Genomic DNA, 57,671 nt, shown 5'->3' on the forward strand with positions numbered 1-57,671 from the left:
AAAGGCCTCTTCGTCCAGGACCTTCAGACCCAGCTCGCTGGCCTTGGCCAGTTTCGATCCGGCGCCCGGCCCTGCCACCACGCAGTGGGTTTTCGCCGACACGGACCCGGCGACCTTGGCGCCCAGGCTTTCGAGCTTGTCCTTGGCCACGTCACGACTCATCAGCTCCAGGGAGCCGGTGAGCACCCAGGTGTGCCCGGCTTCAGGCAAGCCTTCGACGACCTTTTTCTCGCTCTGCCAGTGCATGCCGAAGTCCTTGAGCTGCTGCTCAATGGCCAGGGCGCGGTTGGCGTTGTCTTCGTTGTCGAAGAACTCGCGCACCGCCTTGGCCTGCTTCTCGGGCAGCGCCTGGCGCATGTCGAGCCAGTCGGCCTTGATCACGCCTTCGAGGCTGCCGAACTTGTCCGCGAGTTTCTGCGCGGCGCCCGGGCCCACACTCGGCACATGCAGCTTGTCGAGCAGACCACCCAGCGTGGTGCTCGCGGCGAACTCGGCGCTCAGCTCGCCCTGGTCCTGCAGTTGCAGGCCGCACTCACCCGGCGACAGCAGCGCGCCGATCACGTCCTGGTTGTGGCTGTCCTCGAAGAAGCTGTGGATCTCGTGCGCCACTTCCAGGCCGACGTCCGGCAAGTACGTCAGCACTTCCGGCAAGGCCTTCTGCACCCGCTCAAGGGACGCCAGCGAGCGTGCCAGCACCTTGGCGGTCTCCTCGCCCACGTCGGGAATGCCCAGCGCGTAGATAAAGCGCGCCAGGGTCGGCGACTTGCTGTTTTCGATAGCAGTGATCAGCTTCTTGCTGGAGATATCGGCAAAGCCTTCCAGGTCGATGATCTGCTCGTATTTGAGCTTGTAGAGGTCGGCCGGCGAACCGATGAGTTTTTCATCCACCAATTGCTCGATGGTCTTGTCACCCAGACCGTCGATGTCCATGGCGCGGCGCGAGACAAAATGGATAATCGCCTGCTTGAGCTGCGCCCCACAGGCCAGGCGCCCGACGCAGCGGTACACCGCGCCTTCGCTGACGGTTTCCTTGCCCTTGCTGCGCTTGACCAACTGCGTGCGCTCCACATGCGAGCCACACACCGGACAGCTTTCGGGGATCTGCACCGCGCGGGCGTTTTCCGGGCGACGCTCGGGCACCACCGAGACCACCTGCGGAATCACGTCTCCGGCGCGGCGGATGATCACTGTGTCACCGATCATCAGGCCCAGGCGCGCAACCTCGTCCATGTTGTGCAGGGTGGCGTTGGACACAGTGACGCCCGCAACCTTGACCGGCTTCAAGCGCGCCACCGGCGTCACGGCGCCGGTGCGGCCGACCTGGAATTCCACATCGAGCAACTCGGTAAGCTCTTCCATGGCCGGGAATTTATGCGCGATCGCCCAACGCGGCTCACGCGCGCGGAAGCCCAGTTCACGCTGGGCAGCAATACTGTTGACCTTGAACACCACACCGTCGATTTCATACGCCAGGCTGTTACGCCGCTCACCAATGTCGTGGTAGTACGCCAGGCATTCCTGGATACCCTTGGCCAGTTTCAACTCATGGCTGATGGGCATGCCCCATTTCTGCAACTGCTTGAGGTTGCCGATATGGGTGTCGCTGATATCCGCCGTCACCTGGCCAATGCCATAGCAGCAGAATTCCAGCGGGCGGCTGGCGGTAATCTTCGAGTCCAGCTGGCGCAGGCTGCCGGCCGCGGCGTTGCGCGGGTTGGCGAAGGTCTTGCCGCCGACTTCCAGCTGCGAGGCATTGAGCCGTTCGAAACCGGCCTTGGACATGAACACTTCACCGCGCACTTCGAGCGTCGCCGGCCAGCCGCTGCCGTGCAGTTTCAGCGGGATATTGCGCACGGTGCGCACGTTGACGCTGATGTCCTCGCCGGTCGTACCGTCGCCGCGCGTGGCGCCGCGCACCAACTCGCCATCCTGGTACAGCAGGCTGACCGCCAGCCCGTCCAGCTTCGGCTCGCAGCTGTACTCCACCGCCGCGCCGCCCCCAAACAGATCGCCCACCGGCAGGTCGAGCCCTTCGGTGACCCGCCGATCGAATTCGAGCATGGTGGTTTCATCGAAGGCGTTGCCCAGGCTGAGCATCGGAATTTCGTGGCGCACCTGGGTAAAGGCCGAGAGTGCCGCGCTGCCGACCCGCTGCGTCGGTGAATCACGCGTGACCAGCTCCGGGTGCTCGGCCTCCAGGGCCTTGAGCTCGTGGAACAGCCGGTCGTATTCGGCGTCCGGAATGCTCGGCTCGTCGAGGACGTGGTAGCGGTAGTTGTGCTGATCCAGTTCAGCGCGCAGTTCGAGGATGCGGGTAGGGGCGGCGGTCATGGGTGTTCTCTCAGAAAGCAAAAGAGCAGCCGAAGCTGCTCAATATGTTAGTGCGCTTATTCTACTGACAACGCTGAGGACCAATCCTCAGCGTTTCTGAGTCAGTGCACGACGCTCGAACTCGACGATGCGCTGACGGTAGTGTTCGATGGTCTGGGCGGTCAGGACGCTGCGCTGGTCGTCCTTGAGCTCGCCGTTGAGTTCCTGGGACAGCTTGCGGGCGGCGGCCACCATCACATCGAACGCCTGTTTGGGGTGACGCGGACCCGGCAGGCCGAGGAAGAAGCTCACGGCCGGCGTGCTGAACAGGTCGATATCATCCAGGTCGAAAGTGCCCGGCTTGACCGCATTGGCCATGGAGAACAGCACTTCGCCGTTACCGGCCATGCTTTCGTGACGGTGGAAGATGTCCATCTCGCCGAAACGCAGGCCGCTTTCGAGGATGTTCTGCAGCAGCGCCGGACCCTTGAAGCCAGCGGCGTCGCGGCAGATCACGCTGATCACCAGCACTTCTTCGGCGGCCGGCTGATCGTTGACCGATTGGCGCGGGGCATTCTTGCCGACGTTTTCGTCGGGGAAGTCGTCGTCGCGGCTGCTGAAGCTCGGGCCTTCGTCCACATCCAGGTTGAGGTCGCCCTGATGTGGCTCGGCCACGGCAGGGTTGGCGCGCTTGCCACGCTTGGAGGACGGCTCGCGGGCTTCACGCACCGGCGCGCTCATCGACGGCAAGTCATGCTCGTCCAGTTGCGGTTCTTTATGGGTATCCAGCACACGGGGCGGCCCCAGCAGCTCGGCGCCGCCGTCGTCGTCGGGCAAGTTGGACAGGTTGCGGTCCAGACGGAATTTGAGCTTGCCCTTGCCACCGCGCATGCGGCGCCAGCCATCAAAAAGAATACCGGCAATGACAATAATGCCGATGACGATCAGCCACTCGCGCAGACCGATTTCCATGTAATCCCGTGCCTCTAATAAAAAATGCTGAAAAATAAGGGGTTTAGCACCGTGCAAACCGCTTTAAAACGTGGCGCCAACTCTATGTTCTGACTGACGTTTTGCCCACGCATACGAAAAATTGACATTAAACTAGCACGACCAAAGATAACTTTACACAGTTGGCGCGAAATGTGTCGATTTGCCATCTTTCGACACGCTGATCGACCTCTTACACCCGCCGCCAACTGTGAGCTACAAGCTGTACGCCATAAGCCTCAAGCCTCAAGCCCCAAGTACTTGTCGCCAGCCGCTGACAACTAGCAACTCGCCGCTAGGCGTCCACCATCGCCATCGCCTCTTCCACATCCACCGCGACCAATCGCGAACAACCGGGTTCGTGCATCGTCACGCCCATCAACTGATCGGCCATTTCCATGGCGATCTTGTTGTGGGTGATATAGATGAACTGCACCGTCTGGGACATTTCCTTGACCAGTCGTGCGTAACGTCCAACGTTAGCGTCATCCAGCGGGGCGTCAACTTCATCGAGCATGCAGAACGGCGCCGGATTCAACTTGAAGATGGCAAATACCAGGGCCAATGCGGTCAGGGCTTTCTCGCCGCCGGACAACAAATGGATGGTGCTGTTCTTCTTGCCCGGTGGCCGCGCCATGATCGTTACCCCTGTATCGAGTAGATCTTCGCCCGTCAGTTCCAAGTAAGCGCTGCCACCACCGAAAACTTTCGGGAATAACGCCTGTAAACCGCCATTAATCTGATCAAAGGTATCTTTGAAGCGATTACGGGTTTCCTTGTCGATCTTGCGGATCACGTTTTCCAGAGTGTCCAGGGCTTCGACCAAGTCGGCGTCCTGGGCATCCAGATAACGCTTGCGCTCGGACTGTTGCTGGTACTCGTCGATGGCCGCGAGGTTGATCGCGCCGAGTCGCTGGATACGCGCGGCAATGCGTTCAAGTTCCTCTTCGGCTTCTTTTTCGTTGGCCTGGGCGGTCAGGGTGTTGAGCACGCCGTGCAGGTCGTAGCCGTCTTCGAGCAATTGGTCTTGCAGGGTCTTGCGGCGCACGGTCAGGGCTTGCCATTCCATGCGCTGTTGTTCGAGCTGGCCGCGAATCAGCTGGGATTGCTGCTCGGCCTGGGTCCGGCGCTTTTCGGCGTCGCGCAGTTCGCGGTCGGCGTCTTCGAGGGCGATCTGCGCGGTCTTGAGCTCTTCGTCGACGGTCATGCGCTTGTCGAGCAACTCTTCCAGCTTGAGCCGCAACTCTTCCAGTGGCGCTTCGCCCTCTTCGAGGTTGAGGCTCAGTTGCTCGCGCTTTTCGGTGAGGCGTTCGGACTGCATCTCCAGGCGCTCAAGGGCCTGGGCCGTCGACGCGTGCTGGGCGCGCAGCGAGCCGAGGCGCACCGCCAATTGATGCGCGTGATCCTTGTGCTGCCGGGCTTCCTGGCGTACGCGGTCGAGGCGCTCGCGCAGGCTGTCGCGCTGGGCCAGCAGCAGTTCGCGCTGCTCGGTGTCCAGCGCCATGCTGTCGAGGGCTTCCTGCAGTTGCAGGCGCGCTTCACCGATCTGTTCGTGTTCGAGGGCGCGCTGCTCGCCCATCTCGGCGACTTCTTCGTCAAGACGGGTGCGGCGCAGGGTCAGTTGTTCGACCTTGGCCTTGCTCGCCGACAGCTGGGCTTTCAATTCGCCCTGCTGGCGCGCTTCGTCCTGCAACAGCCGGCGCAGGTGTTCGCGGCCGGTCTCTTGCTGGCGCTGGGTGGCGCGCAGGGTTTGCAGTTCGGTCTCGAGGCTTTCCAGGGTGGCTTCGCGCTCTTCACGCTCGGCGATCAGGTTGACGATTTCCTGGCCACGGGCCAATACGCCGCTTTCCGCTTCACTGGCGCGGCGCACACGCAAAAAATGCCGGCCAACCCAATAGCCGTCGCGGCTGATCAGGCTTTCGCCGGCCGCCAGTTGACCGCGCTGCGCCAAGGCCTGCTCAAGGGATTCAACCGGCTTGACCTGCCCCAGCCACGGCGACAGATCGATAGCGGCCTCGACCTTATCCAGCAAACTGCCTGGCACCCGTGTGCCATCGGCGGCGGGGCTGAGCAGGCGCAGGTCACCCTGGGCAAACCCGGCCAGGTCGAAACCGCCAAAATCATCCACCAGCACCGCCTGCAGGTCGGCACCGAGCACGGTTTCCACCGCCAGCTCCCAACCGGCTTCGACCTTCAAGCCCTCGGCCAGGCGCGGGCGCTCGGCCAGATGCTGGTCGCGCAGCCACTCGGCGGTGCCGGTGCCTGGGTCCAGTGCGGCCTGCTGCAAGGCTTCAAGCGAGGCGAGCCGGCCGTTGAGCCGCTGCAAATCGCCCTGGGCCTGCTGCTGGGCCTGGGTCGCCTGTTGCAGTTGCTGACGCAATTGCTCCAGGCGCTCCACTTGTTGTTCTTCGCTGGCTTCCAGCTCTTCGAGGGTCATCTCGCTTTCGGCAAGTTGCTCGCTGAGTTCCATGATCGCCGCGTCTTCCGGATCGGCGGCGAGCAGCACGCGCTCTTCCTGCAGGCGACGCTGGCGCTCGGCCAGGCGCTCCATGCTGGTTTCCAGCTGCTGGATGCGCGACTGCTGCACCTCTGCCTGGCGGCGCGGCTCGGCGGATTGCAGGTTGAACGTGTCCCACTGCTCCTGCCAGCCGTGCATGGTGGTTTCGGAGTCTTCCAGCGCGGCGGCAGCTTCTTCGGCGGCGGCGTTGGTGATTTCCTGCTCGGGGGTAAGCATGTCCAGCTCTTCGCCGAGGGTCAGCAGCAACGTGCGGTCATGACCCAGGTGCGATTCGGTTTCCAGGCGCGCGCGTTCGGCTTCCTTCAGATCGTCCTGCAATTGGCGCAGACGCTGCTGGCCGTGCTGGATGCTCTGCTCGACGCGTGCAATGTCGCCCCCCACCGAGTAGAAGCGCCCCTGCACCAGATTGAAGCGTTCGGACAGGTCATGGTGACCATCGCGCAGGCGCTCGATGCTCGCATCGGCATTGCGCTGCTCGGCCACCAGCGCTTCGAAGCTGATTTCCTGGGTGCCGATGATCGCTTCGCGCTGGCCGACCTGATCATTCAGCGCCTGCCAGCGCAGGGCCGAGAGTTGCGCCTTGAGCTGACGCTCCTCGCCCTTGTATTCCTGATACTTCTCGGCCGCCTGGGCCTGGCGGTGCAGGCGCTCCAACTGGCGCTCCAGCTCTTCGCGCAGGTCGGTCAGGCGGGCGAGGTTTTCGTGGGTGCGGCGAATACGGTTTTCGGTCTCGCGGCGGCGCTCCTTGTACTTGGAGATGCCGGCCGCCTCTTCAATAAAGTTGCGCAGGTCTTCGGGCTTGGCTTCGATCAGCTTGGAGATCATGCCCTGCTCGATGATCGAGTAGCTGCGCGGGCCCAGGCCGGTGCCGAGGAAGATGTCGGTAATGTCGCGGCGACGGCACTTGGTGCCGTTGAGGAAGTAGCTGTTCTGGCTGTCGCGCGTCACTTTGCGGCGGATCGAGATTTCCGCGTAGGCCGCGTACTCGCCGATCAGGGTGCCATCGGAGTTATCGAACACCAGTTCGATGCTGGCCTGGCTCACTGGCTTGCGGCTGGTGGAGCCGTTGAAGATGACGTCGGTCATCGACTCGCCACGCAGGTTCTTGGCCGAGCTCTCGCCCATCACCCAGCGTACGGCGTCGATGATGTTCGACTTGCCGCAGCCATTGGGCCCGACCACCGCCGCCATGTTACTGGGGAAGTTCACCGTGGTCGGGTCGACGAAGGATTTGAACCCCGCCAGTTTGATGCACTTGAGCCGCACGCTTAGGCGTCCGCCAACGCAGCGATGACCAACGAGCAACTGCGCTGGCCGTAGGCCGACAGCACCAGGCGAATCTGCGCCAGGTCACGGGCGAGCACGGCGGCGAGCAGTTGCTCGAACAGCACGAGGTATTCACTCATGGAGGCCTTGCGTTGATCCAGCGCCAGGTAATAGGCGCGGTTCATCGCCGGTTGCAGGTTCTCGACGGTTTCCTGCAGATACGGGTTGTTGGCAAAGGGGTACGCGGCGCGCATCACGTTGAAGCTTTCTTCGACGAAGGCGCGGATGTCCTGGCGCTCGAAGCTGGAGATCAGGCGTTGCTGGATCTGCAGGAACGGCGCCATGTCGGCCTGCACCTGCCAGCCCTGGGCCACTGCATTGCCGAGCAGGATGTACAGCTCGCCCATCAGCGTGCACAGGCTCTGGACCTTGTGTGCAGTGAGTTCAGTGACGTGGGCGCCCCGGCGCGGCAGGATCGCGATCAGGTGGCGACGCTCGAGGATCAGCAGGGCTTCACGCACGGAACCACGGCTGACATTGAGTGCCAGCGTGACTTTCTGTTCCTGGATCCGTTCCCCAGGCTTGAGATCGCCGCGAATGATACGTTCGGCGAGGTGGTGAGCGATTTGCTCGGCGAGACTGTCCGGCGCCTTGAACGTCATGTTTTCCCTTCAAAATCTTCTATCGGTACAAGCGCGGCAGTGTAGCGCAAATGCTGGCTGATGGCGCTGGGCCCACAAGCGCGAATTTGGCACGAAATAAGCAGCGCTGAAAAGGCAAAAGCCCCATAAAACGCCGGTTTCAGAAGACTGGACCATAATTGAAAGTGTTGTCATCGCAATTTCTTGACCTTCTGGTCAGAAAATCGTTGACCGAAAAGTCAGACATGACTAGATTCGGCGCAAAGCGGTTAACAACAATAATGAGTCTGCGAGGCCTTCCGTGATCCAGTTTTTACTTAACCAGGAACTCCGTAGCGAGCACGCCCTGGACCCCAACCTTACCGTGCTCAACTACCTGCGTGAGCACCTGGGCAAATCCGGCACCAAGGAAGGCTGCGCCAGCGGCGACTGCGGTGCGTGCACGGTGGTGGTCGGCGAGTTGCACCGCGATGCCCAGGGTGCCGAGCAGATCCGCTATCGCAGCCTCAACTCGTGCCTGACCTTTGTCTCGTCCCTGCACGGCAAACAACTGATCAGCGTCGAAGACCTCAAGCATCAAGGCCAACTGCACAGCGTGCAAAAAGCCATGGTGGAGTGCCACGGTTCGCAATGCGGCTTTTGCACCCCGGGCTTTGTGATGTCGCTGTTCGCGCTGCAAAAAAACAGCGACGCGCCCGACAGCCAGAAAGCCCATGAAGCGCTGGCCGGCAATCTATGCCGCTGCACCGGCTATCGGCCGATTCTGGCCGCCGCCGAACAGGCCTGCTGCAACAAGCCGGTGGACCAGTTCGACAGCCGCCAGGCCGAGACCATCGCCCGCCTCAAAGCCATCGCGCCGACGCAGACCGGCGAACTCAACAGTGGCGACAAACGCTGCCTGGTGCCCCTGACCGTCGCCGACCTGGCCGACCTCTACGACGCCTACCCGCAAGCCCGCCTGCTGGCCGGTGGCACCGACCTGGCGCTGGAAGTCACGCAGTTCCACCGCACGCTGCCGGTGATGATCTACGTTGGCAACATCGAAGAGATGAAGCGTATCGAAGACTTCGACGATCGCCTGGAAATCGGCGCCGCCACCGCCCTCTCCGATTGCTACACCGCGCTGCACCACGAATACCCGGATTTCGGCGACCTGCTGCACCGCTTCGCCTCGTTGCAGATCCGCAACCAGGGCACCCTCGGCGGCAATATCGGCAACGCCTCGCCGATTGGTGATTCGCCGCCGCTGCTGATCGCGCTGGGCGCGCAGATCGTGTTGTGCAAAGGCGATGTGCGCCGCACGCTGGCGCTGGAAGATTATTTCATCGACTACCGCGTCACCGCCCGCCAGGACAGTGAGTTCATCGAGAAAATCATCGTGCCCAAGGGCCACGCCCTGTTTCGCGCGTACAAGGTGTCCAAGCGCCTGGACGATGATATTTCCGCCGTCTGCGCCGCCTTCAATCTGAAGATCGACAACGGCGTGATCAGCGAGGCACGTGCCGCCTTCGGGGGCATGGCCGCCACGCCCAAACGCGCGAAAAGCTGCGAAGCCGCGTTGGTCGGCGCGACCTGGAATGCCGCCACGGTGGAGAAAGCCTGCGCCGCCCTGGCCGAGGATTTCACCCCGCTGTCGGACTTTCGCGCCAGCAAGGAATACCGCCTGCTCAGCGCCCAGAACCTGCTGCGCAAATACTTCATCGAACTGCAAACGCCGCATATCGAGACTCGGGTGACCGCTTATGTCTAACCATCACGTCGTGGTCAAAACCCAGGCCGAACTCGCCGAGCTGTTTGCCCAGGACCTCACCTCCGGGGTCGGCCGCAGCGTCAAGCATGACAGCGCCGCCAAGCACGTCAGCGGTGAAGCGCAGTACATCGATGACCGCCTGGAATTCCCCAACCAGTTGCATCTGTATGCGCGCATGTCCGACCGCGCCCACGCCCGCATCGTCAGCATCGATACGGCGCCCTGCTACGCCTTCGACGGCGTGCGCATAGTCATCACCCATGAAGACGTGCCCGGCCTGAAGGACATCGGCCCGCTGATGCCCGGCGACCCGTTGCTGGCCATCGACACCGTGCAGTTCGTCGGCCAGGTGGTACTCGCCGTGGCCGCGCGTGACCTGGAGACCGCCCGCCAGGCGGCGATGGCGGCGGTGATCGAATACGAGGACCTCGAGCCGGTGCTGGACGTGGTCGAAGCCTTTCGCAAAAAACATTTCGTGCTCGACAGCCACACCCACCAGCGCGGTGATTCGACGGGCGCCCTGGCGACCGCCAAGAACCGCATCCAGGGCACCCTGCATATCGGCGGCCAGGAACACTTCTACCTGGAAACCCAGATCTCCTCGGTGATGCCCACCGAAGACGGCGGCATGATCGTCTACTGCTCCACGCAGAACCCCACCGAAGTACAGAAACTGGTGGCCGAAGTACTCGACGTGTCGATGAACAAAATCGTCGTCGACATGCGCCGCATGGGTGGCGGTTTCGGCGGCAAGGAAACCCAGGCCGCCAGCCCGGCATGCCTGTGTGCCGTAGTCGCGCGCCTCACCGGCCAGCCGACCAAGATGCGCCTGCCGCGCGTCGAAGACATGCTGATGACCGGCAAGCGCCACCCGTTCTATATCGAATACGACGTGGGCTTCGACGACAGCGGGCACCTGCACGGGATCAACCTGGAACTGGCAGGTAACTGCGGTTGCTCGCCGGATCTGTCGAACTCGATCGTCGACCGCGCGATGTTCCACGCCGACAACTCGTATTACCTGGGCGATGCCACGGTCAACGGCCATCGCTGCAAGACCAACACCGCGTCCAACACCGCCTATCGCGGTTTCGGCGGCCCGCAAGGGATGGTCGCCATCGAGGAAGTGATGGACGCCATCGCCCGTCACCTGGCGCTGGACCCGCTGGCCGTGCGCAAGGCCAACTACTACGGCAAGACCGAGCGCAACGTCACGCATTACTACCAGACCGTCGAGCACAACATGCTCGAAGAGATGACCGCCGAGCTTGAAGCCAGCAGCCAATACGCCGAGCGCCGCGAAGCGATTCGCCTGTACAACGCCCACAGCCCGATCCTGAAAAAAGGCCTGGCGCTGACCCCGGTCAAGTTCGGTATTTCGTTTACTGCAAGCTTCCTCAACCAGGCCGGCGCGTTGATCCATATCTACACCGACGGCAGCATCCACCTCAACCACGGCGGCACCGAGATGGGCCAGGGCTTGAACACCAAGGTCGCGCAAGTGGTGGCCGAAGTGTTCCAGGTCGAAATCGACCGTGTGCAGATCACCGCCACCAACACCGACAAAGTGCCCAACACCTCGCCGACCGCCGCCTCCAGCGGTGCCGACCTGAACGGCAAGGCCGCGCAGAACGCCGCCGAAACCATCAAGCAGCGCCTGGTGGAATTCGCCGCGCGCAAGTACGACGTGAGCGAAGCGGACGTGGAATTCCACAACGGCCATGTGCGCGTGCGTGACCAGATCCTGACCTTTGAGGCGCTGATCCAACAGGCGTATTTCGCTCAGGTGTCGCTGTCGAGCACCGGCTTCTACAAGACCCCGAAAATCTTCTACGACCGCAGCCAGGCGCGCGGTCGGCCGTTCTACTACTTCGCGTTCGGCGCGGCGTGCTGCGAAGTGATCGTCGACACCCTGACCGGCGAGTACAAGATGCTGCGCACCGACATCCTCCACGACGTGGGCGCCTCGCTGAACCCGGCCATCGACATCGGCCAGGTCGAAGGCGGCTTTATCCAGGGCATGGGCTGGCTGACCATGGAGGAGCTGGTCTGGAACAACAAGGGCAAGCTGATGACCAACGGCCCGGCCAGCTACAAGATCCCGGCCGTCGCCGACATGCCGCTGGACCTGCGCGTGAAACTGGTGGAAAACCGCAAAAACCCGGAAGACACGGTGTTCCATTCCAAGGCCGTGGGCGAGCCGCCGTTCATGCTCGGGATTGCTTCGTGGTGTGCGATCAAGGACGCCGTGGCGAGCCTGGGTGACTATCGCCATCAGCCGCAGATCGATGCGCCGGCGACGCCGGAGCGCGTGTTGTGGGGGTGTGAGCAGATGCGCCAACTGACTGCCGCAAAAGCTGTGGAAACGGAAACCGAGCTGGCTTCGCTTTAGACCCAGGCGCTGCCATCGCGGGCAAGCCCGGCTCCCACACGTTGATGTGTGAACCCAATCAAATGTGGGAGCTGGCTTGCCCGCGATAGCGGTCGGACTGACAACAGAGATGTTGAGGTAATCATGAACTACTGGATCAGCGCCCTCGCCGACCTGCAGAACCGCGGTGAACCCTGCGTACTGGTGACCATCATCGAAGAGCTCGGCTCCACGCCGCGCAATGCCGGCTCGAAGATGGTCATCAGCGCCGCACAGACCTTCGACACCATCGGCGGCGGCCACCTGGAATACAAGGCGATGCAGATCGCCCGCGATATGCTCGTACGGGGCCAGCAGAACACCCATCTGGAACGCTTCAGTCTGGGTGCAAGCCTCGGCCAGTGCTGCGGTGGCGTGACCGTGCTGCTGTTCGAACCCATGGGCCAGGTGCAGGCGCAGATCGCCGTGTTCGGCGCCGGCCATGTCGGCCGCGCGCTGGTGCCCCTGCTGGCGAGCCTGCCGTGCCGGGTGCGCTGGATCGACTCCCGTGACCAGGAGTTTCCGGAACATATCCCCGAAGGCGTGCGTAAAATCGTCAGCGAAGAGCCGGTCGACGAAATTGCCGACCTGCCGGTGGGCAGTTACTGCATCGTCATGACCCACAATCACGCGCTGGACCTGGAACTGACCGCCGCCCTGCTCAAGCGCAATGACTTCACCTACTTCGGCCTGATCGGTTCGAAGACCAAACGCGTCAAGTTCGAACACCGCCTGCGTGATCGCGGTTTTGATACCGCGCAACTGCAGCGTATGCATTGCCCGATGGGCCTCACCGAGGTGAAGGGCAAATTGCCAGTGGAGATCGCGATCTCCATCGCCGGCGAAATCATCGCCACCTATAACGCCAATTTCGGCCAGCACACTGCGAGCGCCGAACCGATTGCCAAACTGCTGCCGGCCTCGCGCCGCAGCCAAGCTTTGACTTCTTTTGCCAAGAATTGAGATGACCATGCCTTTGACTCGCAAAGCCTACCGTGCCGCCATTCTGCACAGCCTCGCCGACCCCGCTATCGTTGGGATCGAAGCCTCCTACGAGTATTTCGAGGATGGCCTGCTAGTGATTGAAAACGGCCGGATCAGTGCAGTTGGCCATGCCAGCGACGTGCTGCCGACATTGCCCGCCGATATCGAAATCACCCATTACCAGGACGCGCTGATCACCCCGGGCCTGATCGACACCCATATCCACCTGCCGCAGACCGGCATGGTCGGCGCCTATGGCGAGCAATTGCTCGACTGGCTCAACACCTACACGTTCCCGTGCGAAAGCCAGTTCGCCGACAAGGCCCACGCCGAAGAAGTCGCGGATATCTTTATCAAGGAATTGCTGCGCAACGGCACCACCACCGCGCTGGTGTTCGGCAGTGTGCACCCGCAGTCAGTGAATGCGTTTTTCGAAGCCGCCGAGAAACTCGACCTGCGCATGATCGCCGGCAAGGTGATGATGGACCGCAACGCCCCGGACTACCTGACCGACACCGCCGAGTCCGGCTACCAGGAAAGCAAGGCACTGATCGAGCGCTGGCATGGCAAGGGCCGTTTGCACTACGCCGTGACGCCGCGTTTCGCACCGACCAGTACACCGCAACAGCTGACCCTCGCAGGGCAGTTGCTGAGCGAATACCCGGACCTCTACATGCAGACTCACATCAGTGAGAACAAGCAGGAAATCGAGTGGGTGAAGGCGCTGTTCCCAGAGCGCAACGGCTACCTGGATGTGTACGACCATTACAAATTGCTCGGCGAGCGCTCGGTGTTTGCCCACGGCGTGCACTTGTGTGACGACGAATGCGCGCGGCTGGCGGAAACGGGCTCGGCGGTCGCGTTCTGCCCGACCTCGAACCTCTTCCTCGGCAGTGGCCTGTTCAACCTGCCGATGGCGGAGAAGCACAACCTGAATGTGGGCCTGGGCACGGACGTGGGCGGCGGCACCAGCTTCTCGCTGCTGCAGACCTTGAACGAAGCGTACAAGGTCATGCAGTTGCAAGGCGCACGCTTGAGCCCGTTCAAGTCGCTGTACCTGGCCACATTGGGTGGCGCGAAGGCACTGCGCCTGGAAGACAAGATCGGCACGTTGCAGCCCGGCACCGATGCGGATTTCCTGGTGCTGGATTACAACGCCACACCGCTGCTGAGCTATCGCCTGAAGCAGGCCCAGAACATTGCCGAGACGTTGTTTGTGCTGATGACGCTGGGGGATGATCGGACGGTGTTGCAGACGTATGCGGCTGGCCAGCTCGTGCATCAACGCTGATCCTGACCACACCGCAAAACAAATGTGGGAGCGGGCTTGTGTGGGAGCCGGGCTTGCCCGCGATGCAGGCAACCCGGTCTTTGCGTTAGATCGAGGTGATGCTATCGCAGGCAAGCCAGCTCCCACACACGCCGGCGCCCGCCTTTACATCAGAGCTTGACCGAAGAGCGCCCTGGCTTCTTGGTCTGCAACAAATGCGAAAACACCGCATGCAAATCATCCGACGCGCTTTCCTCATCGAGGTTGAGCTTGCTGTCGATGTGGTCCATGTGGTGCATCATCAAGTTCACTGCCAACCCTGCATCGCGCGCTTCGATCGCGTCGATCAACTGCGTGTGCTCATCGTAGGAACAGTGCGAGCGGTTGCCGCTTTCGTACTGGGCGATGATCAACGAGGTCTGGGACACCAGGCTGCGCTGGAAGCTGATCAGTGGCGCATTCTTCGCCGCTTCGGCCAGCTTGAGGTGGAATTCGCCGGAGAGGCGGATGCCGGCACCGCGATCGCCACGAGAGAAGCTGTCGCGCTCGTCGTTGACCATCTGACGCAGCTCGGCCAATTGTTCGGCCGTGGCGTGCTGCACTGCCAGCTCGGTAATGGCTCGCTCCACCAGGCGCCGGGCCAGGAACACCTGGCGCGCTTCTTCGACACTGGGGCTGGCCACCACCGCACCCCGATTGGGCCGCAGCAACACCACGCCTTCATGGGCCAGGCGCGAGAGTGCACGGCGAATGATGGTGCGGCTGACGCCGAAGATTTCGCCCAGTGCCTCTTCACTCAACTTGGTTCCGGGCGCCAGGCGTTGTTCGAGGATCGCTTCGAAGATATGCGCGTAGACGATATCGTCCTGGGTTCCGCTGCGACCGGCCTTGCCGGCTCGCGGTTGTTTCTTGAGAGGTTGCAACTGTTCGTTCATGGGCACTCGGGTTTGGAGAACGGCGGCGAATTAAGGGTAATACGGCAACAGCGGGTCGCTGGCAAGTATCACCTAAAAACAGGGCACATTGTACACAACCCACAGCGCCAACACACTGTACGGCTGTTTGCGGTCGCGGCTGTATTGCAATGAAACGTTACGTTTGAGTTTAGGCTTGAAACCGTGCCGTTACCGGCAAAACCCAGGTAAAAGGATCACCTTTCCATGAACGACGCCACCCAAGCGCCTTTGCGCCCGCTGGCCGACACTTCTGCGTCGGCCGTCGTCGCCGGCTTCATCGCCATGATGACCGGCTACACCAGCTCCCTGGTCCTGATGTTCCAGGCCGGCCAGGCCGCCGGCTTGACCACGGCGCAGATTTCTTCGTGGATATGGGCGATTTCCATTGGCATGGCGGTGTGCAGCATCGGCTTGTCGCTGCGCTATCGCACACCGATCACCATCGCCTGGTCCACCCCCGGCGCCGCGCTGCTGATCACCAGCCTGGGCGGCGTGAGTTATGGCGAAGCCATCGGTGCCTACATCACCTGCGCGGTGCTGGTGACGCTCTGCGGGCTGACGGGCAGCTTCGAAAAGCTCGTCAAGCGCATCCCGGCGTCACTCGCAGCGGCCCTGCTCGCCGGCATCCTGTTCAAGATCGGCAGCGAGATCTTCGTCGCCGCGCAGCACCGCACCGGCCTGGTATTGGGGATGTTTTTCACGTACCTGGTCATCAAGCGCCTGTCGCCACGCTATGCGGTGCTGGCCGCGCTGGTGATCGGCAGCGTGCTTTCCGGGTTGATGGGACTCCTGGATTTCAGCGGCTTTCATCTCGAAGTGGCAACGCCGGTATGGACCACGCCGCACTTCTCGTTGGCGGCGACGATCAGTATCGGCATCCCGCTGTTCGTGGTGGCGATGACCTCGCAGAACATGCCCGGCGTCGCCGTGCTGCGCGCCGACGGCTACAACGTGCCGGCCTCGCCGCTGATCACCGCAACCGGCCTGGCCTCGCTGGTGCTGGCACCGTTCGGTTCCCACGGCATCAACCTGGCGGCGATCAGCGCGGCGATCTGCACCGGGCCGCATGCACACGAAGACCGTAACAAGCGCTATACGGCGGCGGTTTGGTGTGGTGTGTTCTACGGGATTGCCGGGGTATTCGGCGCGACGCTGGCGGCATTGTTTGCAGCCTTGCCCAAGGAGCTGGTGCTGTCGATTGCGGCCCTGGCGCTGTTTGGCTCGATCATCAACGGCTTGAGCATCGCCATGAATGAGCCGAAGGAACGCGAAGCGGCGCTGATCACCTTTATGGTCACCGCGTCGGGGCTGACGTTGTTTTCGATCGGTTCGGCGTTCTGGGGGATTGTCGCGGGGGTGTTGACGCTGCTGATCCTGAATTGGCGCAAGGCCTGATTGCTTAAACGCCAGGAACAAAAAAGCGACCCCGCAGGGTCGCTTTTTTCATGACATCAGACCGCCGGGTTGATCGGCGTTTCTGGATGCCAGGCGTCCAACAGCGCGCTTACTTCAACGCGAGTCAGCTCTGGGCGGGCCTTGAGCCACGCTTCAACGATTGCACGTTGCTCTTCGGTGACCGAACCACGAGTGGCTTTGCACACCAGACCGAAGTCTTCGCCGCCGACGTAGTCCAGGCCATTGCCGTCCATCGCTTCGGTCAGGAATGCGTCGAGGAACGCGTCAACCGCTTCATCATCCAAACCTTCTTTGAAATCCAGGTTCAGTTCGAAACCCAGCTCTTGAAATTCATCAACGCACAGTTTTTTGCGCAGACGCCGGGAACGGTTAGTCGCCATTGGAACAATCCTCATAAGTAATAACGGGCGGCACTTTAGCAGTTTAAGGTGACGATTGCCCGACTCTCTGGGACAGGCGGCAAATTGCCGGTGAAAAAAACGCCGATTACCAGCTATCGTTCAGCTACAACTGGATCCACCTTGGGGCATAATGCCGACACTTTCATGACCATTGAGGGATTTTTCTTATTTACCCCTCGCCTTTTTCACCCTCCTCAGCAGTAGGGTTTTATTTCTTATGATCAAATCGTTGCGTTCAGTAGTGCTTGCCGGTTTTCTTCTGCCACTGGCCTTTTCCACCTCCGCTGCCCCGACCACCAACACCCTGCCCCCGAATGTCCAGCAGGCGCTCGCCAAGGCCAAGCTGCAAAACACCGCGCTGTCCCTGGTGATGATCCCCCTGAACGGCCCGGGCACCCCCACGGTCTTCAACGCCGATGTCTCGGTGAACCCGGCCTCCACCATGAAGCTGGTCACCACCTACGCGGCCCTGGAAATGCTCGGTCCCAACCATCAATGGAAGACCGAGTTCTACACCGACGGCACCCTCAGCGGTGGCGTGCTGCACGGCAACCTGTACCTCAAGGGCGGCGGCGACCCCAAGCTGAACATGGAAAAACTCTGGCTGCTGATGCGCGACCTGCGCGCCAATGGCGTGCAGCAAGTCACCGGCGACCTGGTGCTGGACCGCAGCTTCTTCAACCAGCCGCAATTGCCCGAATTCAATGATGATGGCAACGACGAGAACAAGCCGTTCCTGGTCAAGCCCGACGCCCTGCTGGTCAACCTCAAGGCCCTGCGCTTCGTGACCCGCAACGATTCCGGCCGGGTACTGGTGTCGGTCGAGCCGCCGATTGCCAGCATCCGCATCGACAACCAGGTCAAGGTGTCCAACGCCAAGCAGTGCACCGGTGACGTGCGCTACAACCCGGTTACCGCCGCAGATGGCAGCGTGACGGTCACCGTCAGCGGCCAACTGGCCGACGGCTGCAGCTCGCAGACCTACCTGTCGCTGCTGGACCACGCGACCTACACCGCCGGCGCGGTGCGGGCGATCTGGCAGGAACTGGGCGGCACCATCCAGGGCCGTGATATCCAGGCACCGGTGCCCAAGGATGCCAAGGTCCTCGCCCGTGCGTTTTCGCCGGACCTGGCGGAGATCATCCGCGACATCAACAAATACAGTAACAACACCATGGCCCAGCAGTTGTTCCTGAGCCTGGGCGCGCAGTTTCGCAACGACGCCGACGGCGACGATGCCAAGGCCGCGCAACGCGTCGTGCGCCAATGGCTGGCGAAGAAAGGCATCACTGCGCCGCACCTGGTGATGGAGAACGGTTCCGGCCTGTCGCGGGCCGAACGCGTCAGCGCCCGCGAGATGGCCGCCATGCTGCAAGCCGCGTGGAAAAGTCCCTACGCCGCGGAGTACATCAGCTCGCTGCCGATTGCCGGCACCGACGGCACCATGCGTAAACGCTTGAAGACCACCGCCATGCGCGGCGAAGCCCACGTCAAGACCGGCACCCTGAACACCGTGCGGGCCATCGCCGGCTTCAGCCGCGACAACAACGGCAACACCTGGGCAGTGGTAGCGATCCTCAACGATCCGAAGCCATGGGGCGCTTCGTCGGTGCTGGATCAAGTGCTGCTGGACCTGTATCGCCAGCCGAAACTGGCGGCGCCCGCCCCGGTGCTCTAGACCGCGCAACAAGCGCGTTTGCCCGCGCTCGGACCTATCAGTCGCTGTACCCGGTGGCTGATAGACCGCTGTCGCGGGCGAGCCCGCTGCCACACGTCTCGACTCGATCCCTGCCGGCCTGCTTGGCCACATACACCGCCGAGTCGGCACGCAACAGCAGCCCATCAATACCTTCATCGACCCGCCAACTGGCCACGCCAAAACTGGCGGTGACGATGCCCACCGGCGCCATCGGCGCATTGCGCAGCGATTGCCACAACTCCAGCGCCAGGCTGTAAGCCTGCTCGCCCTGGGTGTTGGGGCACAGCACCATGAACTCCTCGCCCCCCAGGCGGCAGAACACATCGCTGCGGCGCAGGCGCTGGCTGATGCGTTTGCACAATTCCTGCAGCACCCCGTCGCCCACCGCATGCCCATGCTGATCGTTGATGCGCTTGAAGTGGTCGACATCGAGCATGATCACCGACAACGCCCCTGAAGCGCGGTTGAGCCTGACCATCTCGGCCTTGAGGCGATCCTGGAAGTAGCGACGGTTGTGAATCCCGGTAAGGGAATCGGTGATGGACAGCGCGCGCAGTTCCTCTTCTACCCGCTTGAGATCGGAAATATCCGACACGTAGCCATGCCACAGCGTACCGCCGCTGGGTAATTCTTCTGGCGTGGCTTCGCCGCGAATCCAGCGCAGGCCGCGTTGTGGCAACAGCACCCGGTACTCTTCGCGCCAATGGCTCAACTGCAACGCCGACAGGCGAATCGAGGTACGCACGCGCTCCGCATCCAGCGGATGGATCCGCTCGAAGACCTTCGTCGCATCCTGCTGCAACACGCCAGGCTCGATCTCATAGATGTCGCGCATGCCGTCGCTGGCGTAGATGAATTTCCAATTGTCCTGCGGCTCCAGGGTGAACTGGAAGATGCCGCCGGGCACATGCGCGCTGAGCTTCTTGAGCAGCCGGTCGCGCGCAGCGAGTGCCTCATAGGCGCGCTTCTGCTCGGTCACGTCGAGGTAAATGGCCAGGTGGCCGATCCACAGGCCATGGTCATCCAGCAGCACGGTGGCCAACATATTCACGGTCAACGGGCTGCCGTCCTCGCGCAGCAATGTCCACTCGCGGGCTTCGTGCAGGTTGTCGGGGCTTTCCACCAGCATCGCCTGGCTCGCCGGGATGCGCTTGCCCAACGTCACACTCAAACTGCTGGCGCGCGCTTCCAGCTCCGAGGCCAGGTGCAGGCTTTCGAGGGTGTGCGTGCCCATGACCTGGTCGGCCTTGAACCCCAGCATCTGCTCGGCCCCGGCGTTAAAGGTGTTGATCACACCGCGCAGGTCGGTGGCGATGATCGCAACCTGGGTGGCGGCATTCAGCACGCTGCGCAATTGACCGTGGGCCCCGCGCAATTCCTGCTCGCGCTGGCGCAACTGCACGGTACGTTGCTCCACCAGTTTCAACGCGCGCTGGCGCTGGCTCACCAGTACATAGAGCAGGCTGCTGAGCAGCAGGCTGAGCAAGCCGCCCATGCTCAGGATCGTGGTCAGTGAAGAATGGTTGGCCTGGTCGAACACCTGGCTCGGGCGCAGGCTCAAGGCGTACACATGATCGCCCAGGGTCAGGCGGCGCGCGCCGATGAGGTCGCTGTCGCCCACGGCATTCTCGGACTCGAAAAGCACGCGCTTTTGCACATCTGAGGTATCGACAATCTGCATCACCAGATTGTCGCGGTCCGGCTTGGGCAACCCATCGGCGACCAACTGGCGCATGCTGATCACGGCCATTACATAGCCGTAGGGCTCATTCGGCGACTGCCCGGAAGTCGACGGGGTGCTGACCGGCGCCACCAGCAATACCCCGGTTGAGTAGCCCGGTTCTACACCGACCAACTGCATCGGTTGCGACACCGCCAGCTTGCCACTCGATTGCGCACGCTCAAGCGCCGAACGTCGCAACGGTTGGGCCAGCAGGTCAAAACCCAACGGTGCGCCCAACAGGCTTTGAGTCTGGCTGTAGAGCACCGGCACGTATTCGTCGCGCTCGGGCGCCGGGGCCAACTCGCCGGCCGAATTCAACTCACGGATAACAAACGGGGTACCGCGCAGGCGCGACACCTCTTGTTCAAATTGCCGGCGCTGCTTGCGAAATACCCGCGGCGCCCAGGAATAGGCACGGGCGCGCAACAACAAGGGCTGGGCGAAACCATCGAACTCATCGCGGGACACATCATCGGAATTGACGAAGAACCGCCGCAGGCTGTTCAGGCGCTGCTCCTGGTCTTCGAAGCGCTCCTGCAGACGGGTATACCGTTCGTTGACCAGCAACTGAAAGCGCTGGCGCACCTGTTGCTGATAGAGATCGGAGGCAGCCCAGGCGACGATTGCGGTCAGCGCGAACCCTGCCAATAACACCACCAACGCCACCAGCCAAGCCGATGCCTGCTCACTGATAAAGCCTAGGATTTTCGGGCGGACGGCGTTCAACGGCATAGGCAACACTCACAACGCCAGTGTGCGGGGGTGTCACTTTGGCTAGGCGTTAAGTTATAGCTATGGGACCGGTATTTGACCAGCATAAAAAAGCCGTAAGTCCTGAATATTCAAGGCTTGCGGCTTTTTGGTGCAACCATCAGCGAGCGGTGATTTTCCACGCCCGATGGATCTTCGCATTACGCGCAAAATCCGGGTCGATGGTCTTGTCGCTGATTTCCTCGACCGCGTAGCGCTCGCTGAGGTTGTCCTCGAGCTGGAACTTGCGGAAGTTGTTCGAGAAGTACAGCACGCCACCCGGTGCCAGGCGGGCCATGGCCAGGTCGAGCAACTGCACGTGGTCACGCTGCACGTCGAAGATGCCTTCCATGCGCTTGGAGTTGGAGAAGGTCGGCGGGTCGATGAAGATCAGGTCGAACTCATCGCGGCTGGCCTCCAGCCACGCCATCACATCACCCTGCTCCAGGCGGTTCTTGTCGGAGAAACCATTGAGCGAGAAATTGCGACGAGCCCAATCCAGGTAGGTCTTGGACAGGTCGACGCTGGTAGTGCTGCGCGCGCCGCCCTTGGCAGCATGCACACTGGCGGTGGCGGTGTAGCAGTACAGATTGAGGAAGCGCTTGCCGGCCGCTTCCTTCTGGATGCGCATGCGCATCGGGCGGTGGTCGAGGAACAGGCCGGTGTCCAGGTAGTCGGTGAGGTTGACCAGCAGCTTCACGCCGCCTTCGCTGACCTCGGTGAACTTGCCCTGGGCGCTTTGGCGCTCGTACTGCTTGGTGCCGCTCTGACGCTCGCGACGCTTGACCACCACGCGGCTCTTGTCGATGTTCAGCGCCTGGGGAATCGCGGCCAGGGCATCGAACATGCGCGCCGAGGCTTTTTCCGGGTCGATGGACTTCGGCGCAGCGTATTCCTGCACGTGCACCCAATCGTGGTACAGGTCGATGGCCATCGAGTATTCCGGCATGTCGGCGTCGTACACCCGATAGCAATCCACGCCTTCACGCTTGGCCCACTTGCCCAGCAGCTTGAGGTTTTTCTGCAGGCGGTTGGCGAACATCTGCCCGCCTTCGCTCAGGCGCGCCTGCTCGACCACGGGGGTCGGGGCCGGCTTGATCGGGTTACCGTTCTTGTTGTACTGGCGCTCTTGCGGCTCGGCCGGGGCCTGGTCGTAGGCGGCTTGCTCACGCTCGGCCTGGCGCTGTTCCGGGGTACGGCGCTCGCCAGTGACGAACTGATCCGGATTGACTTTGATCAGCAGCAATTTGCACGGCAAGGCGCCGTTCCAGAACGAGTACTGCTTGTGGCTGCGGATGCCCATGCGCTTGCCGAGGTCCGGCGCGCCGGTGAACACTGCCGCCTCCCACCCCATGCACGCCTGGCGCAGACGCTCGCCGAGGTTCTGGTAGAGGTACAACAGGCTGGCTTCGTCACCCAGGCGCTCGCCGTACGGCGGGTTGCAGATCACCAGGCCTTTCTGGTGCTGGTCCGGACGCGGCTCGAAGGTGCCGACTTCGCCCTGGTACACCTTGATCCAGTGGCTGAGACCGGCGCGCTCGATGTTGTTGCGCGCAGGCTGGATCAGGCGTGGGTCGGCTTCATAGCCACGCACCCACAACGGCGGCTTGTTCATGCCGATGGCCGCACGTTCGGCAGCTTCGGCGTGCAGTTTTTTCCACAGCGCCGGGACGTGACCGAGCCAGGTGGTGAAACCCCACAGCTCGCGGTTCAGGTTCGGCGCCATGTCGGCGGCGATCATTGCGCCTTCCACCAGGAAGGTACCTACGCCGCACATCGGGTCCGTCAACGCGCCGCCTTCGGCAGCAATACGCGGCCAGCCTGCACGGATCAGGATCGCAGCGGCCAGGTTTTCCTTCAACGGCGCGGCGCCCTGCTGCAGGCGATAGCCGCGCTGGTGCAAGCTGTGGCCGGAGAGGTCGAGGGACAGGATGGCTTCGCCACGGTCCAGGCGCAGGTGGATGCGCAGGTCCGGGTTGATCTTATCGATGGACGGACGCTCGCCGGTCGGGGTGCGCAGCTTGTCGACGATCGCATCCTTGACCTTGAGTGCGCCGAAGTGCGTGTTGTCGATGCCCGAGCCGTGACCGCTGAACTCCACGGCCAGGGTGCCGTCCGGGACCATGTGGTCGGCCCATTCGATATCCAGCACGCCGTGGTAGAGGTCTTCGGCGTCCTTCATCGGGAAGCGCTTGAGCACCAGCAGCACGCGGTTAGCGAGGCGCGACCAGAGGCACAGGCGGTAGGCGGTTTCCATGTCGGCCATGCCGCGCACGGCCGAGGTGTGCTCGCGGGCTTCCTCAAGGCCAAGCCCGACGGCTTCCTCGATCAGCAGGCCTTCGAGGCCCTTGGGGCAAGTGAGGAAGAGTTCAAAACGGTCCGACATGGGCATTCCAGGCTTTTCAGCAATTAATGAACGGGCGACGCATCGCCGGTTCGGTTTTCAATCAAGCACTTTTCTTGAAGAGTGCTCGCGTGGCACGAATGTGCCGTCCCACCCCGTCTGACGGGCGCTTGAGCCTTTATCGACGGGGCAGAGAGAAGTTTCCAAACAACAAAGCAGTAACAAAAAGAAATATTCCGACCCTTCGTCGAATAATAACCGACTGCAACGAGCGGGCATTCTCACTAAAGGATTAAACCTGTCCTCTTTGCAGGGTGCATCATAGCTGGCTTTGCCGAATAAATGGGGCGAAAAGCCATCCCAGCTTATGGCTATAGCATCGTTATCGTTACGTGCTTATGACAAAACGATCATTGAATCCATGTGACCTATTGGTTAGAACTCAACACAGGTTGGCGCCGTAACGACGCCGACACATAGGCTCGCCACGCCGGCAGCGAGCCCACCAACGGCAGAAAAACTCTGCCCGGCCTCGGACGAGGCCGAAGGATATCTAGACAGTCAACAAGTGAGGGAAACACCCTATGAGAAGACTTAAGCGTGATCCGTTGGAAAGAGCATTTTTACGCGGATATCAATATGGCGTTCATGGCAAATCCCGTGAGCTTTGCCCATTTACTCTACCGTCGGTACGCCAAGCCTGGATCAACGGCTGGCGAGAAGGACGTGGCGACAACTGGGACGGTATGACTGGCACTGCGGGCATCCACAGACTCAACGAACTTCACGCCGTCGGCTAATCAAGGGCTTTTAATTCCGACATCACCACGAATACGCAACGACTTAACCACGCACGCCCTATCCAGGCGGCGGGCTTCGGCCCAGGGGGCTCCTTTTGAGGAGCCCTTTTTTATTGTCTCGAATAGGCTTGCCGCGTGTTGGGTTGCGCGGCAGGCCCGGACACCGGGCGCTGCATCTCTGGGCTTATTGGGGCTGCTGCGCAGCCCAACGCGGGGCAAGCCCGCTCGCCACAATGGCGTCCACCGACTCACGGATCAGCGCCGGGCCTTTATAGATGAAGCCCGAGTAGAGTTGCACCAGGCTTGCGCCGGCGGCGATTTTCTCGGCCGCGTGTTTGCCTTCGGTAATACCGCCTACCGCGATGATCGGCAGCCGCCCTGCCAGCTCGGCAGCCAGCACCTTGACGATGTGCGTGCTCTTGTCACGCACCGGCGCGCCCGACAAGCCACCCGCCTCATCCCCATGGGCCAGGCCTTCGACACCGACACGGCTCAAGGTGGTGTTGGTCGCGATTACCGCGTCCATGCCTGAATCAACCAGGGCCTGGGCCACCAGCACGGTTTCTTCATCGCTCATGTCCGGGGCAATCTTGATTGCCAACGGCACGCGCTTGCCATGACGCACGGCCAGGTCTTCCTGGCGCTGACGCAGGGCTTCGAGCAATTGCTTGAGCGAGTCACCAAACTGCAGGCTGCGCAGGCCCGGGGTGTTGGGCGAGCTGACGTTGACGGTGACATAGCTGGCGTGGGCGTAGACCTTGTCCAGGCAGATCAGGTAATCATCGACCGCGCGTTCTACCGGGGTATCGAAGTTCTTGCCGATATTGATCCCCAGGATGCCCTTGTACTTCGCCGCTTGAACTCGCGACAACAGATGATCGACACCGAGGTTGTTGAAACCCATGCGGTTGATGATCGCCTCGGCTTCCGGCAGGCGGAAAATTCGGGGCTTGGGGTTACCTGGCTGTGGCCGTGGGGTCACAGTGCCGATTTCGACAAAGCCGAAACCCAACTGCGCAAAGCCATCGATGGCGGCGCCGTTCTTGTCCAGGCCAGCAGCCAAGCCGACCGGGTTGGGGAACTCCAGGCCCATCACCGAGACCGGCATTTTCGCCGGAGCCTTGCATACCAGGCCATTGAGCCCCAGACGCCCACCGGCACCGATCAAGTCCAGCGACAGATCGTGGGAGGTTTCCGGGGAGAGTTTGAACAACAGCTGGCGGGCCAGGGTATACATGGGCGGGCTAGACTCGGATGGCGGCGAAAGGTGGCGCCGATTATAGCCGGGGTGACGGGCTACACGCGAGGCATGCCGCCCAAACATCAATAGCGCTGCGTGACCAGGGCTTCATAACGCGTCCAGATTTTTTCCGCATAGCGCAGGCGCAATGCCTCGCGCTGCGGCCCGGGCCCGGGTCCCACGTTGTAGGAACCCACGGCTGTCCAGTTGTAGCCAAAGCGCTGGATAAACTCGGCAAGAATCGAAGCCCCCACCTCGACTGACAGGCACGGCTCACTCAGCAAGCGCTCCTCGGTAATCCCCTGTTTGAGCAAGCGAGGCAAATGGATGCTGCTGATCTGCATCAGCCCGATATCCCGAGTTCCATTACGGTTGGCAGGGCTGATCACGTCCGCACGGTAACCCGATTCCACGTCGGCGATAGCCTGCAGCAATTCCGGCTCGATACCATAACGACTGGCCGTTTCTTCCCAGCAATAGGCGAGGGCCCGATGGCTGCTCATCAACACGCCGAGCAACAAGCCCTTGATACACAACCTAAGCATGTTTTATTCGCTCATGCCCTGACTGCACATGCCTGACTTGACCGCAAACCGCGCACACCTGCTCCATCCCACCTGGAGCTTGCACCTCAAGCCTGACCGGACAGGTGAAGCGGTACCCTCGACCGTAGATCGTCTTGATGAACCCCTTGTCGGTCCCCAGGTATTTACGCAGTGAATAAATGCAGCGGGTCAGCGACTCCTCGGCCACCTCTCCCTGGGGCCATGCGAGTTCCAACAAGCGATCCTTGGTCATCAACACGCCGCCGGAAGCCAGCAGCAGGCGCAAAACGTGCCACTCCTTTGGCGGCAACTGAACATCCGCGTGCTCGCCAGTCAGACGACCATCGCCGTGCAGGGTCCATTGAGCGAAAACCAGGGGAGTCCTCGTCAATTGATTACCCACGACGGCCATACCTACCTCGGCATTCAACAGCTGACATTCAAGTCCCTATTTCCAGTAATGGCGCCTACGCCCACGGCACGACTATAAAAACCTGACTCACGGCTCACGCTAGGAAAAAGCCCGTACATTCCGCGATTTTCGTAACCTTCATGTCAGACATTTCTCTATCCAGCCCAACCAGGCGCCCATTCCTGGTACACCTCATGCAGCTCCACCCCTAACCTGTCCTCCAATTGCACCAATTCGCCCAAGGCCAGTAACTGGCCGTTAACCCGTACTTCCACGCAGTGAATGATCTCGGGCGCCAAGGGCAACACCTTCCCTGGGGCGAACGCTGCCACGCGCCTGCGGCTGATCAGTTGTTCCTGCAGTAGGATTTCCAGATGCATGGGGTAACGCCTTATTCATGGTGAGATATCACGCCCCGGGTGCACAAAAGCACGTTGCACACGCTCGTATTGCGACGCCGTCAACGGAGGTGGCCCGACACCCCCTGCCAGCGTCTTCACCTCGCTGCCCACGGCCTGCGCCTGAATGACAAACAGGCGTACTTCGGCCCTGCGCATCGGCCCCGTACCGCGCCCCTGCTCCCCGGTATCGCGGCGAAACACGCCCAGCCACAACCGTTTGCCTGGCTCGACACGCACCACACTGCCCACGCCCACTTGTCCGACCGCAGTGGGCCTGGCGTGCCGTCCGGCTTCGGTCATCGGGCGGCCGTCCTCAATGTCGATGAGCATCTCGATCTGGTTGGCCTCGGCAAAACGTGGCAAGACACTGACCTGGGTGGCGTAACGCACCGGTTTCCAGCTCGCCTCTTCCTCACCGGGGGCCGGCAGGTAGAACGTGTAGTTGTCCTGGAACACTGCCGGCACATTCTCCTGGGTCATCATCACCGGCAACGTCACCACCCTCGCCCGTCGTTTACGCTCCAGCGCCGCGATGTGCGCCATCAAGCGGTTATCATCCGAAGGCTTCAGGAGTTGAGTGGTCATTGGCCTGGCGTTGTCATCCCCGGCCAGGCCGAGCTTTTTCAATTCATCCTGGTCGACGTCCACCAGCCACAGCGAAACCTCGATCGACCGCTTGGGCAGGTCCAGCTCCGCCACCAGTGCCTGGATGAAGCTCACCTGCGCAGGCTTGCCCTTGATCAGCAGGCTGTTGGTATCCGGGTACGCGATGACGGCAAGGCTCTTGTCTGCCAGTGCCCCCTTCAGCTCACTGGACAGCACGGACTCGATCATCGACGCCATCCCCGGCACGGTGACGGGCCGGTCGCTGGAGCCGTACTGCCGGTCCGCCACCGCACTGTTGAGCACCTGGACCACGCCGAATGCCTGGGTCCCCATACGCAGGTCAGCCCTTTGCCGATCCATCATCCGGGCCAGGTGCAGCACCTGGTCGACATAGCTCGGCGGCCCGGACACATAGAATGTCCGCCCACCACTCGCGCGCAGCGGATAGCGTGACTCGTCGAGACCCGAGCGGCGCATCAGGGCGCGCAGCCTGTCGATGGAAATGTGCCGTAACGTCACCGCGGAGCTTTTGGCCTCGCCAGCGTCATAGACGTACAGCACTTGCCCGTCGCTGTACCAGATCAGACCCTGCTGCAACGCAAGCGCCTCCAGGGTCTGCTGGGGTACATCCAGGTCGAGCACCCCGCTGAAACGTTTGCGCGCGACCTCGCGGCTGACGACGATGGGCAGGCCCAAAGGCAACGACAGCGCGGTAAACACGGTATGCAGGCTGTCGTCCTGCGCCTGGTAGTGCTCGCCACAGGCAACCACGTTGGCCAGCATCAGTGCGGCCAACAGGAGCCAGCGGCAACACCGTAGGCGTGGGATCGTTGCGGGAAAGTCAGCGTGCACCGTGGGGTTTCCTGGGTGGGCCTGGCATTGAGATTGCGGCCATACTGAAAGCCAGGCCGGTTTCAATCTTGATGGAAAGTTGACGGCAGACTGCGCCTGCCAGCCCGTGGCATGTGCCTTGCTTGGAACTCTGTATCAGAGCGCACACCAATGGTGGAGTGTGCTTACGGACAAAGGCGTCGTTACCCGCAATGGCTTGCAGCGCCATCTGAGGGAACGGCGCTTTTTTGTGAACGAAAAGGTAGGTGTTGATGAACGATTCGGTAGGCAGCAGCCCGGCGAGCGACCCGCTGGCCTGGGTCAACGGCAGCGATGCCCCGGAAAAAAGCAGCCTCGACCTGGGCTTCATGGCCTTGAGCGATTGCGCATCGCTGGTGGTGGCTGCCACCCAGGGCTTCGCTCAACCTTACGGACTGACCCTGAACCTCAAGCGCCAAAGCTCGTGGGCCAACCTGCGCGACAAACTGGTCAGTGGTGAACTGGATGCCGCCCACAGCCTTTATGGGCTGATCTATGCAGTGCACCTGGGCATCGGCGGCGTCGCGCCCACCGACATGGCGGTGCTGATGGGGCTCAACCAGAACGGCCAGAGCATTAACCTGTCCCACGGCTTGCAGCAGCAAGGCGTGATCACTCCTGAAGCGCTCGACCGCCACGTGCACCAAAGCCGAACAAAACTCACCTTCGCCCAGACTTTTCCTACCGGCACCCACGCCATGTGGCTGTATTACTGGCTGGCAAGCCAGGGCATTCATCCATTGCAGGACGTGGACAGCGTCGTGGTTCCTCCCCCGCAAATGGTTGCGCACCTGCAGGCGGGACGCATCGACGGCTTCTGCGTCGGCGAGCCCTGGTGCGCCAGCGCGGTCAAGCAGAACCAGGGGTTCACCCTGGCGACGACCCAGGCGATCTGGCCGAACCATCCGGAAAAGGTTCTCGGCTGCACCCAGGCCTTTGTCGATCAGTACCCCAACACCGCCCGCGTATTGGTGATGGCGATCCTGGAGGCCAGCCGTTTTATCGAGCAGAACAACGAAAACCGCCGCTCCACCGCGCAGTTGCTCAGCGGCCGCGAGTACCTTGATGCGCCACTCGACTGCATCGAACCGCGCCTGCTGGGCGCCTATGACGACGGCCTGGGCAACCAGTGGCAAGACCCCCACGCCCTGCGTTTTTTTGCCGGTGGCGAGGTCAACCTGCCCTACCTCTGCGATGGCATGTGGTTCATGACCCAGTTCCGGCGCTGGGGCCTGCTACGCGAAGATCCCGACTACCTGGGCGTGGCCCGCCAGGTGCAGCAACTGGCGCTGTATCGCCAGGCCGCCGATGCCTTGGGTATCACTGATAACGGCCAAGACATGCGCAGCAGCCAACTGATCGACGGCAAAGTCTGGGACGGCTCCGACCCCGCGGGCTACGCGCGCAGCTTTCGCCTGCACGCCATGGCTGATCATGCCAGCCGCCATGCCTTGCGCTGAGAGGAGGCCCCCAATGCTGCGAATCCTGTTGATCAACGACACCCCGCGCAAGGTCGGCCGCCTCAGGGCGGCGCTGATCGAAGCCGGTTTTGAGGTGATCGATGAATCGGGCCTGACCATCGACCTGCCGGCGCGCGTCGAAACGGTGCGCCCGGACGTGATCCTGATCGATACCGAGTCGCCGGGCCGCGATGTGATGGAGCAAGTGGTGCTGGTCAGTCGCGACCAGCCCAGGCCGATCGTGATGTTCACCGACGAGCACGACCCGAATGTGATGCGCCAGGCGATCAAGTCCGGGGTCAGCGCCTACATCGTCGAAGGTATCCAGGCCCAGCGCCTGCAGCCGATCCTCGACGTGGCCATGGCGCGTTTCGAAAGCGACCAGGCCTTGCGCGCCCAGCTGCAGGCGCGTGACCAGCAATTGGCCGAGCGCAAGCGCATCGAGCTGGCCAAGGGCATGCTGATGAAAATGAAGGCGTGCAATGAAGAAGAGGCCTACACCTTGATGCGCCGCCAGGCCATGAGCCGCCAGCAGAAGCTGATTCAGGTGGCAGAGCAGATTATCGCCATGAACGAGCTGCTCGGCTGATGTGGCGCAGCTCTTGCTAAAGAATCATCACAGGTAGCCAACGGCGGTTGCCCCTCCACGACAAAGACGTCGCACACCCGGTTTGCCCTCGCGAACCCGGTGGCGGCGTTTTTTCGTTTTGTCCCCCTTTTCCGGGGCAAGGTGGGGCGGCCCTAGCCGGCTGTTCCATCACCAGGCCTTTTTACAAGACTTCCAACCGTTGAGGTGCGTGATGAAATCAAGCTTCTGGAAATCCGGGCACACCCCGACCCTGTTTGCCGCGTTCCTGTATTTCGACCTGAGCTTCATGGTCTGGTACCTCCTGGGTCCACTGGCGGTGCAAATTGCAGCCGACCTGCACCTGACCACTCAACAACGCGGCCTGGTCGTCGCGACTCCGATCCTCGCGGGCGCAGTACTGCGCTTCCTGATGGGCATGCTGGCCGACAAGCTGTCGCCCAAGACCGCCGGACTGATCGGCCAGGTGATTGTGATTGCCGCGTTGTTTGGCGCCTGGAAACTCGGCATCCACAGTTACGAGCAAGCGTTGCTGCTTGGGGTGTTCCTCGGCATGGCTGGCGCATCGTTCGCCGTGGCGCTGCCGTTGGCGTCGCAGTGGTATCCGGCTGAACACCAGGGCAAGGCTATGGGCATTGCCGGTGCCGGCAACTCGGGCACGGTGTTCGCCGCCTTGCTCGCCCCGGTGCTGGCAGCCGCGTTTGGCTGGAGCAACGTGTTCGGTTTTGCCTTGATTCCACTGGTGCTGACCCTGGTGGTCTTCGCCTGGCTGGCGCGCAATGCGCCGCAGCGGCCGCAAGCCAAATCCATGGCTGACTATTTCAAGGCACTTGGCGACCGCGACAGCTGGTGGTTCATGTTCTTCTACAGCGTGACCTTTGGCGGCTTCATCGGCCTGGCCAGCGCCCTGCCCGGCTACTTCAACGACCAGTATGGCCTGAGCCCGGTAACGGCCGGCTACTACACCGCGGCCTGCGTGTTCGGCGGCAGCCTGATGCGCCCGTTGGGCGGCGCCCTGGCGGATCGCTTCGGTGGAATCCGCACCCTGCTGGGCATGTACAGCGTGGCGGCGATCTGCATCGCGGCGGTCGGCTTCAACTTGCCCAGTTCCTACGCGGCGCTGGCCTTGTTTGTCTGCACCATGCTTGGACTGGGCGCCGGAAATGGCGCGGTATTCCAACTGGTGCCGCAACGTTTCCGGCGCGAAATCGGCGTGATGACCGGCCTGATCGGCATGGCCGGCGGCATCGGCGGTTTCGCCCTGGCCGCGGGCATGGGTGCAATCAAGCAAAGCACCGGCAGCTATCAGATGGCCTTGTGGTTGTTCGCCAGCCTGGGTGTGCTGGCCTGGTTCGGCCTGCACGGCGTCAAGCGGCGCTGGAGAACCACCTGGGGTTCGGCCGCCGTGACCGCCGCACGCGTCTGATGAGCCTGCGACTGAGCGTCGCCCACGCCAGCGTCATCGGCCCTCGGGCGGAAAACCAGGACGCCCTGCGCGTCGTCACCCCCGTGGCGGAACTGGCGGCGAGCAAAGGCTACCTGTGTGCCATCGCCGACGGGGTGAGCCAGTGCGCCGATGGCGGCCTGGCCGCGCGCTCGACCGTGCAGGCCCTGGCCCTGGACTACTACGCCACGCCGCCGACCTGGGGCGTGGCTCAGTCTCTGGAGCGCTTACTGTTGGCGCAGAACCGCTGGCTACAGGCCAATGGCGGTGGCCAGCCCTTGCTCACGACCCTCAGCGCCCTGGTGTTTCGCGGGCAACGTTTTACCCTGGCCCATGTCGGCGATTGCCGGGTCTACCGCTGGCTGGACGGCGAGTTGCAGCGCATCAGCGAAGACCACGTCTGGGAGCAGCCGGGTATGCAGCATGTGCTCAAGCGTGCGCTGGGCCTGGATCAACACCTGGTGGTGGACTTCCTGGACGGCCAATTGCGCGAAGGCGAGTGCTTTTTGCTGCTCAGCGACGGCGTATGGGCAACCCTGGGCGATCACAGCATCCGTGCGATCCTGCGCGAACAAACCGACCTGGACTGGGCGGTCAACACGCTGGTGAATACTGCGCACCTGGCCGGCAGCCAGGACAATGCCAGCGCCCTGCTGGTGCGCATCGACACCCTCGGCGCAGCCACCCTCGGCGATGCGCTGGTGCAGTTGCAGCAATGGCCACTGCCCCCGCCCTTGAAAGCCGGGCAGCAGTTCGAGGGCTGGCAAGTGGAAAGCGTGCTCGCGCACAGCCGACAATCCGTGCTGTACCGTGTGCGCGATGCGCAGCAGCAACCCTGGCTGCTGAAAACCCTGCCACTGAATCGCGACGATGACCACGACGCCGGACAGGCACTGTTATCCGAGGAGTGGTTTTTGCGCCGCGTGGCCGGTCGCGCATTTCCTGAAGTGCACGCCGCCAGCGCGCGTCAGCATCTGTATTACGTCATGCGCGAATACCCGGGACACACCCTGGCCGAACTGTTCAAGCAACATGGCCCATTGCCATTGGCGCAGTGGCAATCGGTGGCCGAACGCTTGCTGCGCGCGGTAGGCATGCTGCACCGGCGACAGATCCTGCACCGCGACATCAAGCCGGAAAACCTGCTGCTGGGCGACGACGGTGAGCTGCGCGTGCTGGATTTCGGCCTGGCCTACTGCCCGGGACTCTCGGAAGATCGTGCTCACGCACTGCCAGGCACCCCGAGTTTCATCGCCCCCGAGGCATTTAATGGTGAGCGCCCTACGGCTCAACAGGATTTATACAGCGTCGGTGTGTGCCTGTATTACCTGCTGACCGGGCATTATCCCTACGGTGAAATCGAAGCCTTCCAAAGGCCCCGATTCAATCAGGCGGTCAGCGCCAGCCGCTATCGCCCCGATCTGCCGGACTGGCTGCCCCTCAGCCTGGAGCGAGCCGTGGCCGCCCAGCCTGCGCAACGTTATGAAACCGCCGAGGAATGGCTGTTGACGCTGGAACAGGCCGATCGCCGCGAGCTGAGTATTCGCCCCAGGCCGCTATTGGAGCGCGAACCACTGAAGGTCTGGCGGACGTTGGCGCTGCTGTCGCTGCTGATCAACCTGGTGCTGCTGTATGGAATTTTTCACGGCTGATGCCAAATCGCAGGCGAAAAAAAGCCCGGCCTAAGCCGGGCTTTTTTCTACCACTCAGTAATTACTGAGCTTGAGCTTCAACCGACGCTTCTACGCGACGGTTAACAGCACGACCAGCTTCAGTTGCGTTGTCAGCAACTGGGCGGGATTCGCCGTAACCTACTGCGGTGATGCGGCTAGGAGCCACGCCGTCTTTAACCAGGACTTGCTTAACAGCGTCAGCACGACGCTGGGACAGCTTCTGGTTGTAGGCGTCTGGACCTACGGAGTCAGTGTGACCAGCAACTTCTACGTTGGTAGCTGGGTACTGAGCCATGAAGTCGGCCAGGTTTTTCACGTCGCCGTAGCTGTTAGGCTTAACAACGGACTTGTCGAAGTCGAACTTGACGTCCAGCTCAACACGAACAACCTGAGCAACTGGAGCTTCTGGCTCTGGAGTTGGCTCTGGAGCTGGAGCTGGGGTAGGAGCTGGAGCGACTGCGCCAGCGTTACCGCCGAAGTTTACGCCCAGGCCAACCAGTGCGGAGTAGTCCCACTTGCCGTTGTCCAGACCGTAGTCAGCTTCAACACCGGCACGAGCGTACAGGTTGTTGGTGAAGTAGTACTTCACGCCAGTACCAACGGTAGCGAAAGTAGTCTGGTCGCGACCGCTGTGGCCGTCAGCCTGAACGTTGGTACGGCTCTGGTGACCGAAACCGCCTTCTACGTATGGACGCAGGCTGTCTACGCCAGCTTGACCGAAGTGATACTGGGCAACCAGGCTGCCGGTATCGCCTTTGATCTTCTGGTTACCAGTACCGTCGTTCGAACGGGTGTGGTTGGTCTTGTCGTAGGACAGGTTCAAGGACAGGTCGTCGGTCAGGAAGTAACCGATGCGAGCGCCAGGATTGAAGCCGTCTTCGATGTGCTTGACGCTATCGTTGTACTGCTTCTTGTAGAACAGCTCGCCTTCAACTGCGCCTTGGCCTTGTGCCAGAACGCCGAAAGAAGTAGCGGCAATAAGAGAACCAATGGCCAAGCCCAAGGTGTTTTTCAGTTTCATCCGTTAAATCCCCATCTGGTGATTGTAAAGCAGTCCCACAAACCGGGGGACAACTCGGCGACAAGTCTAACAGAACTTGCCTACACGTAAGAGATATTTGCCACGCACTAAGTTTCAGTCTCGCCCGCAAATTTCTCACGTAATTTATCTAGAGCACGTTTGTAACGCATTTTTGTAGCACTCAAACCCATATGCATGATGTCGGCGATTTCCTGAAACTCCAGCTCTGCGACAAATCGTAGCACCAGAATTTCACGGTCAATCGGGTTCACATGCACCAACCAGCGATCGAGTCCGCCCTTCTCCTCGGGTGCCGGCGCCTTTTCTTCAGACGCTTCCTCAAGGGGGTCCAGACTCAAGGCGTCCATCAAGCGACGCTTTCGCCGTTCCTTCCGATACTGCGTGATGCACTCGTTGTACGTGATGCTGTATAGCCATGTCTTGAACTTCGATTTGCCCTCGAAGTTCTTCAGGCCGTACAGCACCTTGAGCATCACTTCCTGACAGACATCATCCGCATCTCTATCGTTCCCTAAATACCTTGAACAAACGTTGAACAAAGTGCGTTGATATCTGCGCATCAATTCTTCGTACGCGCGAGTTACGTGAAACAGCTCCGTGTGCGAGCGCGCGACCAACTCCTCATCAGAGAGCTCACGGGGGTCATAGCGCGTGGACAGCGTTTGGGCTTTATTCAAAACAAGTCGTGCCGACAGTCAGGTCAATGTCCGCCACAGCCCGGTCAGCCGGGTTTGCGGCGGCGTACATTAGCAGGGTTTGCCGGATTAGCGGCTACTGACCTGCTGCTCCAGGAGAATCCGATTGGACAGCGACACCAGGTCGCCGTCATCGGTCAGCACTGTCGTCTTGACTGTGCCGATCTCCTCGATTTGCCCTTCGACCTCGCCTACACGCACCTGTTGCCCTACCTGATACAACTCACGCACATAGATTCCCGCAAGAATCTGCCCGGCAATTTCCCGGCTTCCCAACCCCATGGCCAGCGCAACGGCCAGACCAACGGTAATCAAAACAATCACAATCACGTGGTTGAGCAGGTCAGTCTTGACCTCCAACTGGCTGATCGCGACCGAAATACTGATGATGATCACCAGCCCCTGGGCGATACGCCCCAGGCCAGCAGCATAGTCCAACCCCACACCTTCGGCGGCGCCGCGCACCAGCCCATTGGCCAGTTGCGCCAGCAAAACACCTACCAGCAGAACCAGCGCGCCGCCGAAAACCTTCGGCAAATACAGCGCCAGCATGTCGAGCGTAGCTGAAACTCGCTCAAGTCCAAGTGATTGGGCCGCAGAAACCAGAAAAATCAGTAAAACGAACCAATAGACGATCTTGCCAATCAGGGTAGAGATCGGCACCTGCAGCCCGGCACGGCCCAACAGCTTGGTCAGGCCGGTACCTGCCATCAAGCGATCCAGGCCCAATTTCGCAAGCAATTTGGACAGCAGGGTGTCGAGCAGCTTGGCCACGACAAAGCCCAGCAATACCAGGACCAAGGCACCAAACAGGTTGGGAATGAAATTCGCCACCTTGGTCCACAATGCGGTCATCGCGGTGACCAGGCTCTGGGTCCAGAGATCAAGTTCCATATTCAATCAGCCTTATCAGCAGTGCGAGCAAGAGGTTTACGACGGGAAACCGGTGATACGTGGGCCGAACCGTTGTTCAGGGCCATCATCAACGCCGGCAGCCAACGGCCGAGCAGACCGAACAAGTCCCCCGCCCCCACCTGACGGTTGGCGGTTTTCAACACGCGGCCCAGGCAGGCGTCGTCGTCACGGTTGGACGGCGACGCATTGAGCATGTCACGCAAAGACTGTTCGAACGGATCGTGCATAAAGACCTCTCGCAAGTGTTTTAAAAGACGAGGGTAAAATTCTTGGGGTCACATAGGACCCTTCCTACGTTCAGGTCATATTCAGCTCAAACCCAGCGCAATCGTCGAAATAGCCACCATTGTCCGAGCGCGACCGACACCATCAACAGGCACGCAATCACGAATCCATAGGGGCTGGCGGAGAACGGTATCCCGCCCACATTTATACCCAACAAACCGGTCAGGAAACTCATCGGCAGGAAGATCCCGGTGATGATCCCGAAGCGATACATGGTGCGGTTCATGCGTACGCTCAAGCGCCGGTCTTCGGTCTCAAGCACAAGCCCCACGCGCTCCCGGGTCAATTCGAGCTCTTCCAGGTAGCGGGTCAGGCTGTTGTTCAATTCGTTCCAGTAGTCGGCATCGTCATCACAAAACCACGGCAACCTGATCCGCGTAAGCTGGGCAAAAATTTCCCGCTGCGGCGACAGGAATCGCTTGAGCCCGGCCGCTCGGCGGCGGATCTGCAAGACGCTGCCATGCTCCGGCGTGTACCGTTCGTCGGCATCGAGTTTTTCTTCCTCTACGTCGACGATTTCAGACAGGTCGGTGACCAGATCCTGCACTTTATGGGTCAGGTACTGGGCCATATAAAGGATGAGTTCCGAAGCCGTCTTCGGCCCTTTGCCCTCCGCCAGTTGCACCAACAGCTCATCGGTGGCGCGCAGTGGGCGCAAGCGCAACGAAATCACCCGACTGGCGGCCGCAAAGATGCGCACCGACACCATGTCTTCTGGCTCAGCCCCCGGGTTGAGGTTGATCCCGCGCAGGAACAGCAGCAATTCCGAGTCCGGCAGCGGCAACAGGCGCGGGCGGGTGTTCTCCTCCAGCAACAGGTCACAGGCAAACTCGCTCAAGCCGCTGGATTTGCGCAGCCAGGTCTGGGTTTGCGGGTGACTGCGGTCCCAGTGCAGCCACAGGCTTTCCTGGGGCTGCAGTTGCAAGTCGTCGAGCTCAGTCCGGGCAATCGAACGCGCACCGCCTTTACCGTCCAGCACCAGGGCATGCACCAGCCCCCACTGCGCGTTTTCTTCCTCGAACATCCTTACCCCTGTCGTCTATTGCGGTTTATTCAGGCATTTTCAGCGGGCTTGGCGAGACGATCACGCCGTTGTTGTCCGCATAGATGTACTCGCCCGGGCGGAACGTCACACCGGCGAAGGTAACCACCACGTTCAAGTCGCCGATGCCGCGCTTGTCGGTCTTCATCGGATGGCTGGCCAGGGCCTGCACCCCCAGGTCGGTCTGGGCGATAACGTCGACGTCACGGATGCAGCCGTAGATCACCAGCCCTTCCCAACCGTTTTTCGCGGCTTTTTCGGCGATCATGTCGCCCAGCAGCGCGCGGCGCAGGGAACCGCCGCCGTCCACCACCAGCACCTTGCCAGCGCCCGGCTGGTCGGCCTGCTCCTTGACGAGGGAGTTATCTTCGAAGCACTTGATGGTGACGATCTCGCCACCGAAAGAGTCTCGGCCGCCGAAATTGCTGAACATCGGCTCGACCACCTGCACCAGGTCCGGGTAGGCGTCGCACAAGTCGGGGGTCACGTAATGGTTCATTGAAAAATTCCTTTCCGTCAAAGAAGTGTCTTTCGAAAGAAGCACGGGCCGAAGCAGGTGCGAAACATCCCATCCGCCTGGCCGCAACGCAATAGCCACTGCGCGACTGAATATGACCAGAAGCGTTTACCGCGTCATATCTTAGCCGCAACCACACACGAGTGAAACGCCCTTGGCAGAGCGCTGCATCAAACGCTGGCCGCGACCTCGGCCGGGGCGCCGAACAACGGTGTCAGCGGATCTTTCAGCCATTGCGCCACCAGCGGCCACACTTCCATTTGTGCGGCTTTGCTGACCAGCATCTCCACATGCCCGAAATCACCGGTAAAACCTTGCTGACGCCCCAGGCACAGGTACTGGCGATGCTGCGAACCGATTTGTTCGAACAACTTGCGACAGGCCCAATCGGGGTCCTGGTGGTCGCCTGCAGCACTGACGGCCAGCAGCGGCACATCAACGTCGGCCAGGCCTTTCCACCAATCCTGCTTGCCTTCGCCAAAGCGGCCAAACAGCCCATTCCAACGCATGGCTTCGACCAGCACGCCTGCCGGCTCGTCCTCCGGGCCGCGCTTGAGCCGCGAGCCGGACAGTTGACCAAAACGCTTGAGCAGCAAGCGGCCGGTCCACTCCACCGGCGGGATTTTCAACGGCCAGTGGGTGCGACTGACCTGGCAGCCAAAAAGGGCCACCGAGGCCACCGCCGGCGCGCCAAGATGCTGCCCGCCGAGGGCCGCCGCCAGGGTCGTGCCGCCGAGGGAATGGCCGATCCAATGCGGGATCTGCGCACTTTGCTCGCGCACAAACGCACCAATCGCCGGCAAATCGTAACGCGCGTAATCGGCGACGCGGTTCCTGGCGTAATCGTGATTGCGCCGCGACAGGCCATGGCCGCGCATTTCCGGGATCCACACGTCGAATCCCTGGCGCGCCAGGTAAGCCCCCAGGCCGATCCCTTTGGGCGAATACCAGAAGCGCCGATTGGAAAAACTGCCATGCAACAAAATGACCGGGATGCCCCGGTTTTCCGGGACATCGGCCAAGCCCAAACGGGTAACGGCCAGCTCGACGGTGCCGTCGGGGCTGTTGCCGGGTTTGAGGCGATACACATCTTCACTCAGGTCGCCACGACGTTCAGCGCTGATCAAGGCGACGGGAAACAGGTTGCTGCTGCTTTGCATAATGCTCTTGCACAAAAAAGGGCGGCGTCCGGAAGGAGTTCCGCCCTGCACAGATAAGAATGCCGGTCACCCTTGACGAGTGACCGGCACTTTTGACGTATCGACCTTAAGCCGAAGCTTGGCCTTCGGCCAGGAAGAACCAGGTTTCCAGCACGGAATCGGGGTTCAGCGAGACGCTTTCGATGCCCTGCTCCATCAGCCACTTGGCCAGGTCAGGGTGATCGGAAGGGCCTTGGCCGCAAATCCCGATGTACTTGCCGGCCTTGTTGCAGGCCTGGATGGCGTTGGCCAACAGCTTCTTGACGGCCGGGTTACGCTCATCGAACAGGTGGGCGATGATCCCGGAGTCGCGGTCCAGGCCCAGGGTCAGCTGGGTCAGGTCGTTGGAACCGATGGAGAAACCGTCGAAGAATTCCAGGAACTCCTCGGCCAGGATCGCGTTGGACGGCAATTCGCACATCATGATGACGCGCAGGCCGTTTTCGCCCCGGGACAAGCCGTTTTCGGCCAACAGGTCCACCACCTGGCTCGCCTCGCCCAGGGTGCGCACGAAGGGCACCATGATCTCGACGTTGGTCAGGCCCATCTCGTTGCGCACGCGCTTGAGGGCGCGGCATTCGAGTTCGAAGCAGTCACGGAACGCTTCGCTGATGTAACGCGAGGCGCCACGGAAGCCCAGCATCGGGTTTTCTTCTTCCGGCTCGTAGAGCTTGCCGCCGATCAGGTTGGCGTATTCGTTGGACTTGAAGTCCGACAGCCGCACGATGACCTTTTTCGGGTAGAACGCCGCTGCCAGGGTGCTGATGCCTTCCACCAGCTTCTCGACATAGAAGCCCACCGGGTCGTTGTAGCCGGCGATGCGCTTGTCGACGCTTTCCTTGATGTCCAGCGGCAGGCCGTCGTAGTTCAACAGGGCCTTGGGGTGCACGCCGATCATGCGGTTGATGATGAATTCCAGGCGGGCCAGGCCGACACCGGCGTTCGGCAATTGCGCGAAGTCGAAGGCGCGGTCCGGGTTGCCGACGTTCATCATGATCTTGAACGGCAGGTCAGGCATGGCGTCGATGGAGTTTTGCTTGATGTCGAAGCCCAGTTCGCCTTCGAAGATGAAACCGGTATCGCCTTCAGCGCAGGACACGGTCACGCCCTGGCCGTCCTTGAGCAGTTGGGTCGCGTTGCCGCAACCCACTACCGCAGGAATCCCCAGCTCACGCGCGATGATCGCCGCGTGGCAGGTACGCCCGCCACGGTTGGTGACGATGGCGCTGGCACGCTTCATCACCGGCTCCCAGTCCGGGTCGGTCATGTCGGACACCAGCACGTCGCCCGGCTGGACTTTGTCCATCTCGGACACGTCCTTGATGATCCGCACCTTGCCGGCGCCGATGCGCTGGCCGATGGCACGGCCTTCCACCAGCACGGTGCCGGTTTCCTTGAGCAGGTAGCGTTCCATGACGTTGGCCGAAGTGCGGCTTTTCACGGTTTCCGGACGTGCCTGCACGATGTACAGCTTGCCGTCGTCACCGTCCTTGGCCCATTCGATGTCCATCGGGCACTTGTAGTGCTTCTCGATGATCATCGCCTGCTTGGCCAGCTCGCTGACTTCAGCGTCGGTCAGGCAGAAGCGCGCGCGCTCGGCCTTATCGACCTCAACGGTTTTCACCGAACGACCGGCCTTGGCCTCGTCGCCGTAGATCATCTTGATGGCCTTGCTGCCCAGGTTGCGGCGCAGGATGGCCGGGCGACCCGCTTCGAGGGTGCCCTTGTGTACGTAGAATTCGTCGGGGTTGACCGCGCCTTGTACGACGGTTTCGCCCAGGCCGTAGGCGCCGGTGATGAACACCACGTCACGGAAACCCGATTCGGTGTCCAGGGTGAACATAACGCCGGCGGTGCCGGTTTCCGAACGCACCATGCGCTGCACGCCGGCAGACAGGGCCACCAGCTTGTGGTCGAAACCCTGGTGCACGCGGTAGGAAATGGCGCGATCGTTGAACAGCGAGGCGAACACTTCCTTGGCCGCGCGGATCACGTTTTCCACGCCACGGATATTAAGGAAGGTTTCCTGCTGGCCCGCGAAGGAGGCGTCCGGCAAGTCTTCGGCGGTGGCCGAGGAGCGCACGGCAACCGCCATGTCCGGGTTGCCGGCCGAGAGCGTCGCGAAGGCGCTGCGGATTTCTTCGTTAAGCTTCTCGGGGAACTCGGCGTCCATGATCCACTGGCGGATCTGGGCACCGGTCTTGGCCAGGGCGTTGACGTCATCGACGTCCAGAGCGTCCAGCGCGGCGTGGATCTGAGCGTTGAGGCCGCTCAGCTCAAGGAAATCGCGGTAAGCCTGGGCCGTGGTGGCGAAACCACCGGGCACCGACACACCAGCGCCTGCAAGATTACTGATCATCTCGCCGAGGGATGCGTTCTTGCCCCCCACGTGCTCTACATCATGGACGCCGAGCTTATCGAGGGAAACTACGTACTCTACCAAGGTGATCTCTCCACTTTCTGTGTTGGAAAAGCTCAGGACGCCGGCGGCTCAGTAGGAGCTAACGCCAGCGCTTGTGGCCTGGACCTGGAAAATAAGTGAGAATGCGGCCCACTGCGGGACGGCAAAATCGCGCCTATCATATCCAAGATTCGCCATCAGCTTAAGGCCCAGGGCTCAAATGAAACGATCTGCTTTCTTTATCTCCGACGGCACCGGCATTACAGCCGAAACACTGGGTCAAAGCCTGCTCGCGCAGTTCGAAAACATTACCTTCGCCAAATTCACGCGGCCCTACATCGACAGCGTGGATAAAGCGCGGGCCATGGTACAACAAATCAATCTGGCGGCTGAAAAAGACGGCTTTCGCCCGATCATTTTCGACACCATCGTCAATCAAGACATCCGTGAGATCCTCGCAACCTCCAATGGTTTCATGATCGACATCTTCTCGACCTTCCTGGCGCCACTGGAGCAGGAGTTGAGTGAACATTCCTCCTATTCGGTCGGAAAGTCCCATTCCATTGGGCATAACTCCAACTATATGGAGCGTATCGAGGCGGTGAACTTCGCCCTCGACAACGACGACGGCGCCCGCACGCACTACTACGACAAGGCCGACCTGATCCTGGTCGGCGTGTCGCGTTGCGGCAAGACCCCGACCTGCCTGTACATGGCCATGCAATTCGGCATCCGTGCGGCCAATTACCCGCTGACCGAGGACGACATGGAGCACCTGACGTTGCCCACCGCCCTGCGCGCCCATTCGCACAAGCTGTTTGGCCTGACCATCGATCCGGACCGCCTCACCGCGATCCGCAATGAGCGCAAGCCCAACAGCCGCTACTCCAGCTATGCCCAGTGCGAATTCGAAGTGCGCGAAGTGGAAAATCTGTTCCGCCGCGAGAACATTGCGCATATCAATTCCACGCATTTCTCGGTGGAAGAGATTTCGGCGAAGATTTTGGTGGAGAAGGGCGTGGAGCGGCGCTTCAAGTAATGACAGGCAGGCGCTGACTGTGGCGAGCGGGCTTGCCCGCGTTGGGCGGCGAAGCAGCCCCCATCAAGATGAATGCGGTGTGTCAGGCGGTCCTCAGTCACTGGTTTTGGGGCTGCCAGGCAGCCCAACGCGGGGCCAGCCCGCTCGCCACAAGGACCACCGTCATTTACAGGTGAAAGCGCCCGCCGCCCTGCCCCAGCGCGGTGGCCAGCGCATCAAACCCCGCCCGCAACAACTGATCATCCCCCGACGTATTGCAGATGCTCGCGCGGATAAACTGCGGCACCGCCGTCTGTCCCACGGCAAAGGCCTCGGCGGTAGCGATCAGATAGTTGTTCTGCTTGAGTTCCGCCTCGATTTCCGACGCGCGCCACGGCTCCGGCACTTCGATCCAGAAATGCGGGCTGTTCAGGTGGGTGCGGTATTGCAGGCCCGCCAACAAATCCTGCACCAACGCCTTGCGCCGGCTGATCTCGTTGATCTGCTGGCGCAGCAGGTATTCCGCCGTGCCGTTCTCGATCCACTGGGTGGCCAATTCCAGAGTCACCGGCGTGGCCATCCAACAGGTGGAACGCAATGCCGCCGAGATACGGCTGACCAGCGCCGGTGGTGCATGCACATAGCCCACACGCAGCCCGGCCGACACCGCCTTGCTCAAACTGCTGATCAAAATCGTACGTTCAGGGGCGAAATGACTGAGGGGTGGCGGCCGGTCTTCCACGAGGACGCCGTGGGCTTCGTCCTCGAGGATCAGCAGATTGTGTTCGCGGCACACCTTCACCAGCGCCTCGCGTCGCGCCTCCGATAACACCGCCGTGGTCGGGTTCTGGATGGTCGGCGTGCAATACAGCGCCGACACCCGGTGATTACGACAGACCTCATCCAGCGCGCTCGGCAGCACACCCTCCTCATCCATCTCCAGGCCGATCAAGCGCACGCCGAGCATGCGCGCGGCGGTGATCAGCCCTGGGTAAGTAAGTTGTTCGGTAACCACCGTGTCGCCGGCGCGCAATAGCGCCATCATCGCGCAGAGCAGGCCATGCTGGCCGCCGTTGACGCAGATAACCTGTTCGGGGATCGGGTGAAAATCGCGCTGTACCAACCACTGCGCGCCCGCATCGCGATAACGCGGCAGGCCGGCATCCGGGGTATAGGCGCTGATGTCCTGGAGGAACTTGGCATTGGTCGACAGGGTTTGGAAACTCTGGGCCAGGAAGGCGGTTTCCTGCCCCGGAATATGCATGTTGCGGCTCATGTCGAAGTACTGGCGCGGCTCCTCGCTGAAATTGCGAAAGCCTTCATCACGCTGGCGCTCCATCCCACGCTTGCGCACGAATGTGCCGTCACCCACCCGCGCCACTACCAGCCCGAGGCGTTCCAGTTCGCCGTAGGCCCGGCTGATGGTACCGATGGTCACCCCGAGATTGTCGGAAAGCACCCGATGGGGCGGCAGTTTTCGTCCGGGTTCAATCAAGCCTTCTAGGATGCCCCGTTCCATGACATCGGACAGGCGCTTGTACTTCACGCCCTGCCCGTTGGACAACCCCTCACGCATAATTGACACCATGTCAATATTTGTTTTGACAGCCATCTTTCGCCCTAATAGTGTGCTTTTACGGGTTCAATCGTCGAATTTTACAACTCATTACAAGCTCAATATAGAGTTCAATTTCGGCTCAGGGAAGCAATAAACGATGCCAATGTCCGCCGTTCTCGAAAACACCGCGAAAACAAAAACTCAAAAACAGTGGTTGGCCGCACTGGTCACCAGCGTGATGTTCCTGATCGTGTGCCTGAGCTGGGGCACCACTTGGCTGGGGATCAAGATTGCCGTGGAGAGCGTGCCGCCGCTGACCTCCGCCGGCCTGCGCTTCCTGATCGCCTTCCCGCTGTTCCTGTGTTTTGCCCTGGTGCGCCGCGAGCCCATCCTGTTTCCTCGCGAGAGCCGCTGGTTCTTCGTGTTCGTGACGCTGTCGTACTTCAGCGTGCCGTACTACCTGCTCAACTACGGTGAAATGCACGTGTCGTCGGGCCTCACCGCCCTGCTGTTCAGCTGCATGCCGGTGTTTATCCTGATCTTCTCGGCGCTGTTCCTGCGCGAGCGCATCTACTTTTCCCAGGTCGTCGGCATCGGCATCGGTTTCGGCAGCCTCTACATGATCATCAAGAGCCAGGGCCTGCACCTGGACCACGCAGAGTTCTTCGGGGTGCTGGCAATTCTGACCGCCGCGATCATGCATGCCTTGTGCTACGTCATTACCAAGCAGAAAGGCAGCGCCATCAGCGTGATCACCTACAACACCCTGCCCATCGGCATCGCCGGGTTGATGCTGTTCGTGGCCGGCCTGTTTTTTGAAGCGCCGACCTTCGATGCCATCACCCTGCGCTCCTGGAGCGCGCTGTTCTACCTGGGGCTGGTGGCGTCGGTGGGCGGCTTCATCGTGTATTTCATGCTGCTCAAGCGCTTGAGCCCCATCATTCTGTCGTTCGTGTTCATCATTTTCCCGGTGTTCGCGGTGATCATCGGCGCCTGGTACGAAGGCGTGGCGATTTCCCGCGACCTGATGCTGTACTCGGCCATCCTCCTGGCCGGCTTTGCGATCACCAAATTGCCGATTGAAAAACTCCTGGCCAAGAAAAATTGACCGGCCCGGCCCTCCCACCACAACGCGAGAGAAACATGGACGTCCTCCGCCCCCTTGCCCTCGAACAGATCTACGCCCACGCCAGCCGCAGCTACCCCGAGGAATGCTGTGGCTTCGTGTTTGCCGATGGCAGCGTGTACCTGGGCAGCAATATCCAGAACGAGCTGCACCGCAGGAACCCCGAGATGTATGCGCGCAGCGCCGCCAACGGCTACACGTTTTCAGTGGCCGACACGCTGCTGATGAACAAAGCGTTTCGCAGCGACAACCCGGTGGTGGTGATCTACCACTCCCACCCGGACGTTGGCGCCTATTTCAGCGACGAGGACCAGGACAAGGCCCTGTTCATGGGCGAGCCGATCTACCCGGTCAGTTACCTGGTAGTCGATGTCCGCCAGGGCCAGGCCCTGGGCTCCAAGCTGTTTGCCTGGGACGGCCAGCATTTCGCTCCTCACCCCTTCAACGACCTGCACACGGAGTTGTCCATGAACGCTGTCTCTTTCCCCGACATTCTGGTTCGCGTGGCCAAGCTGCCGGAATCGACCCTCGAGGGCACCGGATCGACATTGCGCGAAGTCATTGAAAACCTCTGCAGCAGCCACCCACAGCTGCGCCCGCACCTGTTTCACGAAGCCAACAACCAGCTCAAGGAACACTTCCTGTTTACCGCCGAGGAAGAACTGATCGGCGCCGATGACCGGTTGCCGGAGAAGGCCAGGATCGAAGTGCTGCTCGCCACGTCCGGCGGCATCGACGTCGACACCCTGAGTAATGAAGAAGTACAGCGCTACGTGCGCCACATCACCCTGCCCGGCGTCGGTCGCGAAGGCCAGTTGAACCTGAAAAAAGCCAAGGTGCTGATCATCGGCACCGGCGGCCTGGGCTCGCCCATCAGCCTGTACCTGGCGGCGGCTGGCGTCGGCACCCTGGGCCTGGTGGATTTCGACGTGGTGGAAAGCAGCAACCTGCAACGCCAGATCGTGCACGGCAACAGCACCCTGGGCATGCCCAAGGTCGAATCCGCCAGGCAGCGCCTGCAGGACCTCAACCGTCATATCCAGATCAACGCCCACGATACCGCCTTGACGGCCGACAACGCCCTCGAACTGGTGGGCGCCTATGACCTGGTGATCGACGGCACCGACAATTTTGATACCCGCTACCTGGTCAACGATGCTTGCGTGCAACTGGGCAAGCCCCTCGTATACGGCGCTATCTACCGTTTCGACGGGCAGATCAGCGTGCTCAACTATAAAGGTGGGCCGTGCTATCGCTGCCTGTTCCCCAGCGCCCCCCCGGCGGAACTGGCCCCCAACTGCAGCGCCGGCGGGGTAATCGGCGTGCTGCCGGGGGTGGTCGGGATGATCCAGGCCACCGAGGCGATCAAATTGCTCATCGGCATCGGCGAGCCGCTGTCCGGCCGCTTGATGCGCTTCGATGCGCTGGCGATGAAGTTCAGCGAGATCCGTTTCAAGCGCCGCGCCGACTGCCCCTGCTGCTCCGAGCTGCGCCACACTGAAACCCGGGCGCCCGCGGTCTGTACCGATGCCATGCCGAGCCAACCGTCGCTGGCCGAAGAGCGCTACATCAAGCCTCGCGTGCTCAAGCAGGTGCTCGAACACCACCGCAGCGCCGATGTCCTGCTGGACGTGCGCGATGCCAGCGAACTGGAGGTGTGCAAATTACCGGGGGTGCTGCATATCCCCCTGGCCGAACTGGATGGCCACCTCGACAGCCTCAGCCGGGACAATACCCACTACCTGATCTGCTACGCCGGCACCCGTGCCGAGCAAGCGGCCAGCACCCTGCTGGCGGCGGGTTTCGCCAACACCAAAGTCTTGCAAGGCGGCATGAAACACTGGGTTCGCGACGTCGAACCCGACATGCCTTTGTACTGACCTCCGGCCATGGGCTCCTACCTGATGCTGCATAACTCAATCCTCGACGCCATCGGCCACACGCCGATCGTGCGCATGGCGCAGTTTTCCGAAGACCTCGGCATCGAGGTCTACGCCAAACTCGAATCCCTCAACCCCGGCGGCAGCCACAAGGCGCGCATCGCCCTGGGCATGATCCTCGACGCCGAGCGCCGGGGCGTACTGATCCGCGACTCCGGGCAGACCATCATCGAGCCCAGCGGCGGCAATACCGGCATCGGCCTGGTGATGGCCGGCAATGTGCTCGGCTACAAAGTGGTGCTGGTAATTCCCGACAACTACAGCCCGGAAAAGCAGAAGCTGCTGCGCTTGTACGGCGCCAAGGTGGTGCTGTCGGACAGCCGCCTGGGCAACAATTCCCACGGCGAAAAGTGCATGGAGCTGCAACTGGAAAACCCCAGCTTCGTGATGCTCAACCAGCAACGCAACGGCGCCAACCCGCAAACCCATCGCGACACCACCGCACGGGAAATCCTCCGCGCCTTCGGTGATCGCCGGGTGGACTATTTCGTCAGCGGCATCGGCACCGGCGGCCATATCACCGGCATCGGCGAAACCCTGAAGGACGCCTGGCCAGCCATGCGCGTGATGGGCGTGGAGCCGGAAGAGTGCGACCTGCTGAAAAACCAGCACGCGCCGCACCATATCCAGGGCCTGTCGATCGGGCTGATCCCGAGCATCCTCAACCTGGACATCCTCGACGGCATGCTCAAGGTCTCGCGCCAGGAATGCATCGACATGATGAAACGCATCATGCGCACCGACGCCATCAGCCTGGGCCTGTCCTCTGCCGCGAACATGGTGGCCATCGCCAGGCTCGCCCCCGAACTGCCGCCCGAAACGGTGGTGCTGACCATGGTCTACGACAATGCCGACAGCTACCTGCCCAGTTTCGAATAATCGACAACCATCCAGCATACGGGGGTGCCTTCATGGGCGGCTTTATCGACATGCAACAGTTGCACGATGAGTTACTCACCCACCTCATCAAGACGCTCACGCCGGCGCAGATGAAGCAACTGGAGCCGCACCTGGCGCCGTTGATCCAGAACGCCGCCCAGGCGGTGGCCGAGGACCTCATCGCCTATGCCTACCGTGACCCGGCGTCGCGCGGGCGTGGCGAGTTGATCCTGGAGTCCTACGCCTCGTTCAAGGCGGTGTTGTACTACCGCCTCGCCCACCTGGTGTGGAATTTTCCTGACCAGATGAACGGCATGTTCTCGCGCATCGCCCTCAAGCTGAGCAACCAGGGCAAGGTCCTCTCCGGCGCCGAGATCCACCCTGCGGCGCGCATCGGCCGGCGCTTTGTGCTCGATCACGGCTACGGCACGGTGATCGGCGAGACCTGCGAGATCGGCAACGACTGCTACATCCTCTGCGGCGTCACGCTGGGCGCGCGCGGCATCGCCAACAACCCCGACGGCAAGCGCCATCCGCGCCTGGGCAACAACGTCGAAGTCGGATCCGGCGCCCGCGTGCTGGGCTATGTGCTGATCGGCGACAACGTGTTTATCAGCCCCTCCTGCGTGATCACCCAGGACGTTCCAGCCGGCACCAAGGTCAAGGTGGTCAACCAGATCCAACTGCAGAAAAACGATGAGTCGGACCACAGCAACTACCTAGGCGCCTTCGCCCTCGATGAGCGTTTGCACGTGGTCGGCGAGGTGAATGCCAGCCACAAGGTCACGGTGCTGGACGCCGACTTCCACGCCTTGCCGGGGCTGATGCTCGAACCCACGGTGAAGGAGCGCCATCACCTGCAGTTTCGCCTGCACCGCATCGAGTCGGGCAATCAACTGCCGCGCCTGCCGCTGAACCTCAAAGTGTGCGGGCCGGAATTTGAAATCACCCTGCTCTCTCCCCCTGGCTTGAGCGCGATGGTGCGCCACCTGCTGCAAGCCAGCCCACTGATTGTCGGAGGTTGAACATGTCCGTACACACCATGGAAACCCTCGCGCTGTTTGACAGCGCGCCCTACCAGAACGCCTTCAGCGCGCGGGTGATCGCCGTCAGCGAACACGGGATCGCCCTGGAGCACACGCTGTTCTATCCAACGGGCGGCGGGCAACCGGGCGATACCGGCCACTTCACCCTGGCAGACGGTACGCGGGTCGAGGTCATCGGCACGGTGCGCGACGCGGTGCAGCGCTCGATCATCTGGCACCAGGTGGAGCACTGCCCGGCCCCATTGATCGCCGGGGTACAGGTGGACGCCGGCATCGATTGGGCACGCCGCTACCAACACATGAAAATGCACACCTGCCTGCACCTGCTGTGCTCGCTCATCGACGCGCCGGTGACCGGCTGCAGCATCAGTGCCGACAAGGGCCGACTGGATTTCGACCTGCCGGAAATGACCCTCGACAAGGACACCCTCACCCGCGACCTGAACGCGCTGATCGCCCAGGCCCACGAGGTGAAGACCCTGTCGATGCCCGCCTCGGAATACGCCACCCTGCTGCAGATCACCCGCACCCAGGCGGTCGCACCGCCGGTGATCCAGGGCTCGGTACGGGTGATTGAAATTGGCGGTATTGACATCCAGCCGTGCGGCGGTACCCATGTGATCAACACCGAGGAAATCGGCCGGGTGTTCTGCGAAAAGATCGAGAAGAAGAGCAAGCACAACCGCCGGGTGATCCTGCGCTTTGAGTAACCGCCGAGTCGCGACCGGGGCGCCGCTGCCCAGGTCGCGGTTCGTACAGCAAACTGACAGCAAATTTATGCGCTTGTAACATTCAGAAACGTACAATTCCGCCAGCATCGTCGCGATGCCCCTGACTCACGGAGAAGAGCGTCCGCCCCTTCTCGGTGAGTCGTTCGTACAAAAGCTACGCTCATCCCCATAACGCCCCTCTGACCCTGAACGCTGCTGGAATGACTGCCTATGAGCAACGGCCGATGAAAAAAGTATTCCGTCATTACATCCCCGCGTCCACGTTGCGCTTGCTCCCCAACCGCTGGGACCTGGTCGCCCTGCCGCTGGTGATCGGCTTCTTGCTGTTTTTCTCCATCACCGCCCGGGAGACGTGGGCTCCCATCGCCACCCTGCAGAGCGACGTGATTTCCCTCGACCCGGCCAACCTGCCGGAATACGCGATGCGCACCACCCTGCGCATGCTCGCGGCGATGGTCGCGGCACTGGTTTTCACCCTGCTCTACGGCACCCTCGCGGCCAAGAGCCGGCGTGCCGAAAAACTGCTGGTGCCGGTGCTCGACATCCTGCAGTCGGTGCCCGTGCTCGGTTACATCTCGTTTACGGTGACGTTCTTCCTGTTGCTGTTCCCCGGCCGCGTGCTGGGTGCCGAATTCGCGGCAATCTTTGCGATTTTCACCAGCCAGGCCTGGAACATGACGTTCAGTTTCTACCAGTCCTTGCGCATGCTGCCCCATGACCTGGTCGAGGTGTCCACCAACCTGCGACTGTCCGGCTGGCAGAAGTTTTGGAAACTCGACGTGCCCTTCGCCATGCCAGGCATGGTCTGGAACATGATGATGAGCATGTCCGGCGGCTGGTTCTTCGTGGTGGCCTCCGAGGCGATCACCGTCGGCGACAAGACCATCACCCTGCCGGGCGTGGGTTCGTACCTGGCACTCGCCATCGCCCAGAAAGACCTGCACGCGGTGGGCTATGTGATCCTGGCGATGATCGCGGTGATCTTGATCTACGACCAGTTCCTGTTCCGGCCGCTGGTCGCCTGGGCCGACAAGTTCCGCATGGAAACCACCGCCTCCCAGGGCATTGCGCCACAATCCTGGGTGCTCAATCTGGTCCAGCGCACGCGCGTGGTCCAACGCATCCTGCGCCCGGTGACCCGCACTATCAGCCGCCTGGGCAACAGGCGCTTCAGCCTGTCGCGCGGCGTGCGCACGGCAACGCCGGCGGCCAGTGCGACGCGGTCCAAAGTGATCGACTGGGTATGGGGCGCACTGATCGCGGTGCTCACCGCCTATGCGCTCTACCACATCGTGCGGTATGTCGGCACCGAGGTGACCTTCAGCGAAGTCGGGCACGTGTTTGTGCTGGGCCTGATCACCCTGCTGCGCGTCGCGGGGCTGATCCTGATTGCGTCGCTGATCTGGGTGCCGCTGGGCGTGATGATCGGCCTGCGACCGGCGCTGGCGGAAAAAATCCAGCCACTGGCGCAGTTTCTTGCGGCCTTCCCGGCGAACCTGCTGTTCCCGGTGTTTGTGATTGTGATCCTGCACTACGACCTCAATCCGGACATCTGGCTCAGCCCGCTGATCGTGCTCGGCACCCAGTGGTACATCCTGTTCAACGTGATCGCCGGCGCCAGCGCCTTCCCCAACGACTACAAGGAAGCCGCTGCCAACTTTCGCATTCGCGGCTGGCTGTGGTGGCGCAAGGTGATGTTGCCGGGCATCTTCCCGTACTACGTCACCGGCGCCATTACCGCGTCAGGCGGGGCGTGGAACGCCAGCATCGTTTCCGAGTACGTGTCCTGGGGCAAGGACACCGTGGTCGCCCACGGCCTGGGCGCCTACATTGCACAGACCACGGCGGCCGGCGATTTTCCGAAAATCGCGCTGGGCGTGGTGGTGATGTCGATCTTTGTGGTGGCGTTCAACCGTGCGGTCTGGCGGCCGATGTACGCCATGGCTGAAAACAAACTCCGCTTGAATTGATGGGATTCGCTGCGATGACTACCGACACCGTACACACCGCCGACACTCCGGAAATCTATTCGCTGAAAAACGTGAACCGGGTGTTCGGCAAAGGCAAGGATGAACTGCAGGTCCTCAGCGGTGTGGACCTGAGCCTGCACGAAGGCGAGATTGTCGGCATGCTGGGTCGCTCAGGCTCCGGCAAATCCACCTTGCTGCGCATCATCGCCGGCCTGATCCAGCCGTCCTCGGGCGAAGTGCTCTACAACGGCGCGCCGCTGAACGGCCCGGCCGAGGGTGTGGCCATGGTGTTCCAGACCTTTGCGCTGTTTCCCTGGCTGACCGTGCTGGAAAACGTCGAAGCCGGCCTGCAAGCCTTGCAAGTCGAGCGCAAGGAAACCCGCCGGCGTGCCCTGGCGGCCATCGACCTGATCGGCCTGGACGGGTTTGAAAACGCCTACCCGCGCGAGTTGTCCGGTGGCATGCGCCAGCGTGTGGGGTTTGCGCGCGGGCTGGTGGTCAACCCGACGCTGTTGTTGATGGACGAACCGTTCTCGGCCCTGGACGTACTCACCGCCGAAACCCTCCGCACCGATTTGCTGGATTTGTGGAGCGGCAAGCAGTTGCCGATCAAGTCGATCCTGATCGTGACGCACAACATCGAAGAGGCGGTGCTGATGTGCGACCGCATCCTGGTGCTATCGTCCAACCCCGGCCGGGTGGTCGCCGAAATCAAGGTGCCGTTCGCGCACCCGCGCAACCGGCTGGACCCGACCTTCCGGCAAATGGTCGACGACATCTACGCCCTGATGACCGACCGGCGCAGCGCCGATGCCAGCCGCGGCCTTCCCGAATTGAAAATGGGCAGCCTGCTGCCGGAAGTTTCCACCAACCTGATGGCCGGCCTGATCGAAACCCTGGCCGCCGAACCCTACAACGGCCACGCCGGCCTGCCCACCGTGGCCGAACGGCGCTTGCTTGAAGTCGACGACCTGTTCCCGGTGGCGGAGATGCTGGAGCATTTAGGTTTCGCCGAACTCAAGGGCGCCGACATCACCCTGACCGACGCCGGCAAGCTGTTCGCCGACTACGGCACCCAGGAACGCAAGACCTTGTTCGCCGAGCATCTCATCCGGCACGTGCCATTGGCCGCGCGCATTCATCAAGTCTTACTCGAGCGCAGCGGCCACCGGGCGCCACGGGTGCGCTTCGAGCAGGAGCTGGAAGACTCGATGACCGAAGCATTCGTCGAAAAAACCCTGGAAAGCGTAGTGGCGTGGGGGCGCTATGCGGAGATCTTCTCCTATGACGACCACACCGAGACGTTCAGCCTGGACGATGTGGAAGGCAGCATGTAAGCGTAGAGACGAACGTAACTCCAAATGTGGGAGCGGGCTTGCTCGCGAATGCGGTGTGTCAGCGACACATGAGCTGACTGGTCCACCGCATTCGCGAGCAAGCCCGCTCCCACATTGGATCGATGGTGCTGCCTGGATCACGACAAATCGACAAACCGGTTTACCGGTGTGCCTGCAAGACCGTCTGCACGACACCGACCACCTGTGGGAGCTGGCTTGCCTGCGATGCATTCACCTCGGTCCCCCAGGGATATCGAGGCGATGCCATCGCGGGCAAGCCCGGCTCCCACACAAGCCGGCTCCGACATGCTGCCCGGATCACGAACAAATCGACAAACCGGTTTACCGGCATGCCTGCAAGCCCGTCTGCACGACACCGACCACTTGTGGGAGCTGGCTTGCCTGCGATGCATTCACCTCGGTCCCCCAGGGGTATCGAGGCGATGCCATCGCGGGCAAGCCCGGCTCCCACATTGGATCGATGGGGCTGCCTGGATCACGAACAAATCGACAAACCGGTTTACCGGTGGCCTGCAAGCCCGTCTGCACGACACCGACCCCCTGTGGGAGCTGGCTTGCCTGCGATGCATTCACCTCGGTACCCCAGGGGTATCGAGGCGATGCTATCGCGGGCAAGCCCGGCTCCCACACTGGATCGATGGTGCTTTTTAGATCACGACAAATCGACAAACCGGTTTACCGGTGGCCTGCAAGCCCGTCTGCACGACACCGACCCCTGTGGGAGCTGGCTTGCCTGCGATGAATTCACCTCGGTCCCCCAGGGATATCGAGGTGATGCCATCGCGGGCAAGCCCGGCTCCCACACAAGCCGGGCCCGACACGCTGACTAGATCACGAACAAATCGACAAACCGGTTTACCGGTGTGGCTTCAAGCCGTGACTGGTCTTTGCACAAGGCAAAAATCTCGGCGCTGCGCTGCGCGGTGAAGCGTGTGGCCAGGTTGGCCTTGAACTTGTCCTCCAGCAACGGGATGCCGTCCACCCGACGCCGACGATGACCGATCGGGTATTCCACCGCGACCTGCTCGGTGCTGGAGCCGTCCTTGAAAAACACCTGCACCGCGTTGGCGATCGAGCGCTTGTCGGCTTCCAGGTATTCGCGGCTGTAGCGTGGGTCTTCGACGATGACCATCTTGTCGCGCAGCTCATCGATGATCGGGTGCGCCGCGTGGAATTCATCTTCGTACTGCTCGGCCACCAGGTTGCCGAACGCCAACGGCACGGCGGTCATGTATTGCAGGCAGTGGTCACGGTCGGCGGCGTTGGCCAGTGGGCCGACTTTGGAAATGATGCGAATCGCCGACTCATGAGTGGTGATCACGATGCGTTCGATCTGGTGCAGGCGCTCCTTGACCTGCGGGTGCAAGGTCACCGCCGCCTCGCAGGCGGTTTGCGCGTGGAACTCGGCGGGGAAGCTGATTTTGAACAGCACGTTCTCCATCACATAGGTGCCATACGGCTGGGACAGGCTGAACGCGCGCTTGTCTTCGGGCTTGAGGGCCAGGTCCTTGTTGGTGTGGCTGAACAGCACATCGTAGAACCCCCACTGCGGCGCACTCAGCACACCGGGTATGCCCATCTCACCGCGCAGGGCGATGTCCGCCAGGCGTACGCCACGGCTCGACGCGTCCCCCGCCGCCCAGGATTTGCGCGAGCCGGCGTTCGGCGCATGGCGGTAGGTGCGCAAGGCCTGGCCATCGACAAAGGCGTGAGACAGCGCCGCCAGCAGTTGTTCGCGATTGGCGCCCATCAGCTTGGCGGTGACGGCCGTCGAGGCGACTTTCACCAACAGCACATGGTCAAGGCCGACGCGATTGAAGGAGTTTTCCAGGGCAATCACGCCCTGGATCTCATGCGCCATGATCATCGCTTCCAGCACCGCGCGCACGGTCAGCGGCGCATCGCCATTGGCCACGCGTTTTTGCGAGAGGTGATCGGCCACGGCCAGGATGCCGCCGAGGTTATCCGACGGGTGGCCCCACTCGGCGGCGAGCCAGGTGTCGTTGTAGTCGAGCCAGCGCACGATGCAACCGATGTCCCAGGCCGCCTTGACCGGGTCGAGGCGAAACGACGTGCCCGGCACGCGCGCGCCGAACGGCACCACCGTGCCCTCGACCATCGGCCCGAGGTGCTTGGTGCACTCGGGGAAACGCAGGGCCAGCAGCCCGCAACCGAGGGTGTCCATCAGGCAGTTGCGGGCGGTGTCCAGTGCCGCCTCGGAATCGATCCGGTAATCGAGGACGTAGTCGGCGATGTCCTGCAACACCTGGTCGTAGTCGGGGCGGTTGTTCTGGTCGACGTTGGCGCTCATGGCAGTTCTCCAAAAGTTAGGGGTTGTTCCATCCTCAGGGTCAGGTTGATGTGTCATGGCAGGTCTGATTGCCTGCCTTGGTCCTACGCAAATCCTCGCCCCCTTTGCAGGCGCTGGCTGGCCGGCGATAGCGGTTTGTCAGTTCAGACAAGTGTGGCTTGACACGCCGTCATCGCGGGCAAGCCCGCTCCCACAAGGGAGCGGTGTGGATGTTAGAAAGCGTCGCCGGGAATGCGCACCCAGCCTTCCATCAATACCCGCGCACTGCGGCTCATGATGGCTTTTTTCACGACCCACTCACCGTTCACCTGGGTCGCTTCCGCGCCGACGCGCAAGGTGCCGGACGGATGCCCGAAGCGCACGGCATTACGCTCGATGCCGCCTGCAGCGAGGTCAACCAGCGTGCCGGAAATCGCTGCCGCCGTGCCGATCGCCACCGCGGCGGTGCCCATCATCGCGTGGTGCAGCTTGCCCATGGACAGTGCGCGCACCAGCAAATCCACATCGCCGGCCTTGATCGCCTTGCCGCTGGACGCCACGTAATCAGCAGGTTTAGCCACAAACGCGACCTTCGGCGTGTGTTGACGCTGGGCGGCTTCGTCCAGATGCTTGATCAGGCCCATGCGCAACGCGCCATGGGCGCGCACGGTTTCGAACATCGCCAGCGCCTTGGGGTCGCTGTTGATCGCGCCCTGCAGCTCGGTGCCGGTGTAGCCGAGGTCTTCGGCATTGATGAAAATCGTCGGGATGCCGGCGTTGATTAATGTCGCCTTGAAGGTGCCGATACCCGTAACTTCGAGGTCGTCGACCAGGTTGCCGGTAGGGAACATCGAGCCACCACCGCCCTCTTCTTCCGCCGCTGGGTCAATGAACTCCAGCTGCACTTCGGCAGCCGGAAAGGTCACGCCATCCAGCTCGAAATCGCCGGTCTCCTGCACCGCGCCGTCAGTGATCGGCACGTGGGCGATGATGGTCTTGCCGATATTGGCCTGCCACACCCGCACCACGGCCACGCCGTTGTGGGGCACGCGCGCCGGGTCGACCAACCCGGCGCTGATGGCGAACGAGCCGACTGCCGCCGACAGGTTGCCGCAGTTGCCGCTCCAGTCGACAAACGGCTTGTCGATGGAGACCTGGCCAAACAGGTAGTCCACGTCGTGATCGGCGCGGGTGCTTTTGGCGAGGATCACGCTCTTGCTGGTGCTCGACGTGGCGCCGCCCATGCCATCGATCTGTTTGTCATAAGGGTCGGGGCTGCCGATGACCCGTAACAGCAAGGCATCGCGTGCGGCGCCCGGCACCTGCGCCGCTTCGGGCAGGTCCGTGAGGCTGAAAAACACGCCCTTGCTGGTGCCGCCACGCATGTAGGTGGCGGGGATCTTGATTTGCGCTGCGTGTGCCATGGTTATCCTCTTCAGGCGGTCGCCGCCGACTCCAGGAAGTCCTGGGCAAAACGTTGCAACACGCCGCCCGCCTCGTAGATCGACACTTCTTCGGCGGTGTCCAGGCGGCAGGTCACCGGCACTTCGACACGTTCGCCATTCTTGCGGTTGATCACCAGGGTCAGCCGCGCACGCGGGGTGCGCTCACCGACCACGTCATAGGTTTCGCTGCCGTCGATCTGCAGGGTGTGGCGGTCGGTGCCCGGCAGGAACTCCAGCGGCAACACGCCCATGCCCACCAGGTTGGTGCGGTGGATACGCTCGAAGCCTTCGGCGGCAATCGCTTCCACACCGGCCAGGCGCACGCCCTTGGCCGCCCAGTCGCGGGACGAGCCCTGGCCGTAGTCGGCGCCGGCAATGATGATCAGCGGTTGCTTGCGTTCCATGTAGGTTTCGATGGCTTCCCACATCCGCGTGACCTGGCCTTCCGGTTCGATACGCGCCAGCGAACCCTGCTTGACCTTGCCGTTCTCCTGCACCATTTCATTGAACAGTTTCGGGTTGGCGAACGTCGCACGTTGCGCGGTCAGGTGGTCGCCACGGTGCGTCGCGTACGAGTTGAAGTCGACTTCCGGCAGGCCCATCTTCGCCAGGTATTCGCCGGCGGCGCTGTCGAGCATGATCGCGTTGGACGGCGACAGGTGATCGGTGGTGATGTTGTCCGGTAGCACCGCCAGCGGACGCATGCCCTTGAGCGGACGGGCGCCGGCCAGGGCGCCTTCCCAATACGG

The 57,671-nt window shown here is 61.8% G+C and carries 44 protein-coding genes (1 of these 44 running past the window's edge); 19 read left to right on the plus strand and 25 right to left on the minus strand.

What is annotated here, in order from left to right; translation table 11 throughout:
- The 4 genes from ligA to NTD80_RS03815 all read right to left on the minus strand — a co-directional run.
- On the minus strand, nucleotides 1-2,331 hold a 2,331-nt coding region (gene ligA, locus NTD80_RS03800; RefSeq protein ID WP_262132198.1), incomplete at its 3' end, for an NAD-dependent DNA ligase LigA.
- An 87-nt stretch (nucleotides 2,332-2,418) separates the two neighbouring features.
- Complete coding sequence (gene zipA, locus NTD80_RS03805; RefSeq protein ID WP_065909559.1) at nucleotides 2,419-3,282, minus strand: cell division protein ZipA; 864 nt, start codon at nucleotides 3,280-3,282, stop codon at nucleotides 2,419-2,421.
- A 313-nt stretch (nucleotides 3,283-3,595) separates the two neighbouring features.
- A complete protein-coding gene (smc, locus tag NTD80_RS03810) occupies nucleotides 3,596-7,084 on the minus strand; it encodes a chromosome segregation protein SMC (protein ID WP_065909557.1) in 3,489 nt (1,162 codons plus the stop codon).
- Between the two features lie 2 nt (nucleotides 7,085-7,086).
- Nucleotides 7,087-7,746: a GntR family transcriptional regulator gene (locus NTD80_RS03815; RefSeq protein ID WP_065909555.1), complete on the minus strand. Its 660-nt coding sequence runs from the start codon at nucleotides 7,744-7,746 to the stop codon at nucleotides 7,087-7,089.
- Between the two features lie 280 nt (nucleotides 7,747-8,026).
- Between NTD80_RS03815 and xdhA the strand changes: the two genes are divergently transcribed.
- From xdhA to guaD, 4 genes are all read left to right on the plus strand, one after another.
- Nucleotides 8,027-9,475: a xanthine dehydrogenase small subunit gene (xdhA, locus tag NTD80_RS03820; RefSeq protein ID WP_065909554.1), complete on the plus strand. Its 1,449-nt coding sequence runs from the start codon at nucleotides 8,027-8,029 to the stop codon at nucleotides 9,473-9,475.
- Nucleotides 9,468-11,867 (plus strand): xanthine dehydrogenase molybdopterin binding subunit, encoded by a 2,400-nt coding sequence (xdhB, locus tag NTD80_RS03825; protein WP_262132205.1) that lies wholly within the window; start codon nucleotides 9,468-9,470, stop codon nucleotides 11,865-11,867. Before xdhA ends, xdhB begins: the two co-directional genes overlap by 8 nt.
- Nucleotides 11,868-11,990: 123 nt before the next feature.
- Nucleotides 11,991-12,848: a xanthine dehydrogenase accessory protein XdhC gene (gene xdhC / locus NTD80_RS03830; RefSeq protein ID WP_065909550.1), complete on the plus strand. Its 858-nt coding sequence runs from the start codon at nucleotides 11,991-11,993 to the stop codon at nucleotides 12,846-12,848.
- Nucleotides 12,849-12,855: 7 nt separating this feature from the next.
- Nucleotides 12,856-14,160 (plus strand): guanine deaminase, encoded by a 1,305-nt coding sequence (gene guaD / locus NTD80_RS03835; protein ID WP_262132208.1) that lies wholly within the window; start codon nucleotides 12,856-12,858, stop codon nucleotides 14,158-14,160.
- Between the two features lie 149 nt (nucleotides 14,161-14,309).
- Here guaD and NTD80_RS03840 read toward each other — a convergent pair whose 3' ends face one another.
- Nucleotides 14,310-15,074, minus strand: a complete 765-nt coding sequence (locus NTD80_RS03840; RefSeq protein WP_017477154.1) for a GntR family transcriptional regulator — start codon at nucleotides 15,072-15,074, stop codon at nucleotides 14,310-14,312.
- A gap of 225 nt (nucleotides 15,075-15,299) precedes the next feature.
- Between NTD80_RS03840 and NTD80_RS03845 the strand changes: the two genes are divergently transcribed.
- Nucleotides 15,300-16,490 carry a benzoate/H(+) symporter BenE family transporter gene (locus tag NTD80_RS03845; RefSeq protein WP_262132213.1) on the plus strand — a complete coding sequence of 397 codons (1,191 nt, stop codon included), beginning with the start codon at nucleotides 15,300-15,302 and terminating at the stop codon, nucleotides 16,488-16,490.
- A 56-nt stretch (nucleotides 16,491-16,546) separates the two neighbouring features.
- On the opposite strand, the gene NTD80_RS03850 is transcribed toward NTD80_RS03845, so the two are convergent.
- Complete coding sequence (locus NTD80_RS03850) at nucleotides 16,547-16,891, minus strand: YggL family protein (protein ID WP_262132215.1); 345 nt, start codon at nucleotides 16,889-16,891, stop codon at nucleotides 16,547-16,549.
- Between the two features lie 238 nt (nucleotides 16,892-17,129).
- Here NTD80_RS03850 and dacB point away from each other — a divergent pair, with 238 nt between their 5' ends.
- On the plus strand, nucleotides 17,130-18,590 hold the full coding sequence (gene dacB, locus NTD80_RS03855) for a D-alanyl-D-alanine carboxypeptidase/D-alanyl-D-alanine-endopeptidase (protein WP_106802950.1): 1,461 nt from the start codon (nucleotides 17,130-17,132) through the stop codon (nucleotides 18,588-18,590).
- Between the two features lie 37 nt (nucleotides 18,591-18,627).
- Here the strand turns inward: dacB and NTD80_RS03860 are convergent, their stop codons facing one another.
- Both NTD80_RS03860 and rlmKL read right to left on the minus strand, forming a co-directional pair.
- Complete coding sequence (locus tag NTD80_RS03860) at nucleotides 18,628-21,066, minus strand: diguanylate cyclase (protein ID WP_262132216.1); 2,439 nt, start codon at nucleotides 21,064-21,066, stop codon at nucleotides 18,628-18,630.
- A 139-nt stretch (nucleotides 21,067-21,205) separates the two neighbouring features.
- Entirely contained in the window at nucleotides 21,206-23,470 is a 2,265-nt protein-coding gene (gene rlmKL / locus NTD80_RS03865) for a bifunctional 23S rRNA (guanine(2069)-N(7))-methyltransferase RlmK/23S rRNA (guanine(2445)-N(2))-methyltransferase RlmL (protein ID WP_262132217.1), read from the minus strand.
- Between the two features lie 542 nt (nucleotides 23,471-24,012).
- Between rlmKL and rmf the strand changes: the two genes are divergently transcribed.
- On the plus strand, nucleotides 24,013-24,228 hold the full coding sequence (gene rmf / locus NTD80_RS03870; protein ID WP_002553055.1) for a ribosome modulation factor: 216 nt from the start codon (nucleotides 24,013-24,015) through the stop codon (nucleotides 24,226-24,228).
- Between the two features lie 184 nt (nucleotides 24,229-24,412).
- Here rmf and NTD80_RS03875 read toward each other — a convergent pair whose 3' ends face one another.
- From NTD80_RS03875 to sctC, 5 genes are all read right to left on the minus strand, one after another.
- Nucleotides 24,413-25,465, minus strand: a complete 1,053-nt coding sequence (locus NTD80_RS03875) for a quinone-dependent dihydroorotate dehydrogenase (RefSeq protein ID WP_065909540.1) — start codon at nucleotides 25,463-25,465, stop codon at nucleotides 24,413-24,415.
- Nucleotides 25,466-25,551: 86 nt separating this feature from the next.
- Nucleotides 25,552-26,013, minus strand: coding sequence for a transglycosylase SLT domain-containing protein (locus NTD80_RS03880; protein ID WP_262132218.1), 462 nt, complete (start codon nucleotides 26,011-26,013; stop codon nucleotides 25,552-25,554).
- Entirely contained in the window at nucleotides 26,006-26,425 is a 420-nt protein-coding gene (locus NTD80_RS03885; RefSeq protein WP_262132219.1) for a winged helix-turn-helix domain-containing protein, read from the minus strand. Before NTD80_RS03885 ends, NTD80_RS03880 begins: the two co-directional genes overlap by 8 nt.
- Nucleotides 26,426-26,580: 155 nt before the next feature.
- Nucleotides 26,581-26,805, minus strand: a complete 225-nt coding sequence (locus NTD80_RS03890; RefSeq protein WP_262132220.1) for a FliM/FliN family flagellar motor switch protein — start codon at nucleotides 26,803-26,805, stop codon at nucleotides 26,581-26,583.
- Nucleotides 26,806-26,820: 15 nt separating this feature from the next.
- Nucleotides 26,821-28,284 carry a type III secretion system outer membrane ring subunit SctC gene (gene sctC, locus NTD80_RS03895; RefSeq protein WP_410017405.1) on the minus strand — a complete coding sequence of 488 codons (1,464 nt, stop codon included), beginning with the start codon at nucleotides 28,282-28,284 and terminating at the stop codon, nucleotides 26,821-26,823.
- Nucleotides 28,285-28,535: 251 nt separating this feature from the next.
- Here sctC and NTD80_RS03900 point away from each other — a divergent pair, with 251 nt between their 5' ends.
- The 4 genes from NTD80_RS03900 (at nucleotide 28,536) to NTD80_RS03915 (ending at nucleotide 33,444) form a co-directional block, all read left to right on the plus strand.
- Nucleotides 28,536-29,762 carry a CmpA/NrtA family ABC transporter substrate-binding protein gene (locus NTD80_RS03900; RefSeq protein WP_065909535.1) on the plus strand — a complete coding sequence of 409 codons (1,227 nt, stop codon included), beginning with the start codon at nucleotides 28,536-28,538 and terminating at the stop codon, nucleotides 29,760-29,762.
- A gap of 13 nt (nucleotides 29,763-29,775) precedes the next feature.
- On the plus strand, nucleotides 29,776-30,351 hold the full coding sequence (locus NTD80_RS03905) for an ANTAR domain-containing response regulator (protein WP_065909533.1): 576 nt from the start codon (nucleotides 29,776-29,778) through the stop codon (nucleotides 30,349-30,351).
- A gap of 211 nt (nucleotides 30,352-30,562) precedes the next feature.
- Nucleotides 30,563-31,774, plus strand: coding sequence for a nitrate/nitrite transporter (locus tag NTD80_RS03910; RefSeq protein ID WP_262132223.1), 1,212 nt, complete (start codon nucleotides 30,563-30,565; stop codon nucleotides 31,772-31,774).
- A complete protein-coding gene (locus tag NTD80_RS03915; protein WP_262132224.1) occupies nucleotides 31,774-33,444 on the plus strand; it encodes a bifunctional protein-serine/threonine kinase/phosphatase in 1,671 nt (556 codons plus the stop codon). Before NTD80_RS03910 ends, NTD80_RS03915 begins: the two co-directional genes overlap by 1 nt.
- Nucleotides 33,445-33,505: 61 nt before the next feature.
- Here NTD80_RS03915 and NTD80_RS03920 read toward each other — a convergent pair whose 3' ends face one another.
- From NTD80_RS03920 to ppsA, 8 genes are all read right to left on the minus strand, one after another.
- On the minus strand, nucleotides 33,506-34,486 hold the full coding sequence (locus NTD80_RS03920) for an OmpA family protein (protein ID WP_010208496.1): 981 nt from the start codon (nucleotides 34,484-34,486) through the stop codon (nucleotides 33,506-33,508).
- Nucleotides 34,487-34,593: 107 nt separating this feature from the next.
- The gene (gene sigX / locus NTD80_RS03925; RefSeq protein WP_003193286.1) at nucleotides 34,594-35,184 is read right to left on the minus strand and encodes an RNA polymerase sigma factor SigX; all 591 of its coding nucleotides are present in this window, start codon (nucleotides 35,182-35,184) and stop codon (nucleotides 34,594-34,596) included.
- Between the two features lie 87 nt (nucleotides 35,185-35,271).
- Nucleotides 35,272-36,096 (minus strand): mechanosensitive ion channel family protein, encoded by an 825-nt coding sequence (locus NTD80_RS03930; protein ID WP_003175519.1) that lies wholly within the window; start codon nucleotides 36,094-36,096, stop codon nucleotides 35,272-35,274.
- Between the two features lie 2 nt (nucleotides 36,097-36,098).
- Entirely contained in the window at nucleotides 36,099-36,344 is a 246-nt protein-coding gene (locus NTD80_RS03935) for a hypothetical protein (RefSeq protein ID WP_005790375.1), read from the minus strand.
- An 86-nt stretch (nucleotides 36,345-36,430) separates the two neighbouring features.
- A complete protein-coding gene (locus NTD80_RS03940; protein ID WP_213553521.1) occupies nucleotides 36,431-37,426 on the minus strand; it encodes a zinc transporter ZntB in 996 nt (331 codons plus the stop codon).
- A 25-nt stretch (nucleotides 37,427-37,451) separates the two neighbouring features.
- Complete coding sequence (gene rraA, locus NTD80_RS03945) at nucleotides 37,452-37,943, minus strand: ribonuclease E activity regulator RraA (protein ID WP_032887592.1); 492 nt, start codon at nucleotides 37,941-37,943, stop codon at nucleotides 37,452-37,454.
- 188 nt (nucleotides 37,944-38,131) lie between these two features.
- Nucleotides 38,132-39,121 carry an alpha/beta fold hydrolase gene (locus tag NTD80_RS03950; RefSeq protein WP_201145707.1) on the minus strand — a complete coding sequence of 330 codons (990 nt, stop codon included), beginning with the start codon at nucleotides 39,119-39,121 and terminating at the stop codon, nucleotides 38,132-38,134.
- A 106-nt stretch (nucleotides 39,122-39,227) separates the two neighbouring features.
- The gene (ppsA, locus tag NTD80_RS03955) at nucleotides 39,228-41,603 is read right to left on the minus strand and encodes a phosphoenolpyruvate synthase (RefSeq protein WP_106802940.1); all 2,376 of its coding nucleotides are present in this window, start codon (nucleotides 41,601-41,603) and stop codon (nucleotides 39,228-39,230) included.
- Nucleotides 41,604-41,781: 178 nt separating this feature from the next.
- Between ppsA and NTD80_RS03960 the strand changes: the two genes are divergently transcribed.
- Complete coding sequence (locus tag NTD80_RS03960; protein WP_034128357.1) at nucleotides 41,782-42,600, plus strand: pyruvate, water dikinase regulatory protein; 819 nt, start codon at nucleotides 41,782-41,784, stop codon at nucleotides 42,598-42,600.
- A 166-nt stretch (nucleotides 42,601-42,766) separates the two neighbouring features.
- Here NTD80_RS03960 and NTD80_RS03965 read toward each other — a convergent pair whose 3' ends face one another.
- Complete coding sequence (locus NTD80_RS03965) at nucleotides 42,767-44,191, minus strand: PLP-dependent aminotransferase family protein (protein WP_262132228.1); 1,425 nt, start codon at nucleotides 44,189-44,191, stop codon at nucleotides 42,767-42,769.
- Nucleotides 44,192-44,351: 160 nt separating this feature from the next.
- Between NTD80_RS03965 and NTD80_RS03970 the strand changes: the two genes are divergently transcribed.
- The 7 genes from NTD80_RS03970 to NTD80_RS04000 all read left to right on the plus strand — a co-directional run bounded on the left by NTD80_RS03970 (nucleotide 44,352) and on the right by NTD80_RS04000 (nucleotide 53,166).
- Nucleotides 44,352-45,245, plus strand: coding sequence for a DMT family transporter (locus NTD80_RS03970; protein ID WP_162946161.1), 894 nt, complete (start codon nucleotides 44,352-44,354; stop codon nucleotides 45,243-45,245).
- 35 nt (nucleotides 45,246-45,280) lie between these two features.
- Nucleotides 45,281-47,143 (plus strand): molybdopterin-synthase adenylyltransferase MoeB, encoded by a 1,863-nt coding sequence (gene moeB / locus NTD80_RS03975; protein WP_262132230.1) that lies wholly within the window; start codon nucleotides 45,281-45,283, stop codon nucleotides 47,141-47,143.
- Between the two features lie 24 nt (nucleotides 47,144-47,167).
- Nucleotides 47,168-48,082: a PLP-dependent cysteine synthase family protein gene (locus tag NTD80_RS03980; protein WP_065909869.1), complete on the plus strand. Its 915-nt coding sequence runs from the start codon at nucleotides 47,168-47,170 to the stop codon at nucleotides 48,080-48,082.
- 32 nt (nucleotides 48,083-48,114) lie between these two features.
- A complete protein-coding gene (locus NTD80_RS03985; protein ID WP_120449465.1) occupies nucleotides 48,115-49,107 on the plus strand; it encodes a serine O-acetyltransferase in 993 nt (330 codons plus the stop codon).
- Between the two features lie 2 nt (nucleotides 49,108-49,109).
- Complete coding sequence (locus tag NTD80_RS03990; RefSeq protein ID WP_065909512.1) at nucleotides 49,110-49,838, plus strand: alanyl-tRNA editing protein; 729 nt, start codon at nucleotides 49,110-49,112, stop codon at nucleotides 49,836-49,838.
- Nucleotides 49,839-50,083: 245 nt separating this feature from the next.
- Nucleotides 50,084-51,829, plus strand: coding sequence for an ABC transporter permease (locus NTD80_RS03995; RefSeq protein WP_065909509.1), 1,746 nt, complete (start codon nucleotides 50,084-50,086; stop codon nucleotides 51,827-51,829).
- Between the two features lie 14 nt (nucleotides 51,830-51,843).
- Entirely contained in the window at nucleotides 51,844-53,166 is a 1,323-nt protein-coding gene (locus NTD80_RS04000; protein ID WP_106805608.1) for an AAA-associated domain-containing protein, read from the plus strand.
- A gap of 847 nt (nucleotides 53,167-54,013) precedes the next feature.
- Here NTD80_RS04000 and prpD read toward each other — a convergent pair.
- From prpD to acnD, 3 genes are all read right to left on the minus strand, one after another.
- The gene (gene prpD / locus NTD80_RS04005; RefSeq protein ID WP_262132235.1) at nucleotides 54,014-55,498 is read right to left on the minus strand and encodes a 2-methylcitrate dehydratase; all 1,485 of its coding nucleotides are present in this window, start codon (nucleotides 55,496-55,498) and stop codon (nucleotides 54,014-54,016) included.
- A 212-nt stretch (nucleotides 55,499-55,710) separates the two neighbouring features.
- Nucleotides 55,711-56,901 carry a 2-methylaconitate cis-trans isomerase PrpF gene (prpF, locus tag NTD80_RS04010; protein ID WP_262132237.1) on the minus strand — a complete coding sequence of 397 codons (1,191 nt, stop codon included), beginning with the start codon at nucleotides 56,899-56,901 and terminating at the stop codon, nucleotides 55,711-55,713.
- 11 nt (nucleotides 56,902-56,912) lie between these two features.
- A protein-coding gene (gene acnD, locus NTD80_RS04015; protein WP_120449476.1) for a Fe/S-dependent 2-methylisocitrate dehydratase AcnD crosses the window boundary here: on the minus strand, nucleotides 56,913-57,671 show its end. Its footprint extends 1,836 nt past the window's final position; only the last 759 of its 2,595 coding nucleotides appear in the window; the start codon falls outside the window, past its right edge — the gene reads right to left on this strand; its stop codon occupies nucleotides 56,913-56,915.

This window comes from Pseudomonas sp. 13B_2.1_Bac1 (genome assembly GCF_025466155.1).
GTDB lineage: Bacteria > Pseudomonadota > Gammaproteobacteria > Pseudomonadales > Pseudomonadaceae > Aquipseudomonas > Aquipseudomonas aylmerensis.

Coding starts and splice junctions, on each gene's coding strand:
- NTD80_RS03960 (WP_034128357.1), top strand. CDS start 41,782: ATGAAACGATCTGCTTTCTTTATCTCCGACGGCACCGGCATTACAGCC.
- rlmKL (WP_262132217.1), bottom strand. CDS start 23,470: ATGTCGGACCGTTTTGAACTCTTCCTCACTTGCCCCAAGGGCCTCGAA.
- NTD80_RS03920 (WP_010208496.1), bottom strand. CDS start 34,486: ATGAAACTGAAAAACACCTTGGGCTTGGCCATTGGTTCTCTTATTGCC.
- NTD80_RS03985 (WP_120449465.1), top strand. CDS start 48,115: ATGGGCGGCTTTATCGACATGCAACAGTTGCACGATGAGTTACTCACC.
- NTD80_RS03930 (WP_003175519.1), bottom strand. CDS start 36,096: ATGGAACTTGATCTCTGGACCCAGAGCCTGGTCACCGCGATGACCGCA.
- NTD80_RS03990 (WP_065909512.1), top strand. CDS start 49,110: ATGTCCGTACACACCATGGAAACCCTCGCGCTGTTTGACAGCGCGCCC.
- prpF (WP_262132237.1), bottom strand. CDS start 56,901: ATGGCACACGCAGCGCAAATCAAGATCCCCGCCACCTACATGCGTGGC.
- xdhC (WP_065909550.1), top strand. CDS start 11,991: ATGAACTACTGGATCAGCGCCCTCGCCGACCTGCAGAACCGCGGTGAA.
- NTD80_RS03910 (WP_262132223.1), top strand. CDS start 30,563: ATGAAATCAAGCTTCTGGAAATCCGGGCACACCCCGACCCTGTTTGCC.
- NTD80_RS03850 (WP_262132215.1), bottom strand. CDS start 16,891: ATGGCGACTAACCGTTCCCGGCGTCTGCGCAAAAAACTGTGCGTTGAT.
- NTD80_RS03995 (WP_065909509.1), top strand. CDS start 50,084: ATGAAAAAAGTATTCCGTCATTACATCCCCGCGTCCACGTTGCGCTTG.
- NTD80_RS03915 (WP_262132224.1), top strand. CDS start 31,774: ATGAGCCTGCGACTGAGCGTCGCCCACGCCAGCGTCATCGGCCCTCGG.
- dacB (WP_106802950.1), top strand. CDS start 17,130: ATGATCAAATCGTTGCGTTCAGTAGTGCTTGCCGGTTTTCTTCTGCCA.
- NTD80_RS03905 (WP_065909533.1), top strand. CDS start 29,776: ATGCTGCGAATCCTGTTGATCAACGACACCCCGCGCAAGGTCGGCCGC.
- NTD80_RS03950 (WP_201145707.1), bottom strand. CDS start 39,121: ATGCAAAGCAGCAGCAACCTGTTTCCCGTCGCCTTGATCAGCGCTGAA.
- NTD80_RS03845 (WP_262132213.1), top strand. CDS start 15,300: ATGAACGACGCCACCCAAGCGCCTTTGCGCCCGCTGGCCGACACTTCT.
- rmf (WP_002553055.1), top strand. CDS start 24,013: ATGAGAAGACTTAAGCGTGATCCGTTGGAAAGAGCATTTTTACGCGGA.
- xdhB (WP_262132205.1), top strand. CDS start 9,468: ATGTCTAACCATCACGTCGTGGTCAAAACCCAGGCCGAACTCGCCGAG.
- NTD80_RS03900 (WP_065909535.1), top strand. CDS start 28,536: ATGAACGATTCGGTAGGCAGCAGCCCGGCGAGCGACCCGCTGGCCTGG.
- NTD80_RS04000 (WP_106805608.1), top strand. CDS start 51,844: ATGACTACCGACACCGTACACACCGCCGACACTCCGGAAATCTATTCG.
- NTD80_RS03890 (WP_262132220.1), bottom strand. CDS start 26,805: ATGCATCTGGAAATCCTACTGCAGGAACAACTGATCAGCCGCAGGCGC.
- NTD80_RS03875 (WP_065909540.1), bottom strand. CDS start 25,465: ATGTATACCCTGGCCCGCCAGCTGTTGTTCAAACTCTCCCCGGAAACC.
- guaD (WP_262132208.1), top strand. CDS start 12,856: ATGCCTTTGACTCGCAAAGCCTACCGTGCCGCCATTCTGCACAGCCTC.
- NTD80_RS03860 (WP_262132216.1), bottom strand. CDS start 21,066: ATGCCGTTGAACGCCGTCCGCCCGAAAATCCTAGGCTTTATCAGTGAG.
- NTD80_RS03965 (WP_262132228.1), bottom strand. CDS start 44,191: ATGGCTGTCAAAACAAATATTGACATGGTGTCAATTATGCGTGAGGGG.
- zipA (WP_065909559.1), bottom strand. CDS start 3,282: ATGGAAATCGGTCTGCGCGAGTGGCTGATCGTCATCGGCATTATTGTC.
- NTD80_RS03980 (WP_065909869.1), top strand. CDS start 47,168: ATGCTGCATAACTCAATCCTCGACGCCATCGGCCACACGCCGATCGTG.
- NTD80_RS03840 (WP_017477154.1), bottom strand. CDS start 15,074: ATGAACGAACAGTTGCAACCTCTCAAGAAACAACCGCGAGCCGGCAAG.
- NTD80_RS03880 (WP_262132218.1), bottom strand. CDS start 26,013: ATGCTTAGGTTGTGTATCAAGGGCTTGTTGCTCGGCGTGTTGATGAGC.
- moeB (WP_262132230.1), top strand. CDS start 45,281: ATGGACGTCCTCCGCCCCCTTGCCCTCGAACAGATCTACGCCCACGCC.
- NTD80_RS03885 (WP_262132219.1), bottom strand. CDS start 26,425: ATGGCCGTCGTGGGTAATCAATTGACGAGGACTCCCCTGGTTTTCGCT.
- NTD80_RS03935 (WP_005790375.1), bottom strand. CDS start 36,344: ATGCACGATCCGTTCGAACAGTCTTTGCGTGACATGCTCAATGCGTCG.
- NTD80_RS03815 (WP_065909555.1), bottom strand. CDS start 7,746: ATGACGTTCAAGGCGCCGGACAGTCTCGCCGAGCAAATCGCTCACCAC.
- NTD80_RS03940 (WP_213553521.1), bottom strand. CDS start 37,426: ATGTTCGAGGAAGAAAACGCGCAGTGGGGGCTGGTGCATGCCCTGGTG.
- rraA (WP_032887592.1), bottom strand. CDS start 37,943: ATGAACCATTACGTGACCCCCGACTTGTGCGACGCCTACCCGGACCTG.
- prpD (WP_262132235.1), bottom strand. CDS start 55,498: ATGAGCGCCAACGTCGACCAGAACAACCGCCCCGACTACGACCAGGTG.